We start from the raw sequence: 54271 nt of genomic DNA on the forward strand, positions 1-54271 counted from the left end.
ATTATCGTGTGCTTGCGCGCCGGATGGTAAGCGGCGTCAAAACGAACGACTGGCGGTCGCCCTCTAGCGACAGTCTTTCCGAACCGCACCGATCCATCGCGGGCGGCGATTTCTCCCGAGACGGTGCAGGCCGTGTCTCCGGTCCATGTGTAAACTGCGAGCGGGCCCTCGGCGTTGCAGAGCGTAATTTCCGAAAGCCTGACATCAAGGTCCTGCCCTTCAAGCCGGCCGCGGCCGCGCTCGATATTGAAACAGTCGCTTTTGCTGACGACTTGCGCGCGCTGCGCGTTCAGATCGGCGGTGACTCGAAAGGCGCCGTTGAACGGCGCATCATTAATCGTCAGCCTGCCAATCGTCGCTTTCCGCAAACCGGACTTAAGCCCAATATCGGCGATGATTTCCGAACCGTTCGACTGCGCCTCAATGTCGATCCGGCTGCCATCGAGAGAAAGCGCGCTGGAAACAAACGCATCGATTTCAATCGGCGCAGCGACACGCCAGAAGCCTCCTTCGCGCTCCAAATCCGCGGCGCCTTTTGCATCAGCGCCATCGGAAACAAGTGCGAACTGGAACGATGATGTTTCGCGACCGCCGGCGCGGGCGTAAAACGGCGCGCTCCCCTGCGGCGTCAAGGTCAGGGACGCGCCTTCCGGCGTCGTCAGGGCAAGCGGCCCCCCCTCGTCAGCAAGCCGGATTTGAAAAGCGCCCCCTTCAAACGCGACATCGGCGATGCCAGCAAAGGCGGCGTTTTGTAGTTTTTCGCCAAAAACCGTCTGCATTTGTGCAGCGCTGGTCAGCGACAGCAGGTCCTCATCACGGAGGTCTATCTCGGGCGCTGAAAACGCAACGCGCACCGCGCCGCTCAAAAGCTCAGCGCCGCCGGTCACAACGTCCCGCCACGAGCCAGCGTCGCCGGTCGCCGTGAAGAAGACACGGCGCGCGGCGATCATGTCCGTCTCGGCGTCCCCTTCATAGGTTAGAGACAACGACATCGCCCCATCAGCCGCTAAATCAAGTTGCGCCGCGCTCTTCACATTCTGAAACAGGAAATTGTTCCAGACGATTTCGTCCGATGACAAATCAATCGACGCCTCGCCGCCACTTTGGATATCGTATGTTGCATTGACGCGACCGGTCGCGCCGCCTTGCGGCGCATCCACCACCATTGCGACTTCGCTCAGGCTCACACTGTCAAAAGGCAATGAACGATTGCCGCCGCTTCCGCCGCCCGAAGGGAGGCCGGGAATGGAAAAATCGCCGTCTTCACCGACACGCACGCGCAAAGCGCCGGGCCCGGCGCGCACCGCATCAATGGCGCGCTCCCGCCACAAACGCCGCCAGTCGTAGTCCACCTCGACAACGTCAAACGAAAAGCCGCGCGCCGCTTTGGGCCCTGCGGCCACATTCACCAGCCGCACGCCATCAAAGGTTAACGCCGTCACCCGGGCCTGCGGCGCTTCGAGCCCGGCAGAAGCCATGGCCGTACGCGCCGCCCAGCCTGCAAGCGGTAAGCGAAAAACCCAGACCAACGCCGTCAGGATCACTAACAGCGTCAGGACAATCGCCAGAAATCGCGCTATGCGCATGGCGTTACCTCAACCCCTCAAACACAACCGCAGCTTTTCTCTATTGATTAACGACAATTTCGTCTAATCAGCCCCGCGCGTCGCCGATAGAATGCAAGAAATTGCGAGCTTTGGCGAGGCGTGCGATGGTAGGCGCAATACGGCCGCCGAGAGGCAAATCGTAGCGCAGAAAACGGCGGCGAAGCGCAGATGTCGAACGAGTTTGTTCATACAGGTCAGACGTTTACAGGGCGCGGCGACGCCTACTGTCCGCTTGAGCGCAAGCGCCGCGGCCCCGCCGCGCTGGGCGCCGCATTGACCGTCCTAGTCGCTGGCGGGACTTTTTTGGTGTTTTCCGCCGCCTCCACGCCGACCCGGCTGCCTGAGGCGCCGATCGCCGCCGCGCTGCCGGTCAGCGCAGAAAAAACCACGCCCGCCATTAAGCACACCTCCACTGCAAGCGCCTCAACCGCGCAACAGACCGCAAGCGGGGAAGACTCCGTTGAAGCCGTGTTGGCCGAGTCCCGCGCCGCACGCGCCACCCTCCCTCTGGCGGGCGGTGAGCCGCCCGTCGCCGATCAGGGCTTCACACCCAGGATCAAACCGGGCGCCGAAGTAAAGGTCGCCGCAGCGAAATCCGAGATCGTCGAAACCGTTGGCGTCGCACCGAGCCTGAAGCCCGCGGCCCCGACGACGCCGCCTGTCAGCATGATGCGGGTTGCGCAAACCCAATACGCCTCGGCCGATGACGGTCCGCCGCCCGTCTTTTTTGCAAGCGACATTGTCCGCAAAGACATCACCCGCATTTCACCCGCGGTCGCGCTCGCCGCTGACATGGCCCAAGAGCCGGAAGAAATTCGCGTTCGCCTCAGCCGAGGCGAGAATTTTGTAGAGGCGTTGAAGCGCGCCGGGATCACCGCAGCTGACGCTAACGCCGCAGCCTACGCCTTCGGCAAACATCAGGATCTCCGCCGCCTTCTCCCCGGACAGGAATTTGCGCTGACCGTCGGCTGGCCGAACCAGACGCTTTTTGAAATGGCGTCGCAACATGCAACGCCGGATGCGCGCCTTCTCGGCCTTGAATTTCGCGCCGATCCTGAAAATCGGATTTTCTTAAAGCGCGTCAGTGGCGGCGAGATGATCGCCGAAAAGAAAACCGTCCCCTTAACAACCCGAATTATGTCGGTCGCCGGGCGCATCAATGGCAGCCTTTACCTTTCGGCCAAGCATGTCGGCGCGCCGGACGAAGTCATCGCCAATCTCGCTGACGCATTTTCCTACGATGTTGACTTTCAACGCGAGATTTTTGGCGGCGACGAATTCGAAGCGATCTTCGAGGTCAAATATGATGACGAAGGCAAACTCGTTTCCGCCGGAGATATACTTTATGCGCGCCTCAACTGGCGCGGCCGCTCCCGCGAAAAAGGATATTATCGTTTCCCCGGTGATGACGGACGCGCGGACTTTTATGACGCCACTGGACAAAGCGCCAAACGCCTTCTCATGAAAACGCCAATCGATGGCGCGCGTCTGTCTTCCGGTTTCGGCACGCGAAAACACCCCATCCTTGGGTATCGCCGAGCACACAAAGGCGTCGACTTCGCCGCCCCACGCGGCACCCCGGTCAAGGCCGCAGGCGACGGCGTCATTGAACGCGCGAACCGATACGGCTCTTTCGGGAATTACGTCAAAATCCGGCACGCCAACGGCTATCAGACGGCTTACGCGCATCTCAATGGATTCGCTCGCGGCATCAGGGCTGGTAAACGGGTGCGCCAAGGCGACATCATCGCTTATGTGGGCACGACCGGTCGCTCAACCGGGCCCCATCTTCATTATGAAGTTCACTTGCGTGGGTCTGCTGTGAACCCGCAGCGCCTGAAAATGGATACGACAGGCAAAGCCCTTGAAGGCGAAGCGCTGGCTCGCTTCAAAGCCGAAAAAGCCCGGATCGACGCCATGCGTATGCCGGAAGAAACTCGCGAAGCCTTATATGCTCGCGATGAACGCAACGCCCAGGGCGCGCTTTAAAAGTCACTGCTCATTTCTGAAAAACCACTGAAAGCATCAACAGCGGGGCGAAGTTGTCATCATCTCCGAGCGGGGCGGAACTCGTTAGGCTCCATCGTCATCTACGTTGGGTGTTGCTCCTTGCCGCCCCTGCCGCCTTCATGCTGGCGAGCGCGCTTCTAGCTTACAGGCTCGGGCAGAACTGGGATATCCCTTATTCCGACTTCCATTTCATGTGGGTCGCAGGCGATATGTGGCACGCAGGGCTCTCGCCTTACACGGATGAATTCAGCCGGCGCATCGCCGAGTTCGAAGCCATTCGCATATCGGAGGCATGGTATTATCCCCCAAGCTGGTTTCCAATCGCCACCCTCATAGCGCAGACTGACGCCTCAACAGCGACACGATTATGGCGAGTCATCACCATTATACTGTTGCTCGCCGCAAGCGCGCTCAATGTTGCATCGTTTCGCTTTCTTGCGGGGAACAGCGCAATCTTAGCGCCCAGTTCGCCAATACGCAGCATGCTCCTGTCGTTGCCGTTTTTAACGCTTTTCATGCTTCATTTTGGCCTTGTGGGCCTTAGCCAGTCCGCAGAAAAAAACATCCAGCTCGCTCAGTCATCAGCGCTTATCTATTTCGGCGTGAGCCTGCTTGTATATTCGCTATCGCGCGCGAAACTCATCACAGGCGCGATCGGCCTGGCGCTGATCATACTGAAGCCGCAGCTAGGCGTGGCGATGGCGCTGGTCCTGCTCTTTTCCGCCTTGGGACGAAAAATCGTTTTTTTTGCTGCGCTGATATCGATCGCAATGGCGACGCCGGCTTTCCTGATAGCGTCGCCTTTCGAAGTCACCGCCGACCTGCTTCACAACCTTTCGGTCTATGGCGATCAGGTATTTAATACAGCCATCGTTTCGACCGGCCTGCGCAATGCCGTCTGGACCCTGGGCGGCAGCGATGCAGGCATGACTTTTTATCAGTTGGCGGCGTTATGCTTCATCCTGATCGCGGCGCTCGCTTTGTACATCCAGTTCAGAGCGCCGCCCCAACCGCTTGACCTCGTGATGCTGGCGATCGTCTCCACACTCTTCATTGCATCGCTGCACTATTACAGCTTCGTGTCATTCGGCGCCCTTGTGTTGTATTGTCTGTCTCTTCGAACCGCCTCGGCTCTCATTTGCGGCGGCGCTTTCTTGATGATTGCGCGCGCCGGGAACTTGCCCAATCCGCCGACTATGCATGGTCACGACGTCATGGCCTTTGGCGGCAATCTCTATATGACCATCGCCGCCGGAATGATTCTATTCGTGTTGATGTGGAATTTCTGGCGGCGTCCGACGCCGGTTACGGCCACCCCGGAAAACTCGAGACCATCTCGATTTTCAGATCCGGGAAACTCTCAACATACTGAATTTTAAGGTCCGGAAAGCTGTCGACAAATCTCCATTGACCGCAATCATCAGGAAAGCTGTCTACGCGCTCAACCCTCAAATCAGGAAAGCTTGTAACAATCTGCACGCGGATATCAGGAAAGCTCTCAACCACCTGCACATCGCCATATAGTGGAAATCCGTTCAAGACACAGGCGTCTTTATCGAGCCTGTCAGCCCCTCCAGAGGCCTGAGGAAACCATAAGAGACCAATGATCGTCAGGGCCGGGAGCGTCTTCGATCGGGGCTTCATGTGCGGATTTTAGGCAACATCCCTGCCCCAGACCAGCCAAAACCAGCCCAAAATACCCCGAAATCGTTGACTCGCCGGGGAAAGCCCCCTACTTCCCGCCTCGCAATGCTGCGATGCAGCGCGCGCAATCGGCCGTTCTGGATGATCTTCCGCCGGCCCCAAGATAAGACGCAGCGCATTTTTTGCATCCGCATCCGGTCATCAAGACCCATTGCCTATGATGACGCATCGCTTCCACGGCGGAAGAGCGCGGCGTTGGAGAGAAACAACCCGCCGATGCGACAAAACGGCTAAAAGCGCTGCGGCGCGACGCCGGCAAAAACCCAAACGGAGACTCGATGTCTTTTGCTGATCTCGGCTTATCGCCGAAACTTCTCGAAGCTATTGCTGCGGCTGGCTACGAAAACCCTACCCCCATCCAGGAAGAAGCCATTCCCCCGGCGATTAAGGGCCATGATGTGCTCGGCATCGCTCAGACCGGCACGGGAAAAACCGCTTCCTTCACCCTGCCGATGATCGAGCGTCTTTCCAAAGGCCGCGCCAAGGCGCGCATGCCGCGCTCCCTCGTTCTCGCGCCGACGCGAGAACTCGCCGCGCAGGTCGCTGAAAATTTTGAGAAATACGGCGTCAATCACAAGCTTTCCATGGCGCTCCTCATCGGCGGCGTCTCCTTTGGCGACCAGGACGCCAAGCTTACCCGCGGCGTTGATGTGCTGATCGCGACGCCGGGCCGCCTGCTCGATCATTTCGAGCGTGGGCGCCTCCTCCTCACCGGCATCGAAGTCATGGTGGTGGACGAAGCCGACCGGATGCTCGACATGGGCTTCATCCCGGATATCGAAAAGATCTTCAAACTGACGCCCATGACGCGCCAGACCCTTTTCTTTTCTGCGACGATGCCGCCGGAAATCCAGCGCATCACCGATCAATTCCTGCATAAGCCGGTGCGTGTTGAAGTTTCAAAACCGGCGACGACAGCAGACACCATCACGCAACGCATTGTCCGGGTGCCGACAAAAGACGACAAGATGAAACGCAACGCCTTGCGCGAGCTTCTGCGTCAGGACGGTGTGAAAAACGGCATCATCTTCTGTAACCGTAAATCGACAGTAGATGTCGTAGCCAAGTCGCTGCAAAAGCATGGTTTCAATGCGCGGCCAATCCATGGCGACCTCGCCCAGGCCTTCCGTACGGAAACACTCGATAAGTTCCGCAGCGACGAAGTGCAATTTCTTGTAGCTTCTGATGTCGCCGCACGAGGGCTCGATATTCCCGCCGTGAGCCATGTTTTCAATTATGACGTGCCAATCCACTCCGACGACTATGTGCACCGGATTGGCCGTACGGGACGAGCGGGACTGAAGGGCGCAGCGATGATGCTGGTGACCCCTGCAGACGGCAAGCATTATGACGCCATCTTGAAAACCATCGGCGCTGAAGAAATCGAGGCGCTCGACTTCTCGAAATTCTTCGAAGAAAATCCGGTCCGCGAAAGCCGCCCACGCGGCGGCAAGGATGCGAAAGAGAGCCGCGGACGGCGGTCATCTTCCCGCCGCGACAACCGCAAGTCAGAGCCCAAGCCTGAAAATGACGCGGCGGCCGAAGCGGAGAAACCTGCAGAAAACGACGCGAAATCCGCCGAAGACGACGCGTCACAGAAGGCGTCGCAGCGCGGAGAGACCCGCGCCCCGTCCCGCCGGCGCAAGAACGGAGAGGCGCGCAGCCCGCGCCGCCGCGAGGAAGCCGTTGTGGGGCTGGGCGATCATGTCCCCGCCTTCCTGATGCGCGAAGTCGCACGTTAACTTCTCATTAAGGTCAGCGAATAAAGGATTTGCCTACAGCCGCACCTGGCTCTTTAGGCAATCCTTTACTGCAGTCGCCTAGTTTCTCCCGAAACGGGGAGAAAGACACCCATGCGCAGTATCCAGGGGCGTCATGACTGTGAATAGCGAAACAACGCATCAATTTGCGGAATTAGCGCTGGCGGCGTTGAAAAAGACCGGCCTTGCCGCGACGCCGCGAAATTACGAGCTTTGGTATGCGCATGTTGAAGGGAAAAATCCTTCCCTGTCAGCGCATATCCAAAAGGCCATGGATTCTTCGGGAAAGGTTACGCAGGAAAAAGCGGACCTGCTCTACAAAAAACTGATCCAGCACTCGGATATTTCGAACGATGTCATCGATCTGATGACGCGGTTTCACACTGAAGTCACAGATCTTTACGACCTTGTCGAACAGACAGGTGAAAACGCTCAAGGCCATACCGAAAAGCTTTCGGATATTTCCGATCAGCTTCGTGATTCCAGTGAAAAATATCCTGCGGTCGGCGCCCTTCTCGAAGGTGTTATTTCGGTCGCCAAAACGATGCGGGAAGAAAACAAATATCTTGAAGATCGACTCGCCGCATCCATAGAAGAAGTCAACACCCTGCAACGTGACGTCGAAGCCATTCAGCGCGAAGCCATGCAGGATGCGCTGACCGGTGTGGCCAATCGCGCCACCTTCGATCGTTCGCTTGAAAAGCACATGAGCGAAGCAACTGAAAACGGAGAACCGCTGGCGCTTGTGCTCGGCGATATCGATCACTTCAAGAAGTTTAACGACACTTGGGGGCATCAGACCGGCGACCAGGTTCTGCGTCTTGTCGCGGAAGTCATGAACGCCAATGTCAAAGGCATGGACCTGCTCGCCCGTTATGGCGGAGAGGAATTCGCTGTCGTGCTGCCGGGCACAACATTGGAAAATGCCCGCAAACTTGCGGATAGAATTCGCAGCGCCGTTGAATCCCGGCGGCTGCGCAAACGCCGAACTGATGAAGATCTAGGCGTCATCACGATGTCGATGGGCGTTGCGCAACTAAGCGGATCTGACACGATGGAAGCCTTGATCGATCGCGCAGATAGCTGCCTCTACGCAGCAAAAAGCGCCGGACGCAATCGCGTCTGCGACGAGAAAGAGCTTAAAAGTCCGGATGCGGAAACGCGCCAGGGCGTAGCCTGAGCCTAGTCTTTCAGATCGTCGACAAGAAGTCCGAAGCGATCATGGCCCCAATATTTTTTGGGGCCCATGACCGCGAAAGGAACGCCAAACACGCCGTCTTCCGCAATCAGGTCGCGATGACGTTTCATCTCGGCGGCGACGCTTTGATCATTCTGCGCTGATCCAACAGCGCTCTTGTCCCAACCAGCTTTCTCCGCACAGCTTTCAAGGACGGACAAATCAGAAATATCTCGCCCCTTGCCCCACCGAGCGTCTGAAACCTCCAGCGCGAAGGCGAGCCCTTTGCCATCCCCCGCGGCAGCGACAGCGGCTTTGTACGAGGGCGCCAGATCCACGTCGAAAGGCTGAGGCGGATTGATCGGCAACCCCATACGCATGGTCATCCGCGGCGCATCCTGCATGTAATAGGCAAGCTTAAGCGGGTTCGCGACGGGGTCGTTGAACGCCACCCCTTCAGGCGGGCCGCTGAAAGGGATGAGCTCGGCCTCTACCCCTTCGCGCGCCAGAATATGAAGACCAAGCCGGGAATAGGGGCTTCGAAATGAATGATAGACGCGAATCGACGGCATGAAGCTTCCCTTTTCTTCTGTGGTGTGCGGATCCATTTAGTAACTTTTTTATTGCAAGTTACTATGGGCGCGCGTAACTTGCAATAAAAAAGTGACTATAAGAGATCCGCATGTCCAAGACGCCAGATTTCAAACGCTCGCCCTGCCCGCTGGCGGTGACCCTCGATATTGTTGGAGACAAGTGGTCGCTGATCGTGATCCGTGATCTCTTTCGTGGCGTAAGCCGCTACAGCGATTTTTTGAAATCACCGGAAGATATGACAACGAACATTCTCGCCGACCGGTTGAAGCGTCTTGAGGAGCATGGCCTGATCTCGAAATCGGCCTATCAGGAAAATCCAGTGCGCCATGAATATGCGCTAACAAAAAAAGGCCGCGCGTTGGGGCCGGTGCTGCGCGAAATCGTTCATTGGGCGAACGCCTATTACCCGGGCACGATCAAGCCGTCGCTCGATAAGCTTTAGATTCAACCGTCCAGGCTGCGCAGCAAGAGGTCGCGTGCTTCGTTGATCTTTGCTGCAAGATAATCCGTGCCCCCCTTATCAGGATGAAGCTGCGCAATGAGTTTACGATAAGCGCTGCGCACTTCTTCTGCGCTGGCGCCGGACTTGAGGCCAAGCACAGACAGGGCCTCTTCCTCACTCATACGGCGCGCTGGCGGCGACGCCGGCGGCGCCTCATTCGTTTCTACGGGCCCTGCCCGGCCTCGCCAGGCCTCTATCGCAGTCACACCGCCAGCCGCCAGCAACACCATGAAGGCAATCGGCCAGAGCTTCACCGCCAACAACGCCGCTGTCAGGGCGAGCCAGACAACCAGCTTCATTATGGTCATCGGCCGCTCCTCTCCCTCCTCGCGATTTCCCGCAAGGCGAAAAAGCAGCCAACCCGCAGCTACGAAGGCAATGAAGAGCGCGATCAGGGCAAAAGACATGAAACGAACATAGCCGCACGATCACCCAAGGGCGATGCCATCCATTAGGGATCAGGCCGCCGCGGCGCTCTTTTTCTCGCCGTCCTCGGAAGATTCTGCCGCAGGATGGTCTTCCACCGGCAGTTTGAGGGACGCCACCAAAGAGCGAATTTCAAGGCGCGCCGTTACATGGCTCATGGTGGACAGGCGGACAGGCGAATTAACGCCGCCGAGATCAAGCAAAGTCAGCCCAATGGGAAAGAGTTCACGATAGATCACCCGGTCGCCAAAACCTCGCGCGAGCCGGAAACCAATCCGCGAGGACAGCTCTTCCAGCTTGTCTCCCATGGTTTTCTTGTTCCGGGCTCTGGTCGCAGACAGGCGGTTGCGCATGACGATCCAGTCGATGCCGCCGCGCACCCCCATCATGGCTCGCTGCTTGCGGGCGGTCCAAACCATTTCGCTGTAAAGGCTGGGGCCGAGCACCTTGCCCGTTCCGGGATCGACTTTGGCCAGCAGGTCAAAATCCACAAAGCTGTCATTCAGCGGCGTGACAATCGTATCCGCATGCAGATGGGCGAGCCGCGACAGATGCGTGTTCGCGCCGGGACAGTCGATTACGACGAAATCAAAGCCTGCAAGCGATTTGAGCGCGCTTTTAAGGCTTTCCGTCTCTTTCTTCTGGGACTCGGCGCGACTGTCGAGAGAAGACGGCTCAACCGTCACAACCTTCGGAAAAACAAGCTCTTTATCATTGTTTTCGCAGAACTTTTTTCGATTCTCCAGATATCGGGTCAAGCTGCCCTGACGCAGGTCGAGATCCATCGCCCCGACCGTCTTGCCGGAGCGCAGGAGCGCCACGATCAGATGCATGGCGGTCGTTGATTTGCCGGAACCGCCCTTTTCGTTCCCGAGCACGATTACGTGAGTCATTGAAAGCGTCCGCTCTCGGCCCCTGAAGGCCGGGTTTTCATAGATTTTGCTTACTCATGGGAAACTCTCCCCGTGTAATTTCGACTGTGAGACGATTCTGAGGCTTATGGCGATAGCGAAGAGATATAGCCTTCCGGCGCGCCTTCTCGCGGCGCTGGCGCTGCTGTTAACCGTTCAGGCTGCAGCGCATGCGGATATGGGTCTTTCGCCCCTGCGTCAGGTTCTGAGCCGAAACGAGCCAGTCGCGGAATTCACCGTTTCCAACCCCTCCGACAGGATTATGGACGCGAAAGTCACCTGGACTGATTTGGCCGCGACGGAAACCGGCTACGATCCCGCAGATCCGGAGTTACGCGCAAAATTGAGCGCTGCGCCCTGGCTTGTCGTTTCGCCGGCGAGTTTTCGACTGAAGCCCGGCGCACGTCAGACGGTGCGCGTCGAAATCAAAAGCGGCGTGAAACTGCCAAAAGGCGAACGCCGCTCCCACTTGCTGATAGAAACAGAAGCCTCACGCTCCGCCCTTCGCAAAGCAAGCACCGGCCTTCAGGTGGATGTGAGCCTTGGCATGTCGGTGCCGGTTATCCTGCGCAATGGCGGCAAGGCGGACGCAAAGATTACAGACGTTCGCCTGCTGCGCGACGATGACGGATCATTGATGCTTGAAACATCGATCGAACCCAAAGGCGAATGGTCGAGCTACGGAAGGCTGGTTGCAACCTACACGCCCAAAGGCGGCGAAAAGGAATTGCTCGGCCTGCGCGACAATGTCGCCGGTTATAAAGATGCGACGCTGCGCAAAGTTACAATTCCACTTGGCTATGTTTCTCTTGGCGCCGGCGAGCTTGTTGTTCGCTATGAGGGCGCCGCCGAGTTTGCCGGCGTCATATTCGATGAGCGCGCCTTTGACATCGCACCGCCGGAAAACGACTAGCCGCCATTCTCCGCAAGCGACAACCGATCCCCCTCAAAACTCGCCACAGAACAGAAAAGGCCCTTGGCCTTTAGTTGGCCGCACAACACTTCCGCCTTGTCTTTGGCGGCAAAACCACCGCCAATAAGCCGAAGAAAACGCCCCTTCCCTTCAACATTGACGCCTTCAACACGCGGTTCCAACAGCCCGAGTTCGTCCGGGTTTTCCCGCTGCAATTGCCGCCACCCGGCGCGGGCCTCATCCATCTTGCGATAGGAAGCAAGATGAACGCCGAAGAGCACGCTTTCGGTTTGAATATCGCCCTCCGCCTCGTTTTCAAAAACCGTTTCATTGGAGGCGAAAGTCGGCTGCACCAGCCGCGGCGACGTCTCAACAGGCACATCAGTTTTGGCGAGCGCGGGAGAAGCCGCGTCATCAACAACCGCATTGGGGCGCGGCGCGCCGTCATCTACTGTAATTTCCGGCGCCGGGGGCAATTCAGGCTCCGGATCTTTCAGTTCAGGCGCATTACCACCCGCCTGCTGGTCACGCTCGCGTTTTAGAGCCAGAAGTTCGTTTGCAAGGCGTGCGTTTTGCGACTTGAGTTTCGCAACTTCGGCTTCGAGGGACGCCACCTGAACCTGTGCGGCCTCGGCGTCGCCTTCGACGCTAACGGAAGCATCGCTTGAGCCGCCCGGAAAAGAAGCGCAGGCCGAAAGAAGTCCCAAAATCAGGAACGCGCCAAGAGGTCTGATGATCGGCAAGGGCCGGTTTCTCCCTGAGAATCCAGAATCGCTGACCTATAATAAGCATCCCGACCCTCGGGTCCAATGCCTTGATGAAAAAGCGGAGAAAAAGCCGCAAGAAAAGGGCACGCTGGCGTGATTCTTACAATCCCGCGCCGGCGGCCTTGTCACGCCCATAGGATATCGGCGTGAAGGAGAGCGCCGCCCCGGCCGTATCCTTCTCAATCAGACCCACCTCATAGAAAGACGCTGTGCCGCCTTGGAGGGCGCCGGAGGTGAAAGCCATGATCTCCTCCACACCGTCATTGTCGAAATCAGCATTGGCTATTTCATGGATTCGCCAGGTCATGGCGCCGGAAGATATGCGCCACACAGCGCCTTGCGCTTTTTCAACGTGAACATCGTCGCCGGAACCCATCTCGCCGAATTTCATGGCCCCGGCGAGCGCGGCGACCTCTTCAGCCTCGGGCGAGCCTTCTTTAAAAAAGGACCTTTCCGCCGGCCGGGCGTTCGAAAGCGCCGCCAGCGTTCCACAGGCGCGGACAAAATAGGCCTCACGACGCATGTCCCGCGAGCTTAAAGCATACCAGCCATCAAAGCTCATCTCGCCATAATCGCGACAGGTCCTGCACTCTTGGGCGGAAACACTCATATCTGTCGGATGAGACATGGAGACAGAAACCGGTTTTCCCTCAATATCGACCACCTGACGGTCGCGCAGGGTCAGCAATTCCTTTCGCGAAAAACATTTCGCCGAAACAGCTTCGAACAGACCAAGATCGCTTTTGAGGCACACTTCATAACCGGCAGGAGCCGTAGTCATGGAGTGTTCGGAATCACCGCCCGGTACGGCGATATATGCGACGCCTGCAGCGCCAACCGCGCCTGCGCCCATAATCAAGGTCTTGATCATCTGCATTACAAAAGCCCCAATTCCGCGAGTTCCGCTCCCAATTCAGGCGGGGGCGCTTTCCTGCCCCTCATTTTCAAATCCTTCGGCGCATCTTCGTCTTTCAAATAACGCCAGCCCTGAAAAGCGCGACGCGGCTGCGGCTCGGTCAAGATATAGGCAGGATCTAGCAGGATCGCTGTGCGCTCAATCTCATCCTTGCCGGTCCGCCGCTCAAAACCAAGAATTTTCTGCCGGGCAAGAACCACGCCCTTGATGACCCAGTAGATTGAGCCGCCAGTCAGCAGCTCCTCCTCACGCCTCGGATGCATGCGCGTCACATGATCATGAATACGGCCATGACCTGCAGCCTCATTGACGCCGCAGCGATAGTCGATCCGCGCAACAAGGTCTTCGACGCTTTCAGCGCCGGCGCATAATTTGATAAAATGCAATGTCATTCCGGCAAAATCTTGCGCCGGGCTATTCCGCGACGCGCAGCCGCGCGAGATCGCGCGCCCGTTGCCGTTTCAGATCGTGCCGCGCCGCGCGTTTTACAAGGATGTAGAGGATGAAATACGACATCGCCGCGCCAATGCCGGAAAGCCAGATCGGGAGATTTTCAAAAATGGTCGCGAAGCGATCATAAGTCAGGCCCATGGCCTCCGCGATCCCGGGCGCTTCCTGACCGAGCAACAACAACGCGCCAACGCCCGTCATGGCGAAAGCGAGCAGCCCCGCGAGCAGCGCGCCGACGGTGACGCCCATATCGGCGCGCTCTTCGGCTTTCGAGATAATCATCTTGGACGGATCGCCCGACAACGCTTGCGTCGCCGCAAACAGCGACCGTGTCCGCGCGGCGCGCTCTTCCGGTGAAAGGGCTTTCTTGGCGTCTTTTTTGTACTCGTCAAAATCGACCAGCGGCTTTGCGTTGTAGACCTTGTCGGAAATAAATTCCGGTTCGCATTCCGACGCAGGATGAACGTCAGAGGACGGAACAACAAGCGCCGCATCTGTCGGCATGAGGAAAAGGGACTTCTCCGCCGCGCGCCGGCGCACAAGCCCGTCCAGCGTTGCAAGCTCATTGTTGACGAAGGCTTTGGTCCAAAGCTCAAAAGCATTCGCGGCGCCGATCTTGTCGCCTGCGTTCAGTTTTCTCAGCACGGTCGAATGGCGCCAGTTGTCTTCGCCAATATTGAAGATAAGCGAAACCAGCGCATCATGTTCGTTCTGATTGAGCGGCGCGCGCACCGTATCACCAATCAATTGTTCGATCGGCTTAACGTCGTCCTTCAAAAGGCGCTCGGCGTCACCCTCGGTAACGCTCATGCCGTGACGCGCTGAACCGGTGTGGCCATAGCCCACCGTCCATTGTTCGGTCGGAGCGTAATGCGCAGACATGCGCAGGCCCTCATACCCCTTGATCAGATTAAGACCGGTCTCTCCCGTCCGCATCAGACCCGCTCAAACCCCCTCTGGACCTCGCTCCCCGCAAGGAGCTTACTCTGGAAGCCGCGCCCTATCGGCGCGTTCGCCCACGCGACTCCCCCGTCAAACGTCGTTAACGATTCCTACCACGAGAGGTCCCGATTGGGTAGCCGGAGGCGTGAATCTGGCCGATTTTCGCCCCGACGCGGCGCCGAAACGGCACAGTCCTGTGGCGCTTTTGCACGCTCCAGTCCCGATGCGGTTTTCCACATCCCCTCTGTTTCAAAGATAATTCCTTGATTCAAAACGGATTTTATTCTGCTCCCCGAGATTCGGAGCCGCCCGATTCTGGCACAAGACTTGTGAGAAGGCTTGCGGGAGAGCCCCCTTTCACCCGCCAAAAGTGTTAAGATAGGCATGGGGGCGTTTGAGGTGACTTATGTTGGGTAATGGCGTCACAAACATCATCGCCGCGGCGATCATCGCTCTGGCGATCCTGTGGACAGGCGGGATTGGCGGCCGGAACGATAGCGGCCCCATGAGCGATGAAGAGTTTGAAGCCTGGTATGCGCGCGCCGTTGGCGACATTCGCAATGACATTGTGGTCAATTGCGGCTGTTGCGGCGACGAAGGCCCCAGGAGGGCCGCCGCCGAGTCTTTTTAGCGCCCCGTCCGGTTCCGACCCGGCTGGCCGGTTATAATCCGGTCGCCCCACTGGAAACGCGGCGGGTTCCGCCAACCGAACCGCCTGTGACGCCGCCGGCGCCCGTCGAGGTGTTGCCGCCGCCGTTCTTCCCGGGCTGGCCGGCTGTGCCGCCGGTGATCCCGCCCGTTGTGGTCATTCCGCCAGTCGAGCCGCCTTGCGATGAAGACAATCCCGATGACGAGGAATGTGAGCCGGAAGAACCGCCCGTGGACGCGCCGGAACCAACCCTGCCCCTCATCCTTTTGGCGGGCGGCCTGGTTTACTGGACGCAACGCTCGCTGAAAAAAGCTCCGCCCGCGGCGTAAATCAGCCCGCCGCCGGCAGGAGCACAGCCGCAGCAAGCCCAAGGAATACAAAAAATCCGACAACATCTGTCACCGTCGTGACGAAGACAGCGGATGACACCGCCGGGTCGGCGCCGGCGCGCTGCAACCCGATGGGCACCAGAATGCCGGCAAGGCCTGCACAGAGCAGATTGACGATCATCGCGACGCCGACGACGAGCCCAAGACGAACCGCATCATCCTCTCCGCCCCAGCCGCTTGCGAAATACCACACGCCCGCAAGCCCGCCCATGATGATGGCGAAAAGAACACCATTGAACAAACCAACCAGCGCTTCACGGAAGACAACGCGCATGGCGTTGGACGCCGTCAGGTCTTTCGTGGCAAGCGAGCGCACAACAACGGTAAGCGTCTGTGTGCCCGCATTGCCGCCCATGGAGGCGACAATCGGCATCAGGACAGCAAGCGCAACAATCTGACCAATGGCGCCGTCAAAGAGCGCAATAACAAGCGAAGCGAGAATCGCCGTCGCCAGGTTCACCGCCAGCCAGGAAAAGCGCGACCGCACAGTCTCAAACACAGTGTCGTTAAGGCCCGTATCCGCTTCAACGCCGCCCAGCGCCAGCATGTCTTCCTGGGTCTCTTCACGGACCATTTCAACGACGTCATCAACGGTGATCATGCCGATCAGACGGTCGGCGTCATCCACAACCGGCGATGAAATAAGATTATACTGTTCGAAGAGATAGGCGACCTCTTCCTGGTCCATGGTGACCGGCACCGTGCGCATGTCCCGGCTAGTCATAATGGTTTCGATAACGGTTTCACGCGGCGACTTCAGTAGAGTCGACAAGGGAACCGAGCCGATCGGCTTGAAGGCGGGATCGACGACGAACACTTCGTAAAAACGGTCGGGCAGTTCCTCCGTGCCGCGCAGCCGGTCGATAATCTGTCCCACCGTCCAGAAAGCGGGCGACGCGAAAAACTCGCGCTGCATGAGACGGCCGGCGCTTTCCTCTTCGAAATCGAGGGCCGCACGCAAAGCCAGCCTGTCTTCGAGTGGCGCGAAGGAAAGAATCTCCGCCTGTTTTTCCTCGTCGAGATCTTCAAGGAGAAATGTCGCGTCGTCGGTGTCGAGTTCGGCGACAGCCTCGGCGACCTTCTCAGGCTCCATCACCTCGATAATGTGTTCGAGAAGATCTTCGTCGAGTTCGGCGAGCACTTCCGACGGCAAGGAGCCGCCCAAAAGCCCGATCAGCGCCTCACGGTCTTCCTCATGCAAGAGGCCAATAAGGTCGGCGATATCAGCAGGGTGAAGTTCGCGCGTCAGCCCTGCAAAGGCTTCTGCATCCTCCGCCTCGATGGCGTCGGCGACGGAACGCACGAATTCCGGCGTCAGGGTCTGGTCTTCCGCGAACTGGCCATCCCCTTCCGGCGGCTGACCGTCGGGGCGCGCTTCTTCTTCAACGGGCGCAGTTTCGCTCATGGCTGCCCCTCGCGGCTGGCGACCGGAGTCAGGTGAATGGGATTGCCTTCACCTGTTGCTATTCTAGCCCTTGAATGAACGCAAGAGCGGGAAAAGCCTATTTTTTTAAGAAGTTAAAGCGCCGGACCTAGTCCCGAAAATTGAAAACACCGCTCAATATGATCGCGGCGGTGATCGCCCAGAAGACAAAGGCTATTTTCGTGGCGAGCCAGGCTTTTTGCTTCAATTTTGGATCAGTGGGGGCGCCGGGGTCCGCGCCGTCAACGCCGTCGTCGGGCGCTTCCCACCGCCCTTCCACATTTCTGGGCAGGACGGCGAGAAAAACGATCCACCACCAGATCACATAGATAACAACGGCGCCGGCGATATTCATGCTTCTGTCCTGTGAATATGCGTAATAATGACCGGGCGCTTGCCCCAGACATCATCATAATAGACCCGCGCTGCGCGCTTCACCGCCAACATGACAGCCTCGTCGTCCCTGCGCTTTGTTTTCGGCAGGGCCAGAACCGCATCCTCGATGTCGTCGGCAAGCCCCGCATCCTCAGGGCCAGTCTCGTCATCATCGACAACGCCAATTCCCTCGACGATCACATCATCCGCAAGCGCGCCTTTTTGATCCAGCACAAGAGAAACCGCGATAGCGCCCGCATAGGAAAGTTTACGGCGTTCACGCAAAGGCGCTGCGCCGTCCGGCAGAAGGACATCGCCATCAAGATAAATGCGTCCCGCCGGGACTTCGTCGATCCGCTCTGGCCCGTCGGGTGCGATGCGAATGAGGTCACCATTGCGAGGCGCAAAGGATTTCTCTGCGCCAAGCTCAAGCGCAAACTCTGCATGTTCTTCAAGATGACGCGCCTCACCATGCACCGGGATCGCAATGCGCGGACGAGCCCATTCATACATGGCCCGCAACTCTTCCCGGCACGGATGCCCGGAAACATGAACAAACTCGTCCTTCTCCGTAATGATCTTGACGCCGAGCTCCACAAGATCGTTTTGAAGGTTGTAAATCTCGCGATCATTTCCAGGAATGATTTTCGAGGAAAATATGACGGTGTCGCCTTCGGAGAGCGTCAAATCGCGGTGATCGTTGCGAGCAATGCGTGAAAGCGCGGCGCGCGGTTCACCCTGACTGCCGGTGCAAAGATAAAGCACATGCTGGCGCGGCAGATGACCGGCGTCCTGCGGCTCAACAAAACGCAAGCCTCTGGGCAGAATTCCAACTTCTTTCGCCGCATCCACGATGCGCAACATGGAGCGCCCAAGCAGACACACACTGCGGTCGGCCGCCGCCGCCGCCTCGCAAATGGAAACAACGCGGGAGACATTGGACGCAAAGGTCGTCACCGCAACACGGCCTTCCTGTTCGGCAATCAGCTTTGTCAGTGACTTCTTGACCGCCGTTTCAGAACCGGACTCGCCCGACGACAGAACATTCGTTGAATCGCAAACCATGGCGAGAAGACCGTCGTCCCCCAGCTTTTTGATCGTGCCGCTGTCCGTTAGCGGTCCAAGCGAAGGTGATTTATCGATCTTCCAGTCGCCGGTATGAAGCACCGTTCCAAATTCAGTGCGCAAAATGACGCCGCTTGGTTCAGGGATCGAATGGGTGAGCGTCACATATTCAATGTCGAACGGCCCCAGCGTGAAACGGGCGTTCATGTTTATGACATTCAGCTCGACATCCGCCTTGTCATACTCCTCAAGCTTGCGCGCAACGAGCGCGGCGGTGAAAGGCGTCGCGTAGATGGGACAACCGAGCTTCGGCGCGAGCAGCGCCACCGCCCCGATGTGATCTTCATGGCCATGCGTCAAAAGAAGACCGTGAAGCGCTTCCTTTTCTTCAAGGATATAAGTCGGATCCGGACAAATGAGATCAATGCCCGGCGTCGTCAGATCGCCGAACATGACGCCGCAGTCGATCATGATCCATTGCCGATTGGCGGCGGAACCGACGCCGTAAAGGTTCATATTCATGCCGATCTCGCCGGAACCGCCGAGCGGCAGAAAAACAAGCTCCTTCTTCGACATTATTTCGCCTTCAGCCGTTTCGAGATTTCGAAGAGCCCGCGAATAGTGAGATCGTGGTCGAAAATATCGATGGCGTCGGTTTGTCCTTCAAAGAGAGACGCGATGCCGCCCGTCGCCACGACTTTCATCGGCGTTGGATATTCCGCCTTGATCCGCGCGAGGAGCCCTTCGATGAGAGAAATATAACCCCAGAAAACACCCGTTTGCATGGCGCCGACGGTGTCTGTGCCGATGATTTTTTCCGGCTTTTCAATGGCAATGCGCGGCAAACGCGCCGCCGCCTCGTGCAGGGCCTGCATGGAAAGATTGATGCCCGGCGCAATGACGCCGCCTTCAAAGCCGCCATCGGCGCCGACGATATCGAAATTTGTAGCAGTGCCGCTGTCGACCACGACGAGTGGACCGCCATGGGCCGTAAAGGCGCCGACCGCATTCACCAGCCTATCGGCGCCCGCTTCGGACGGCTTCGTGATACGCACCTCAACGCCCGGAATATTGTCATGCCCGATGACGAAGGGTTCGCAATTGAAATAGCGGCGCGAAAGATTGCGCAGATGAAACAATGACTGCGGCACCACAGTTGAAATGATGCACTCTTTTATGTCGCCAAGCCCGTAGCCGACGAATTCCATGAGCTGAGAAAGCCAGACGGCGTACTCATCGGCAGTGCGGGTCGTCGAAGTGGACGCCCGCCACTGCGCGGCGGGCTCGCCTTTATCATAAAGCGCGATCACCGAATTTGTGTTGCCGACGTCGATGGCTAGAAGCATGCCGTTATTCCTGACTTTGCGGCGAAAAAAACACATCGCCAGCCGCGATTGTCCGCGTTCCGGCCTCCGAGCGCAATACAAGCGCGCCGGTTTCATCAATCCCTTCAAAAACGCCTTTCAACTCCTGATTAGGCAGGCGGACCGTGATGGTTCGCCCCAGACCGCCCGCGCGTGCGAGCCAGGCGTCCCGGATCGGGGCAAACCCCGCCGTTTTCCATTGCCTGTAAAAGGTCCAGAAATGCCCATCGAGCGACGCAGCGAAAGCGCCGGGCCCTGGCGGCGGGGAGACATGATCCACAAGGCGGGCCACAGCGTATGGCATGCCGTCCGGCGCCGTCACCATGTTGACGCCGACGCCAATGGAAAGATGACTGCCGAGATTTTCGAGAAGAATGCCGGCGCATTTGCCGCCCTCGATCAAGACGTCATTGGGCCATTTGAGCGTAATCTTGTCTTCGGCGATGGATTCATCAACCGCCGAAGCGAGCGCCAGCGCGACGATAAAGGAAAGCTCGCCCCAACGCTCCATTGGCGCATCCGGCTTGAAAAAAAGCGTCCCTGCAAAGTCGCCGGTCTCCTGCTCCCAGCGGCGTCCGCGCCTGCCGTATCCGGCCGTCTGGCGCAACGCCAGAATCCAGACCGGCCCGTTCGCTCCGGCTTCGGCGCGGCGGCGCGCTTCAGCGCTCGTCGAATCGAGCGTGTCGAAGATTTCAATCAGCGTTCCTGACGGAAGCTTGCGCACTTTTTTAGAAAAGAGACGCCGCGGCGGTCTCAGCGATCTGCCGCAGATAGCCCATGCCAATGGTCAGCACCGGAAACATCAGAGCAGCCGAACCCCAGGCCGCAAGCCCGAGAGCCGATCCGTGATCGCGCTCAAACGCCGGCGCCGGTTCGTCGAACCACATGAACCAGACGACCCGCAAATAGTAAAATGCGGAGACCGCGCTGGCGAATACGCCCGCAACCGCAAGCCAGATGAGCCCATTATCGACCGCAGCCAGAAACACATACCACTTGCCGAAGAAGCCGGCTGTCGGCGGCACGCCCGCAAGGGAAAAAAGCAGCACGGTCAGAATCAGCGCCATCGGCATATTCGTTCGCGACAGCCCCGAAAGATCGGAAATGTTCTCCGTCATGCCGCCGCGGCGTCGCATCATCAGGATGACGGCGAAGGTTCCGACCGTCATGACGATGTAGATCGCCATATAGATCAGGACCGATGAGACGCCGGAAGACGAGCCCGCAGCAAGACCGATCAGCGCATACCCCATATGGCCGATAGAGGAATAAGCCATCAGGCGCTTGATGTTGGTTTGCGCGATTGCGGAAAATGCGCCCACCATCATCGAAGCCAGCGCTATGAGCGCAATTACGGGCTGCCAGTCATCGACAATGCCGGGGAAAGACGACATCAGGACGCGGGTGAACAAAGCCATAGCGGCAAGCTTCGGCGCCGCCGCGAAGAAAGCCGTCACCGGGGTCGGCGAGCCTTCATAGACGTCCGGCGTCCACATGTGGAACGGCGCGGCCGAAACCTTAAAGGCAAGCCCTGCGATCATGAAGACGAGACCGATCACAAGACCGGCGTTTTCAGCATCCGCGGTCGCAGCCCTGGCGATTTCCGTAAACAGGGTCGATCCCGTAAAGCCGTAAACAAACGACGCCCCGTAGAGCAGCATGCACGAAGACAAAGCGCCAAGAACAAAATATTTAAGCCCGGCTTCGGTGGAGCGGCGGCTGTCGCGGTTGAAGGCGGCGAGAATGTAAAGCGCAAGGCTCTGGGTCTCGATGCCCATATAAAGCGAAATAAGGTCCGTCGCCGAGACCATGAGCGACATGCCGAGCGCAGCGAGCACGATCAGCACCGGATATTCGAACCGGCCAAGCTGTTCGCCGGCAAGATATCGGTCCGACATCAAAATGGCGAAGGCCGCTGCGCCGAAAATCAGAATTTTGCAGAAGGTCGAAAAGGCGTCGATGCGGAAGGCGCCGTCAAACAAAGACGCGGTCGCCCCGCCGCCAGGGGCGACAAGCACGAGGACGCCGGCGAGAATAAGCAGCAACACCGCCGAGATGGAAATTTTCGACGCAGCCTTGTCGCCCAGAAAAACGCCGGTGATGAGGAGCGCCATGGCGCCGATTGCAAGCGCCAATTCCGGCCGCGCAAAGGAAAGGGTTTCAAAAAGGCCCATCAGTTCACTCCGCCCGCAACGAGCGCCGCGTTGTAATTCTCAATCAAAAGATCCACCGCCGGGCTGAAGACGTTGAGCGCCGGCCCCGGATTGAAACCAAGGAACAAGGCGAAGGCCATCAGGACGCCGAGCATTGCAAGTTCACGCGTATTGACGTCCGTGATCGCCATCAGCGCTTCTTTTTCGAGCTTTCCGTACATGACTTCGCGATAAAGCCGCAGCGCATAGGCCGCCGAGAAGATGACGCCAAACGCAGCAAAGAAGGCGATCCATGAGTTCAGCTTGAACGCGCCGGTCATGGTGAGAATTTCGCCGACAAACCCGCTGGTCCCCGGCAGGCCCACATTGCCCATGGTAAAGAAGAGGAAAAGGAAAGCGTAAAGCGGCATGCGATGCACAAGTCCGCCATAGGCCGAGATCTCGCGCGTATGGATGCGGTCATAAACGACGCCAACACAAAGGAAGAGCGCCCCGGAGATGAAGCCGTGAGACAGCATCTGGAACAAGGCGCCGTCGATCCCCTGCTCCGTGCCGGTGAAAATCCCCATGGTCACAAAGCCCATATGCGCGACAGATGAATACGCGATGAGCTTTTTCATGTCTTCCTGCGCGAGCGCCACGAGCGACGTATAAATGATCGCGATGACCGAGAGCGCAAAGACAAAGGGTGCGAAATCGGCGCTCGCCAGCGGGAACATGGGCAGTGAGAAGCGAAGGAAGCCGTAGCCGCCCATTTTCAGAAGGATCGCCGCCAGAACCACGGACCCCGCGGTCGGCGCCTGAACGTGCGCATCGGGCAGCCAGGTGTGGACCGGCCACATGGGCATCTTCACTGCAAAAGAAGCAAAGAATGCAACCCACAGCCATTTCTGGGCGCCTGCCGGGAAGTCGAAATTCTGCAGCGCCGGAATATCCGTCGTTCCGGCCTGGGCATACATCCACGCCATGGCGATCAGCATCAGCAGCGAGCCGAGGAGCGTGTAGAGGAAGAATTTGAGCGAGGCGTAGATGCGGCTCGGCATCACGACGCCCGCAAACTCTTTCGTCCCCTTGGAGCCCCAGACGCCGATGATGAGGAACATCGGAATGAGGCTTCCTTCAAAGAAGAAATAGAAGAGGAAGAGATCGAGCGCACAGAACACGCCAATCATCAGCGTTTCAAGAATAAGAAACGCAATCATGTAATCAGCGATGCGGTTTTTGATCGAGTTCCAAGACGCCAGAATACAGATCGGCATAAAGAAGGTCGTCAGGAGCACAAACAGGATCGAAATCCCGTCGACGCCCATTTTGTAGCTGATCCCGCCGCCAAGCCACGGGAACTGCTCCACAAGTTGGAAGCCCGCGATAGATGGATCGTAAAGCGCAAAGGCGCCGAGCGAGAGCAGGAACGTAAACGTCGTGACAACGAGCGCGATGATGCGCGAATTTCGCTCAACCGTCGGAAGATCGTCGGCGGCGATGGAGCCATCGTCATTCTTGCGCGCCACCATTCGCGCAGCGATGATGAACAGAGCGCCCACGAGCGGCGCAAAGGTGATGAAGCTGAGCCAGGGCTGGTTGGCGAAACTTTCAGTCATTACTGGCCGCCCCCCGCCCGGATAAGAATGAAGGTCACGAGAAGCGCAATCCCTACAAGCATTGCAAAGGCGTAGTGATAAACATAGCCGCTCTGCATCTTCACGATGCGGCGCGCTCCTGCGGCGACAACGGTTGCAATGCCGTCTGGTCCGACGCCGTCGATGGTCTTGCCGTCGCCATCCTTCCAGAGGAAGCGGCCAATGGCGTAAGCGGGCTTCACAAAGATGAAGCTGTAAATCTCATCGAAGTACCATTTATTCTTCAAAAAGGCGTAGATCATGCCGCCCGGCCGCAACCAGCCCGGCTTTAACGGATCGCCTCTGAGATAATGCCAGCCGGCCATGAACGAACCTGTCAGCATGGCGATGAACGGCGCCCACAACACCCACGCCGGAATATCATGATGGCCGCCGCCATGTTCTTCTTCCGCAGCGCCATGGTCGTCGGCGGCCGCATACCCGTCCGCTGGCTCATGGCTTGTGTCCTCATGCGCTTCGCGCAAGGCGTCGACTTCGCCAGCATTCAGGTGATCGGCGACCGTCGCTTCATCTTCGTGATGCACCTCTTCCGCAGAATAAAGCGCGCCGTTCCAGAACTTGTCAGAGTTGTCGCCGACGAAGTAACCGTAGAAGGCCATCCCGGCGACAAGCGCACCAAGCGCCAGCGGGATTAGCGGCGCCATCATGGTGTCCGGCACGGCGTGCGGATGTTTGCGGATATGCTCCGGCGCACGGGACGGGCCCCAGAAGGTGAGGAAGATAAGACGCCAGGAATAAAAGGCCGTCATCACTGCGGCGAGCAGCCCGAGCGTGAAGGCGAAATAACCAAATGCGGCGCCCGCCTCGCCCCCGAAGAAGGCGCTCTCAAGGATCATGTCTTTTGAGACAAAACCCGCCGTGCCAAGCGGCGCGCCGAACAGGAACATGCCGGGGATCCCGACCCCGGTAATGGCGATGGTGCCAATCACCATCAGCATGTGCGTAAAGGGCATCAGTTCTTTGACGCCGCCCATCTTCTTGATGTCCTGCTCATGATGCATGCCAATAATGACTGCGCCGGAACCGAGGAACAAAAGCGCCTTGAAGAAAGCGTGCGTGAAGAGATGGAACATCGCCGCGTCATAGGCGCCGACGCCAGCCGCGAAAAACATGTATCCAAGCTGAGAGCAGGTGGAATAGGCGACGATCTTTTTAATATCGTCCTGCAGGAGCCCGACAGTCGCGGCGAAGAACGCGGTCACCGCGCCGACCAGCGTCACCAGCGCCGCAGCGCTTGGCGCGTATTCAAAGATCACAGAACAACGGCAAACAAGGAATACGCCGGCGGTCACCATGGTGGCGGCATGGATAAGCGCCGAGACCGGCGTCGGACCTTCCATGGCGTCGGGAAGCCATGTGTGCAGGAGGAATTGCGCCGACTTGCCCATGGCGCCAATGAAGAGCAGCACCGCGATCACGGTGAGCGCATGGAAGTCCCAGCTCAGGAAATGGATGGTCAGTTCCTGAATGTGGGCGCCTTCGGCGGCGTTCCATGGCGTCGCGGTCGCGTTCGTCGCGATCGCCTGAAAGACTTCGTCGAACTGGATGGTGCCGAAAACGTAGAAGACAGCCATGATGCCGAGCGCGAAACCGAAATCCCCCACCCGGTTGACGATGAACGCCTTGATCGCCGCATCGTTCGCTGACTTTTTCTTGAACCAGAAACCGATCAAGAGATAGGAGGCGAGACCAACGCCCTCCCAGCCGAAGAAAAGCTGCAGGAAATTGTCCGCCGTGACGAGGCAGAGCATGGCGAAAGTAAAAAGCGACAGATAGGCGAAGAACCGCGATTGCTCGCCATAGTCCTTCATATAGCCCATGGAATAGGTGTGAACGAGGAACGACACCGAATTCACGACAACCAGCATCACGGCTGACAGAGAGTCGAGCCGCACAGACCAGTTCGCCTGGAAATTGCCGGAGCCGATCCATTCGAACAGCGTGATGGTGCGCGCATTGCCGCCGACCGCCACGTCGAAAAACAAAAACCACGACATCACAGCCGCAATCAGCAGAAGACCGGTCGTTAACAGTTCTGATGCGCGATAGCCGAAGGCGCGGCCCACCGGCATGGAAAGCATCGCGCCAAAAAGCGGCAGTAAGACGACAAAGGGTTCCATGAAACTTGAGCGCCCCTAGTTCTTCATCAGGCTGGCGTCATCGACAGCGATGTCGCCGCGATTGCGGAAGAAGGCAACAAGAATGGCGAGCCCGACGGCAGCTTCAGCCGCCGCGACGGTCAGCACCATAAAGGCGAAAACCTGGCCGACGAGATCGCCGAGAAACTGTGAAAACGCCACGAGGTTGATATTCACCGCCAGCAGCATCAACTCGATCGACATCAAGATGACGATGACATTCTTCCGGTTCAGGAAGATGCCGGCCATGCCAATGGCGAAGAGGATCGCCGCGACGGAAAGATAATGCCCAAGCCCGATCATGACATCGCCCCTATGACAGCCCCTGCCCCGGCCGGATGTCCACAAGCTCGTAGCCTTCCTCGCGCTTGCGGCCAACCTGCGCCGCAGGGTCCTGTTTCTTGATTCCCTCCCGCGTACGGAAGGTGAGGATAATCGCGCCAATCATGGCGACCAAAAGCACCATGCCCGCGATCTGAAAATAATGGACGTAATCCGTATAGAGGATCAGTCCCAGCGCCTCGATATTGGTCGGTCCGTTCGGATCGGCGACCGTCTGCGCCGCCGTCGGCGAGGGGTGCGCTCGCGCAAGCTCCGCATCGGACGGGAACGCCCAAACGAACACCACCATGATGAGCTCTACGACGACAACCGCCGCAAGCGCGCCGCCAATTGGCAGATATTGGAGGAAGCCCTGCTTCATCTCGACGAAATCGACGTCGAGCATCATCACGACGAACAGGAACAGAACCGCCACCGCGCCGACATAGACAACCACCAGCACCATGGCGAGATACTCCGCGCCCATGAGCACAAAGAGCCCGGCGGCGGAGATAAAGGCCGAAATCAGAAACAGGACCGAATGGACCGGATTCTTCGACGCCACGACCATCAGCCCCGAGGCGATGGCGGCGAAAGCGAACAGATAAAAGGCAATGGCGGCGATGGACATAAGGCTGGCGCGCGAGGCTTTCCCGGACCGATAAGTGGCTCGTTAAAAAACGCGCCGAAGTGGCGCTTATGGACTGGTTTCCCGCGCCCCTTCCCCGCCGGATACGGCGCGACTCAAGACGTCAGGCGATACTGGCCGCGCTTTTAGAGGCATTGGCCGGGCTTTGCAAAGGGATAGCCGCGCAAAATCAGCGGAATTCCGGGGCTTTTCGCCACGCCTTGTCTTCCCCCTCATCCCTGCCCGTGGGGACCGTTCACCGCACGAGGCCAACAGCTCGTCACATCCCCATCGACGCGAGGGGCGGCCCGGTTAAGCTGCCCGCCAATCAAAATGGAGGGGCGTCGTGAAAAAGATGTTTTCAACAGGGCTGACGGCAGGTCTGGCCGGGGGCCTCGCCGCAATCGTCACCGCAGGGCATGCGCTTGCCGCCTCCCTGCCCGTGGATCTTAACGGGGTGGAGTTTGCGCCGGTCCGGTTCCAGCTGCTCCAGCATGGGGAAAATGTTGGCGAGATGTTCTATTCCATGGAGCGGCGGGACGGCGAGATCGTCATTCATGACGGCACCACCATGCTGCCGGACATTCGCGAATCAGGGACCCTGGTGATCGACGCCGACACTCTTTTGCCCAAGCGGGTCGTGATCGACGGCGATTTCAGCCGGACCGTTCTCGACATCGACCTCGCCTTTGACGGGCGCAAGGGCGCCGGCGTTTATCGCATCAAGCGTCCCAGCGAGACCGAAAAGACTGACCGGCCGTTTGAAATCGACCTGCCCGAGGGCGCCGTCGCCCGGGCGTCGATCTTCGGCCTGATGGCGGGCCTGCCCGTCAGGGAGGGCGCGTCATTCGCATTCCAGTGGTTTAACGAGCTTGGGGGCGCCCTCGCCGATGCGGAGCTTGTGGTGGAAGGCAGAAAAACGATTGAGGTTCCCGCCGGCGTTTTCGAAACCTATGAAATCAAGCTCAACGCTCAGCCCGCCAATGTGGTTTATCTGACGGTTGAAGCGCCGCACAAACTTGTGCGCATCGACGTGCCCGGTCAGGACATGAAATTCGAGCGCTTGCCGGCGGAGAATAAGGCGGAATAAAGACGCAGCCGGCCTTTAACTGGTCAAACTCACCCCTCAGTCTTGTAACCGCCCCATCCGGGGCGATCACTATGGGGGAGATCATGACCAACACCAACATCACCACACTTGTATTGGCCGGCGCACTCAGCGCAGGCTTTTTTCTTGCTGCGACACCCATAAATGCTGCGGCGGAAACCTATCGATCATCGAGCTCGAAAACGCTCTTGAGAACCGCGCAGCCTGCAGATGAAATAGGGTCGAAGCTCAACGCCATCAAAGCGAACCTTGAGACCTTTTCCAGCCCAAAAGCTACAAAGCGTTCACAACTCACATCATTGAAACGCGCCATCGCCGATACGGATGCATTGGAAGCGGCGTTGGAGCCCGTCAAGGACGCCGACGCCGCCAAAGAAGCCGTCGCAGCGTTGCAAGCGAAACTGAATGAGGCGCTCAAGGATCTGGAAGCCGAAGACAAGCTCGGCAATTTTGAAATCCAGGACCTGATGTCTACGTTCAATCAGGCTGAAACATTGGCGTCGTCCGTACAGAAAAAGAAAGACGACACCAAGAGCTCTGTTATCAGCAAGGTCGGTTAGCGAGAATAACAACTTCGCGGGAGCCTTCAGAATGGATGGCTCCCGCGTTCAGGCGATCGGTTCAGCCGGTGCGCCGGGTTGATTACAGCGACGATAAATAAGCCGCGAGATCGTCTACGCGGTCAGGCTCAACGATGAGACTCGGCATGTTCCGATGCGGCGACCGCAACAAGGCGGCCAGCGCCGTGCGGGTCATGTCCGGCCTGTTGGCGAGCGCCTCGAAAGACGGCGCAGCCGCATTCGGCGAATTGACCTGGCCCGGTTCAACCGCATGACAGGAGGCGCACGCCTCCCGCGCGTAGCCAAGGCCCAGCTCCGCCGCACTGGTTTCCACATGGCCGGCGGCGGCCCCGTCAGCGGCGCATCCCGCAAGCCCGATGACAAGCGCCGCGCCCGAAGCGGCCCAAAAGGCTGGATTTGTGAATGATGAAAGACCGGCCATGCAACGTCCCCTTCGCTGTCCGGGGACAATTAAAGCATGAGGGCGACACCCGCGCCACTGCCCAGCCAGGCAGCCAAACAAATTACCGATAAGGTGCGTCGAGCTCGAGATTGCGGGCGATTTCCCGCTCCCAGCGGTCGCCATTCGCGAGCAGCCGGTCCTTGTCGTAGAACAGCTCTTCACGCGTTTCCGTGGCGAATTCGAAATTCGGACCTTCGACAATCGCGTCCACGGGGCAAGCTTCCTGACAGAACCCGCAATAGATGCATTTGGTCATGTCGATGTCATAACGCGTCGTGCGCCGTGAACCGTCATCGCGCGGTTCAGCCTCGATGGTGATTGCCTGAGCCGGACAGATCGCTTCGCAAAGCTTGCAGGCGATGCACCGCTCTTCCCCGTTCGCATAACGGCGCAGCGCATGCTCACCGCGGAAACGCGGGGACAGCGGGCCTTTCTCAAACGGATAATTCAGCGTCGGCTTCGGCCGCACATAATATTTCATCGCAAGGCCGAACGCCTTGACGAAGTCCCAAAGCATGAAGCCTTTGAGCGCCTGTGCGATGCGAGACATCCCTAGCTCCTCCAGCTTTGCAGATAATCAACGGCGCCTGGGAACATCAACAAGATGCCCGCCACCAAGACAACCCAGACCAGCGACAGCGGCAGGAAAATCTTCCAGCCGATACGCATGAGCTGATCATAGCGGTAACGCGGCACAATCGCTTTCACCATGGCGAACAGGAAGAAGAAGAAGACGATTTTGAGAATGAACCACAGAACCGGCATGGGCCCCCATGCGAGGAACGGCGCCCAGTCCGTCGGGATCGGCGAGTGCCAGCCTCCGAAGAACAGCACTGTCAACATGGCGCACATCAGGACGATGTTGGCGAGCTCACCGATCATGAACATCAGAAACAGGGTCGAGGAATACTCCACCTGATACCCGGCGACGAGTTCCGATTCCGCTTCCGGCAGATCGAAAGGCGGACGGTTTGTTTCAGCGAGCGCCGAGATGAAGAACACCACAAACATCGGGAAAAGCGGAATAAAATTCCAGTTCCAGAAGCCGCCGCCGGCGCGGGCCTGAGACTCGACGATCTCAGAGAGATTGAGCGAGCCCACAAGCAGGAGAACGGTGATGATGACGAAGCCGATGGAAACCTCATAGGAGACCATCTGGGCCGCCGACCTGATGGCGCCCAGAAAGGAATATTTCGAGTTCGAGGCCCAGCCCCCCATGATGACGCCGTAAACGCCAAGGGACGAAATCGCGAAGAGGTAAAGAATCCCCACATTGATGTCGGCGCCCACAAGGCCGGGGCCAACCGGGATCACCGCCCAGCCCACAAGGGCCAGAACGAAGGTAATGATCGGCGCGAGGATGAAGACGACCTTGTTTACACCGGCCGGGATCAGGATTTCTTTGAAAACAAATTTGAAGAGATCAGCAAAGGACTGGAGCAGACCGAAGGGGCCAACCACATTCGGGCCTTTGCGGAGCTGAACCGCCGCCCAGACCTTCCGGTCGAAATACATAAGGAACGCCTGCGCCACCAGCAGGGTCACAAGGATTGCGAGCGCGCCCGCAGCCGTCGATGCGAGCCACCAGCCCCAGCCCTGATCGGCTGGACGGGTCACCAGATTTGTCCAGATCTCTTCCATGGGCCCGCGTCATAACGGGGATCGCGCCTCCAGAGCAAGCACTCCGTGCGATTGCACAGGGCGCTGGCTCCAGATTTTTTCGATTGGGGCGCTTTCCAGAGCCAACCGGAGAGCGCTTGGGCGGAAAACGGGCCAATCCGTCGCAGACTGGCTCCGTCCTCCCCCGGATCCCGGCGATCTTTATTTCACCGAAATGCTGGCGATGAAGCTGCTCGACTTTTCCACATTCGATGGCGAGCCATAGATATCCACGGAGCCAATGCCGCTGACCGATGCGTCGACCGCCTCGCTGGCGTAGACGCTGGCCGAACCGACGCCAGAGACTTCAATATCCACCTCACGACATTCAAGACCCTTGGCGTCAAGATCACCGACACCGGAAACATCCGCATCGAGCCGACCGCAGGAGCCGTCAATATTCAGATCGCCGACCCCGGCAAGATCAATCTCAAAATTGTCAGCATCAACGCCTTCGATCCGGCCATCTGCGACGCCGGCGATGTCAACGCTCTTCAGCGCAGGCAAGGTGATCTCCGCTGTCAGGCCGAAATCGCGCCAGCGATGCGCGCCTCGCTGGCCTTCCTTGCGGTCAAGCTTGAGAACGCCATTTTCAACGCCAGCCTCAAGCCGCTCCATTTCCGACGGAGCGCCGGAAATGACGACGGAAAAGTCGCCGCCGACAGTCACGTCGAGTTCGAATACGCCGCCCACATCGATTTCATCAAAACCGGTAAGATCAAACGTCTCGGTGACGTCCTTGCTCTTATCACGGTCACTCACATCCCTGAGTGAACCAAACGCATAATTAGCCGCTGTCGCAGCAATGCCGATCGCCAGAACCAGGCCGATAATAATTCCAAAGAAAATTCTCATGGGTCGCCTCCCGTCTTTCCCCGTCCCCCAATACCGATAAATATAGCACCACCAGGTGACAGAACCAATGCAGCCAACCGCGCCGCGCCTTCGCCTTATCGAGTTCGGAGGGCCACAAAAAAAAACGCCGCGCATTAGCGCGGCGCAACAATAAGGCTTAGCGATTGCGTCAGTGAACGCTGATATCTGCAAACATGCTCTTGTTCTTGCGCACTTTCTCAGGCGATCCGTAGACGTCTATATCGCCCATGCCGGAGACTTTCGCATCCACTTCATCGCTGGCGAAAACAACCGCACTGCCGACGCCTGAGACCTTCACATCCGCCGCACTGCATTCAAGATTGCGGGCGTCAAGATCGCCGACCCCGGAAAGGTCCGCTTCAAGGGCGCCGCACTCACCGTCGATGACAAGGTCGCCTACTCCCGAGATTTTAACAGTAAAATTATCTGCATCGACATCCGAAATATGGCCGTCAACGACGCCGGAAATCTTGACTGCTGTCAGGCTTGGCATGGTGATAACCGCCTCAACGCCGTCACGGTGATTGTGCTTTTTCTCGCCTTTCATGCGCTTGCGCTGGTCGAGGACAAGCGCGCCGTTTTTCACAGAGGCGTCTACCCTGTCCATTTCATAGGCCGGTCCCGAAAGCTCAACTGAAAAATCCGATCCAACGCGCACATCAAGTTCATAAACGCCGGCGATAGTGATGGCGTTAAAACCTGTGAGCTCAAGCTTTTGCGTCACTGTTTCTTCATCATGCGCCAATGATGCGCCCGCAGCGAGCAGCGCCATCGCGCAAGCCGAAAGAATAACTTTGTTTCTCATCGATCGCCTCCATCTCTTGCGACGAATGTAGCGTTTTAAAGCTGTGCCGTGAAGTTCGCCTTGTCGCAAAGAAAGCGCAGTCCGCCGAAGATTATTAGTGAATCCGGAATGTAATCGGCCCTTCCGCCTCAGCCTCGGCTTTTTCGGCCGCGCGCCAATGCGGCTGCATACGACGTGCAAAGACAAAAGCGATCACCAAGGCGGGCGCGAAAATGGCTGCAACGGCTTTGAGGTCAAGACTCCCGGCGCCCGGAACACCAATCGCGAGCAGGACAAACACGGCGATAGCGATGCCCGTCGCCGCACCCAGATATGGCCAGACATTTCGGCGCTTGCGTTTTTCAAGCGCTGCAAAAAGCGAGGCGCCGAATATGACGCTGGTGCCGAAGCCAATAAGAAAAATCAGGATGCTGACAAGCAGCGATTCCAAAAACAGCCCCGTCAGTCCCAAGACAGAAAACCCGCCCATCAGACTTCGCACCAAGGACAAGACGAATGTGAGGGCGCCGCCCACGCCAGCGCCGGCAAGTACCGACACGAGCATTTGCTCAAAAGCAACATTGATGCGGATCTGATCGATCGTCGCCTGTTCGTCGGACTGATCGCCTACCCGGCGCAACCGTGTGTTACTCCGCCGCCTGGCGGTTTGCGCCGCTCATCACGGCTGAACATTCGGCCATGGTTTTGGAAGCGCGCGCGATGGGATTGGTGAGATAGTAATCCGCGACCGCCGAAACGAACGGCGCGGCGCTCAACGAAGCGGCCTCGCCCACTGCATTCGCATCGAACCGTTCTTCGCTATTGCCGACTTGATCAATACGGCCAAGCGAGGGCGCATCGGCGATCATCGCCTGACGCAATGCAAAGAGATCGTCATAGGCAAGCGTTTTGCCAACGCGATCCGAAAGCGCCCGCAGGATCGCCCAGTCCTCACGCGCTTCGCCCGGAGGGAAGCATGCGCGGTTTGCAAGCTGCGCGCGGCCCTCGGTGTTCACGAAAATCGCGCTCTGTTCCGTATAGGCCGCCGCCGGAAAAATCACATCTGCGTAGCGCGCGCCCGTATCGCCGTGGCTGCCCTGATAAACGACAAAAGCGCCGTTGAGCTTCGCGCCATCAAATTCGTCAGCGCCAAGATTATAGACGAACTCGATCTCACGATTGCCGCAGCCTTCAAGAATGGCGGCGAAATCCTTTCCGCCGTCACCGGGCACAAAGCCGAGATCAAGCGCGCCAACACGGCCTGCAGCTGTGTGCACGACGTTGAAGCCGTTCCAGTCGCCGCGAACGGCGCCAATGCTGTCGGCGAGTTTCGCGGCCATATTCAGCACCGCCGCGCCATCGTCGCGGGCGAGGCCGCCCATCCCGACAATTACCGCCGGGTTTTTTGCATTCTTTAATGTGTCGAAGAAAGCGCCCTCGCCTTTTGCAAGGCTCGCCAGCGTATCGGGGCCCGCGCCAAGATAATCATAATCGTAGGAAAGGTCTTTTTGTTCTCCGATGACACCGACTTTAACATTCAGGTTGTTGAGCCATGCCTTGCGGATGCGGGCGTTGATCATCGGCGCTTCAGCGCGAAGATTGGTTCCCACGAGCAAAATGACATCCGCTTCTTCGAGATTGGCGATGCCCGTGTTGAAAAGATAATTTCGGCGATCGCCTGTTCCAATCTTGGCGCCGTCCTGACGGCAATCCATATGCGGCGTGCCAACCGCTGTCATCAAATCCTTTAAAGCCTTCACCGCCTCGGCGGAAACGAGGTCACCTGCAAGCGCTGCAACTTTTTCCTTCGGCGTCGTCTTCAATTTTTCAGCTACAACAGAAAACGCTTCGTCCCAGCTCGCCGGTACGAGCTTGCCGTCCTTGCGCACATAGGGCTTGTCGAGGCGTTGACGTTTAAGGCCATCCCAAACAAAGCGGGATTTGTCGGCGATCCATTCCTCATTAACACCTTCATGAAGCCGCGGCAGAATACGCAAGACCTCACGCCCGCGCGCATCAACACGAATATTCGACCCCACCGCATCCATAGCGTCGATAGAGTCGGTTTTCCGCAACTCCCACGGCCGCGCATTGAAAGCATAAGGCCGCGAGGTAAGCGCGCCAACCGGACACACATCGATCAGGTTGCCGGTCAGTTCACTTTCCACCGCCTTTTCCAGATAGGTGGTGATCTCAGCGTTCTCACCGCGATTGACGAGGCCAAGATCGTCGACGCCGGCGATCTCCGTCGCGAAACGGACGCAACGCGTGCATTGAATGCAGCGTGTCATGATCGTCTTGATCAACGGGCCCATATATTTTTCTTCAACGGCGCGCTTGTTCTCCGCATAGCGCGAGCCGTCGCGGCCATAGGCCATGGCCTGGTCCTGAAGGTCGCATTCCCCACCCTGATCGCAGATTGGGCAGTCGAGCGGATGATTGATGAGCAGGAACTCCATCACCCCTTCACGCGCCTTTTTCACCATGGGCGTATTGGTGAACAGCTCCGGGGGGGCGCCATCGGGTCCCGGACGCAGATCACGCACATTCTGGGCGCAGGACGCAACAGGCTTTGGCGGCCCGCCTTTCACTTCGATCAGACACATGCGGCAGTTGCCGGCGACCGACAGGCGCTCATGATAACAAAACCGCGGGATTTCTTCTCCCGCCGCCTCACAGGCCTGCAAAAGAGTGAGATTCGACGGGACTTCGATTTCCTCGTCGTTGACTTTGATGACGCGCGTATCGCTCATGCCGGACCTTCTTGGGATCAAATCCAAATTCGGGGCGTGGTTTAGCCGTCTTTACCAGCCGAGGCTAGAGCAGGAGGGCCCTCCATTCGGTCGCAGCCGCCCCCTGATTCGCCCGGTAAAAGCGCCCGATCACAGTTTGAAGCGGGCCATATCCTGGAGCCAGCTTTCGGGAAGGTCATTGGCGAAACGTCCCGCGATCGCCCGATAGATATGGGCGTAAGCGGCACAGGCGCGCGCCCGCAACGCTGTCGGCATGTTCTCCCCGCCCCTCGACGCATTGGAGCGCGTCCTTATGTCGGCTGGCTTGGCCCCAATCCCGGCGAAGCCGCAAATCCGGTCAACCGCCGCCTGATGGAAGAGACGCTTGTAAAATTCCAGATGAATACGGTCTTTCCCAAAGGCCGACTCCGCCTCCTGGAGTGTCCGACCATAGTCGGCAAGCAGCATGAAATCTTCCCGCGCCAGGAGGCGGTCAAACATGGCCTCAATGTCAAATTTCGGATTGTGCGTCCGATTAAAGGTCAATGACGACCAGAAACGGTCAGCAGGGTTACGCATCAAAAACACAAGTTTCACATCGGGATGAATTTCCCGCATGAACCGAAATCCGGCCTTTCCCAGCATGGAGTAATCCGGCGTCGCCTCAAACAGGACAGGACGACCCTGAGAGCCCCAGCTCATAAAACGCATATATTCGTTTGGATTTGAGATCATTCTGAACCGCAGCAACATTGCATGAAGCCGCTGTTGAATGACCGGGTCACCGCAATTTTCTGTCGTGAGCAGCACCGTCTGACGCTGGAACTCCGTCAGCATTTCTTCTTCATATTTGGCGCACCACTGCGGAACGAAGCGGGCGTCGAAGAAATGCACTTCCTTTACCGGCGCCACATGCACCTGTTGGTGGTTGCGCAAATAATCGGCAAGCCAGGTGGTGCCGGCTTTTTGGGCGCCGATACAAATGAGCAGCGTTTGCGTCATGTCTTCCTTTGCCGCGCCTGGGGTGAAGACAAGCGCCGGTGTTATTTATCTCTTAACGACTGCTCTAGCCGGGTCAGTTCCTGCGAGAGGCTTTCCTGACGGAGAAGTGTTCTTTGCGTCGAGCCGCCAATCCGTTGGCATTCTTCGTACAGAACATCCAAACGCCCCTCCATGCGATCCAGCAAAGCGGACATCGCCTCTAGCTTCGCAGTGAAAGCATCCAGAGATTGCTGCAAGCGCTTGGCGTCCCCTTCTTTTTCATTTTTCGCGTCCATGATTTTCCCTCCCTCCGCCATTTGAAGCCTTGCCGCGCCAGACACTACCCTTTGCCGCTAATTAAGCGGCAAATATTGCTAAAATCGCAACAAACCATTCAAATTGTTGCGTTTTTATCCATCGCAAATCAACTGCAAGCCTTTCATGTTGCTGTCTATGCAACGGGAAGTTGATTGGATTATCGAAGCGCTGGAGAGAAACCCGGCAAAGACCCAGACCGGTCTTGCGGAGGCGCTGGGCATTGATAAGTCGGGCGTCTCAAGGATGCTGAAGGGCCGCCGGCGACTGAAATTCGATGAAGCCCAGCGCGCTGTTGAATATCTCGGTGTAAGCCCGGCTGTCCTGGAGCGAGCAGGCTTTGAGGAGCCGGAAGAGCCCTTCCAGTCAGAACCGCGCGACGACGGCACAGCCAGCCTTTTTGCAAGCGCCTCCGGCGAAAATGGCCTGTGGCTTCTCGATATGCAGCGTCCGATTGAACGGCGTCCGCAAGCGCCCGATTTCATCGGCGCCGACATGACCTTTGGCTTTTATGCGCCGGATGACGCGATGGCGCCGCGGTTCCACACTGGTGAAGTCGTCTGGGCGAACCCTGCCCGCCCCGCCGCAGCAGGCCATGACGCCCTGCTGCTGGCGAAGGACGGACCGGCGGGCGCAACCCCGGCCTGTCTTTGCGTGCTTGAGGAGAAGACGGCGACCCATTTTCGCATCTCGCAATATGGCGTCGAAGGCAAACGCGAAATGCCGACGGAAAAATGGCGTGCGGCGCATGTCTATGGCAGAGAATAGGCCCCTCATTCTATTGTTGCTTTTCGAAGCGCAACAAAACATCTGCTAAAAGAAAACGCCCGGCCGTGAACGAGCACAGGCCGGGCGTTTCATTTCAGGGTCTGCCGAAAGCCCGCGCGCATTCAGGAAAAGTGTAAGCGGTTTTCCGTAAAAATGCGCGCAAGACTTAAAACTAGAGCACGCGCTCTTTGAGATCTTTCGACGGACGGAAAGCAACTTTCTTCGACGCTTTGATCTTGATCGCTTCGCCGGTCGCCGGGTTGCGGCCCATGCGCGCCGCGCGGTGACGAACCTGGAGAATGCCAAGGCCGGAGATACGCAGCTTCTTGCCTTTTTTCAGGTAGCCGCCCATGCGGTCGATGAAATCGGAAACGATTTCTTCAGCCTGTTTTTTCGGCATCTCATAAGCTTCAGCGAGTTCCGCTGCGAGGTGCTTGAGCGTCAACACGTCAGGCAATGCCTTTTTGGCGGCGACTTTTTTCTTGGCAGGCGCTTTTTTAGCGGCTGCTTTTTTCTTAGCCGGCGCCTTGCGGGCTGGAGCCTTCCGAGCCGGAGCTTTTTTTGCAGTTTTCCGTTTAACGGCCATTTTCAATATCCTTTATCAGTCCATGAATGCGGAAAGCAGCCAAAAACACGGGGGTTTCGCCTGCTGTGCCTGCATTATTGCGTATGATTCGGCGCAGAGTGAGACCCTAAAAAACGCATTTATGCCCGTAAAATCGATGTTTTTAGGCCTTTTGTGACCTTCTTTTCATGATCCATTCGAGATCGGGGTGCTTTCCGACCAGAAAATGGTACTCGGCGACCTTCTCAAAACCATAGCGGCGATAGAGCTCCTGGGCCCTGAAATTCTCGGAATAAACGCCCACATAAACGTGGTCGAAATGCGTTTCGAGCCAGTCGAGGGCGAGCGTCAGAAAGGCTTTTCCAAGGCCCTGCCCTTGCGCTTTCTGGTCAAGATAGAGCCGGCAGAGCTCACCTGAATTGGCGGGCATACCCGGCGCCGGCAAGCTGCAGGGCGCGACCGTGCAATAGCCGATCACTTCGCCGTCCGGCGCCTCGGCGACCCAGGCGGCGCTCCCCTTTTCATCGAAGAAGTCATCGTAATACGCCGCACAGTGGTTGTATTTCAGGAATTCTTCGAGATCTTCCGGCGCATAAAGATGCGCGAAAGTATCGGTGAATGTCGCAGCGCCAATGTCCGCCAGCGCTTGTGCATCGGCGACGCCCGCACGCCTGATTGCCGTCATCGCTATTCCGCCGCAGCGACCGCCACATGCGGACGGTCATTGCGGTAGGTGTTGATGCGCTCTTCGATTTCGTGGCGGAAGTGACGGATGAGCCCCTGCACCGGCCAGGCGGCCGCGTCGCCAAGGGCGCAAATCGTGTGCCCTTCGATCTGCGTCGAGACTTCGAGCAGCTTGTCGATTTCTTCCGTTGTTGAATCGCCAACCGTCATGCGTTCCAAAACGCGCCACATCCAGCCCGTGCCTTCGCGGCAGGGCGTGCACTGACCGCAGCTTTCGTGCTTGTAGAAATAGGCGAGCCGCGCGATGGCGCGGACCATGTCCGTGGACTTGTCCATGACGATCACCGCCGCCGTGCCAAGACCTGAGCGATGGTCGCGCAAGGCGTCGAAATCCATCAGGACGTCATCGCAGATGTCTTTCGGCAAACAGGGGACGGACGACCCGCCCGGGATAATCGCTTTCAGATTGTCCCAGCCGCCGGTGACGCCGCCGCAATGGGTGTCGATGAGCTGTTTCAGCGGGATCGACATCGCCTCTTCGACATTGCACGGCCGATTGACGTGACCGGAGATCGAGAAAATCTTGGTGCCGTGATTGTTCTCGCGGCCGAATTTGCGGAACCAGCCCGCGCCGCGGCGCAGGATCGTCGGCGCAACGGCAATGGACTCGACATTGTTCACGGTCGTCGGACAGCCATAGAGCCCTGCGCCCGCCGGGAATGGCGGTTTCAGACGCGGCTGGCCCTTCTTGCCTTCAAGACTTTCCAGAAGCGCCGTTTCCTCACCGCAGATATAAGCGCCGGCGCCGTGATGGACATAGAGATCGAAATCCCAACCGGACCCGGCGGCGTTCTTGCCGAGCAAACCGGCCGCATAAGCCTCATCAATGGCGGCCTGAAGATTGTTGCGTTCGTCCACATATTCACCGCGAATATAGATGTAACAGGCGTTCGCCTTCATGGCGTAGGACGCGACGAGACAGCCTTCAATGAAGAGATGCGGATCGTGGCGCATGATCTCGCGATCTTTACAGGTGCCGGGCTCGGACTCGTCCGCGTTGACCACAAGATAATGCGGACGGTCTTTCACTTCCTTCGGCATGAAGGACCATTTGAGGCCCGTCGGGAAGCCCGCACCGCCACGGCCGCGAAGGCCGGAATCCTTGATCTGCTGGATAATCCAGTCGTGCCCCAAGGCGATCAGGTCCGCGGTCCCGTTCCACGCGCCGCGCTTCTTCGCCGCTTCAAGCCGCCAGTCATGGAGGCCATAGAGATTGGTGAATATCCGGTCTTTATCTTCGAGCATCATGACTCTCTGGAATTTCTCTTCCGATGTAAAACCAAGCCGATAACAACTTCAAACGCAGTCACGGCGAGAACGAACAAGCCAATGTAAAGGCTAAACTTACTGTCCGCGCTGACGCCGCGATACGTCATGGCGGCGCCGATCAACAGCATGCCCGCCGTAACCATCAACCCATAGGGATAGTCCGGCGCGGCATCATACTGATCATGCTCCGGATCAAGCTCCGGAATGTAATGGGGGCTCTGATTGCGTTTGTCAGCCATGGCCGCCCTCGCCAGGCTTCGCTTTCAGCTTGCTCCCGTGTTCTTTCGCCCAGCGCAAAAACATGGGCGCAAAAATGATCGCGGTTCCGGCGATCCCGCCAATCAGGATCGACAGATTGCCGGTATAGAAATAGGCGCCCAGAACAAGCAGCAACACAGCGCCTTCCATGAGGGCGATATTGATCAGCCCTTTCACGGCGGTGCGCTTGTCGATGTCGTGGGGCGTTTGCATCTGACCTATTCCGCCGGCGCCGCCGGTGTGACCTCGATGTGCCACCATTCCTTTAGGGACTTCACGGTCTGCGCATCGGCGAAGTCGCACAAGAACACACCGTCAAGCTCGATCGCAGCCCCGCCGGAAGCGCTGGTGAACGCCGCATGCCATTGCGCCAGACAGGTGTCGCCGTCGCAAGTCAGGACTTCATAGGTGAAACGGACATCGCGTTGATCGGCGGTGACGCCGGACCAGTATTCTTCAATCGCGGCCCGTCCCTCCATCGCGTCGTCAAAGGGCGTTTCCTGATAGGTGGCGTCGTCGGTGAAAAGCGCGCCGGCTTTTTCCGCATCGCGCATCTCCCACGCCTCCTTGTAGCCATCGAGCCAGGCGGCGAAATCCTGCGCCGACATTTCAGCCGAGGCCGGTTGCGCCACGAAGCACAAGACCGCGGCAATGGCGGCGTTGCGCGCTATTTTTTTCATAGTCTTCATCATTTCACCTCGAGCCTTTCGAGCCTGTCAGTAGCGCTTACTCCGCCGGTTCTTTCGGTGCGGAGTTCGGAATCTCTTTCAACGGCTGTGCGTAAGAGCCGTCATAAAGAGACGGATCGGTAAGCGAGGTGTTGTCGCCTTCCGGGTCCGAGGAATGACGGTTCGGATGTTGCGTGCCGATTTTCACCTCTTCGCCGCGGGCGAGTTTCGCCAGCAGGTCTTCAAGAATCTCCGGCGTCAGATCTTCGTAGTAGTGATCGCCCTCTTTGGTCGAAATCTGGACCATGGGCGCATTAGCGCAAGCGCCGAGGCATTCGACTTCCAGCCAGGAAAACTTGCCGTCCGCCGACACATGACCTTCCTCGCCGATCACCTTTTTGCAGGTTTCGCGAAGGCCGTCCGAGCCGCGCAACAGGCACGGCGTCGTGCCGCAAACCTGCACATAAAACTCGCCGGCAGGCGCGAGGTTGAACATCGTGTAGAAGGTCGCGACCTCATAGACGCGGATGTAAGGCATCTCGAGTTGACGGGCGATCGCCTCCATCATCGGGATCGAGCACCAGCCTTCCTGTTTCTGGCCGCGCCACAGGAACGGGATCACGCAGGAGGCCTGACGCCCTTCCGGGTATTTCTTCATCTGCGCGTCGCACCAGGCCTTGTTCTCGGGCGTCCACTCAAAGGACGCGGGCTGGTCTTTCGCGGGGCGGCGGCTCGCCATGGGCGGTTCTCCTGATCGGGATCGTCAAACTCAAATGTGGGTGCGACACATAACTGATTGGCCGCAAAACAAAAGGGCTTAAGGCGTCGCAAGGGGCGGTTTTCAACCGGTTTTCAGGCCCCGGAAGCGGCGTGAGCGGCGACTATACGCCCGCCCGGCAGGGGGTGGATAACTCTTCACCGATGCTCAAAAAAACGCCCGAATTCAACAGATTTGAGGTGTTTTTCGCTCTATGCGGGCGCCTTTTCTTCCCCCGCTTGCGGGTGAAGTGGCCCGAAGGGCCGATGGGGGCTTCCCCCTCCGACCAACGCCCTCGGCGTTGCCCACCTCCCCCGTAAACGGGGGAGGAAAACCTATTCCAGCTCCACCTCATTCAACGCCGCCGCATCCTCAAAACACCCGAGGCAGATGACCCCGATATTGTCGGGGCCAAGGGCGTCGAACGCCTCCTGGGAGAGGCTGTTGCACTGATCGCAGACCGCGTCCCAGACGCCGTCAGGGCCCCGGCTCCACCAGAACCCCTTGGGCTCGCCCTCGCGGATCGACTCGATAATGTGAACGCAGACAAAGGTCTGGGGCTGTTCGCCATGGGTGCCGCAGGTGACAGAGGGGACTTTCATAACTTCATAACGCCGGCCTTAAAGAGAAATGATTGCTGCGCGATATAATCCATCTCACAAAAAAGCCACGGCATGATCTATTACTTCAAATCGGCTAGCGGGATCGAAAATAGCAGGACTTCAACTCCTGATATTGGATTCTTGGACCGAACGTAAAGCATGTCGCCAGAATCCATTTGAGACATTAACTTCTCTTCGCCATCGCGCTCGAGAGGTCCACAGTTCAGGAAATCGCATGAGAACCGCAAAGAGGAGGGCCTATCATCAACTGACAAACTTAAAGTGTGGTAGGGCAACCGAACGAGCCTGAGTTCAAAGAAAAAAGGGTCTCTGTCGTCAGGAACAAGCAACACTATTCCCGATTTAGTTCCACGCCCAATCTCCGGCGCTGTATAATTTTGATAGATTTTCCAACATTCTTCTTTGCGAAAAAGCAAGTCTTGATGGCAATGCCTAACCCAGCCGCCAAACTCCGAATTTAACAGAAATTGATCGTGGGCGTATGCAGGAGCAAGTGAGAACACGATTGCGACAATTCCCTGAACCCAGAATGCCGCGTAGCGTTTAATCACCGATCGATCTCGCCGAACACAATGTCGAGGGAGCCGAGGATCGCCGAAACATCAGCGAGCAAATGCCCGCGATTGATCCAGTCCATGGCCTGCAAATGCGGATAGCCCGGCGCGCGGATCTTGCAGCGATAGGGTTTGTTGGAGCCGTCGGAGACGAGATAGACCCCGAACTCGCCCTTGGGCGCTTCCACCGCCGCATAAACCTCGCCAGCCGGCACATGAAAGCCTTCGGTGTAGAGTTTGAAGTGATGAATGAGGGATTCCATGTTCCCTTTCATCTTTTCGCGCTTGGGCGGCGCGACCTTGCCGTCCGTGGTCATCACCGGCCCGGGCGTTTCACGCAGCTTGGCGATCGCCTGTTTCATAATCGAGACGGACTGATACATCTCCTCCATGCGGCAAAGATAACGATCATAACAGTCGCCGTTCTTGCCGATGGGAATCTTGAAGTCGTACTCATCATAGGACTCGTAAGGCTGCGCCCGGCGCAAATCCCATTGGATCCCTGAGCCGCGCACCATGACGCCGGAAAAGCCCCACTGGAACGCTTCTTCCTGCGTGACGACGCCGATATCGACATTGCGCTGCTTGAAGATGCGGTTGTCGGTGATGAGGGTTTCAATGTCCTTCATCTTTTCCGGGAACTGGTCGCACCAGGCGTCGATGTCGTTGATCAGCTCTTCGGGCAGATCCTGATGCACCCCGCCCACGCGGAAATAGGCGGCGTGCATGCGCGAGCCCGACGCCCGCTCATAAAAGATCATGAGTTTTTCGCGCTCTTCAAAACCCCAGATCGGCGGCGTCAGGGCGCCCACATCGAGCGCCTGGGTCGTCACATTGAGGATGTGCGAGAGGATGCGGCCAATCTCGGAGAACAAGACGCGAATGTGCTGCGCGCGTTTCGGGACCTCAATGCCGAGCAGCTTTTCCGCCGCGAGGCAAAAGGCGTGTTCCTGGTTCATGGGCGCGACGTAATCGAGCCGGTCAAAATAAGGGATCGCCTGCAGATAGGTCTTGTGTTCGATCAGCTTTTCGGTGCCGCGATGCAAGAGCCCGATATGCGGATCGACGCGCTCGACGACCTCGCCATCGAGCTCCAGCACCAGGCGCAACACGCCGTGCGCCGCCGGGTGCTGCGGCCCGAAATTGATGGTGAAATTACGTTCCGACGAAGCGTCGGAAGTTGAATCTTCAGGAGCGATATGTCCGTCAGCCATTATTGTCTTCCTGTCCGCCCGTAAACATCGCCATGACTTCCGGGCCGGTTAGTTTCTTCCTGTCGCCAGCAAAGGCGTAATAATCGGGCTTTTCATCGATGAAGATCTCCATCGTGAAGTTGACGTCCGACAGATCGTCGAGCGCGCCGGCGTGAACGCTGTGATGCGAGCCGTCGCGCAAACGATAAAAAAGATTGGAGCCGCAGGTTTTGCAGAACAGGCGCTCAGCCCAGTCCGATGAGGCGTAGACGCCAAGCTGGCTGTCATCTTCAATCACCGGCGCAGTGGTGAGATTGATCGCCATCAACGGCCCGCCGATACGGCGCTGGCACATGCTGCAATGACAGGCGTCCACATGCACGCCGTCCTGCTCGATTTTCGGCGCCGCCTTGAATTTCACCGCGCCGCATTGGCACTGTCCGGTCCGCTCCGCCATGGCCTACTCCTTGGCTTCCGCTTTCTCGTCGCCCGGCAGAACATATTGCGCGCCTTCCCACGGGGAGAGGTAATCGAAATTGCGGAATTCCTGAACGAGCTTCACCGGTTCATAAACGACGCGCTTTTGTTCGTCGTCATAGCGCACTTCCACATGGCCGGTGAGCGGGAAGTCCTTGCGCAACGGATAGCCCTCAAACCCGTAATCGGTGAGGATGCGGCGCAGATCCGGGTGGCCGGAAAAAACGACGCCATACATGTCAAACGCCTCACGCTCGAACCAGTCTGCGCAAGGATAGACATCGGTGATGGTCGGGATCGTCTCGTCTTCGCCCACCTGCGCCTTGACGCGGATGCGCGCATTATTGTGCATGGAGAGGAGATGATAGACGACGTCGAACCGCTTGGCGCGCTGCGGATAGTCGACCGCCGTGAGGTCGATCATCACCAGAAACTTCGCCAGCGGATCGTCGCGCAGAAACTGCATCACATGCACGATGCGGTCGGCGCGCACTTCAATCGTCAGCTCGCCATATTCCACCCGCCAGGAGCGGATGTCGGCGTCTATGGTCGCGGCGATATGTTCGCCCAGTTCTTTTAGTTCTTCAGACATTTTGAAAATTGTCACCTAATCTTGGCTGACCGCTGCTTTTTTTCACTTTCATAACTGCGAAGAGCTTTTTCATGCTGGTGCAAAAACCAACGCCAAAGCATCAAACCAGTCATAAACACAACAAACAAAGCAACTGAGCTTACCAATCGATCACTCAAACCAATTTTGACGCCAATAAATATCGTGCCGAACAACGCTATAACCGTCACGGCAGCCGTTGCCAGAAAGACACCTACGACGTCAAAAACCGGTCGTTTCACCGCACAATCGAGCCTTCTCTTCTGATCTTCTTCTGCAATTGCAGGATGCCGTAGACAAGCGCCTCCGCGGTCGGGGGGCAGCCCGGCACATAAATATCGACGGGCACGACGCGGTCGCAGCCGCGCACCACCGCATAGGAATAGTGGTAATAACCGCCGCCATTGGCGCACGAGCCCATGGAGATGACGTAACGCGGGTTCGGCATCTGGTCGTAAACCTTCCTGAGCGCCGGGGCCATCTTGTTGGTCAAAGTGCCGGCGACGATCATCACGTCCGACTGGCGCGGGGATGCGCGCGGCGCGAAACCGAAACGCTCCACATCATAGCGCGGCATGGACGCCTGCATCATCTCAACGGCGCAGCAGGCGAGCCCGAAGGTCATCCACATGAGCGAACCCGTGCGCGCCCAGTTGATCAGGGCGTCAGCCGGCGCAGTGATGAAACCACGATCGGCGAGCTGGTCTGACAGCTCTCCGAAAAACGGATCTTTCGCATCCGGGTTATAACCGGGCGCGCCCGCCCGGGCGGCAGTCCCGTAGGGAAGCTTGGATTGGTCTAGCGCCATTCCAGCGCTCCTTTCTTCCACTCATACAAAAAGCCCACCGCGAAGACGGCGATAAAGACGAACATCGACCAGAAGGCGAAAATCTGGAAATCGCGGTCCATGCCCAATTCCGGATTGAACAGCATCACCGCCCAGGGAAACAGGAAGGCGACGTCGAGATCGACGATGATGAACAGGATCGCGACGATATAGAACTGAACGTCGAACTTCATGCGGGCGTCATCGAAGGCGTTGAAGCCGCATTCATAGGTGGAGTTCTTTTCCGGGTCGGGCTCGTTCGGCGCGATGATCGCCGGGGCCACAAGGAAGCCCAGCGCCAGCGCCAGCGAGATCGCGAAAAAGACAATGATCGGTAGCCAGTCGAGCAAAAAATCGGCGGTCGCCAAGGGAAATCTCCTAGAAAGGCCTTGCGCCCGGCAGGCCGGGCAGACTCGGGGCGGAACCTAGAAAGGTGCGGCGCCAAAGGCAACGCGATTCCGCGCGTTTTCGGCCCCTCAAGACGGAAATGAGACCGAAAACCGCAGCTTTTTGAGATGCTTCCCGATGGCCCGGCTGAGACTACTCGGTTTCGACCGGCGGTTCGGCGATCTCTTCGGGGAATTCGCCCTCCTGCCCCTGACTGAGATAATCGTCCCAGTTCTCCATTTCCCAGAACCGTTCATCGAGCAGTCCGGAGCGAATCGTCTCCGGCAGGTCATCCATCGTCAGCACTTTCTGGGCGTCGCGATCAGCGGCGAAAGCGGCGATATTGCTGATGTCATCGGCGGTCAGATAAATCGTATAGCCAAGCTCAATGGACTGTAGCTCGATCATCGCCGGGGCCCCGCGCCACATGCGGGCGGCGAATTCCAGCGGGTCCACAGGCGGAGCGCCGATTTGGGCGTCGAGCGCGGGAGCAGCCTTGCCTCCCACGCCGTTCACCGAGTGGCAGATGACACAGCCTTTTTCCACAAAGAGCGTGCGCCCCGCCATTGGGTCAGCTTCATGCGTGACGGCCTGTTTCAGGCTCACTGGCGTCTGTTCGGCGGCGGATGGCGCGCCATTTTCAGCGCCGCAGCCCATCAGGGCCGCGACGGCGGCGGTCAGAGCCAGCTTGTTTATGGTTTTCCCCATGTGATTCATCCCTTCCTCCCGCTTGGCCTTATTGTCGCGCCGATTCCGCGCGCCCGCAATGTGGCAAAGATGAAACTAGGGTCAGAACACCCAATGTCATCCCGGCCTGACCCCGGACCTGATCCGGGGGGAGAGCCGGGATCTCCATACTGATTGCGCTGGAGATCCCGGATAAACGCCTTTGGCGTTTTCCGGGATGACAGTCGCTGGGACAATCTTGGGAAAGCTTACAATATGCCCGGCAGGTTGAGCTGTTTTTCCCGGGCGCAGGCAATGGCGTCTTCATAGCCCGCATCGGCGTGACGCATCACCCCGCTCGCCGGGTCATTCCACAGGACGCGGCCGAGGCGACGCGCGGCGTCTTCTGTCCCGTCGGCGACAATCACCATGCCCGCATGCTGGGAAAAGCCCATGCCGACCCCGCCGCCATGGTGAAGCGACACCCAGGTCGCGCCCGAGGCGGTGTTGAGGAGCGCATTCAACAGCGGCCAGTCGGAAACGGCGTCGGAACCGTCCTTCATGGCTTCGGTTTCGCGGTTGGGGCTGGCGACGGAGCCTGAGTCGAGGTGATCGCGGCCGATCACCACCGGCGCTTTCAATTCCCCCTTCGCCACCATCTCGTTGAAGGCAAGCCCCAGCCGATGCCGGTCGCCGAGCCCGACCCAGCAGATACGCGCCGGCAGGCCCTGAAACGCAATGCGCTCCTTGGCCATGTCGAGCCAGTTATGGAGATGCTTATTGTCGGGAAGCAGCTCCTTCACCTTTTCGTCCGTGCGATAGATGTCCTCAGGGTCGCCCGAGAGCGCCGCCCAGCGGAACGGGCCGATCCCGCGGCAAAATTGCGGGCGGATGTAAGCAGGCACAAAACCGGGAAAATCGAATGCGTCTTTCAGTCCCTCGTCGAAAGCGACCTGGCGGATGTTGTTGCCATAATCGAGCGTCGGCACGCCGGCATTCCAGAAATCGAGCATCGCCTGAACCTGGATTTTCATGGAGGCGCGCGCGGCCTTTTCGACCGCCTTCGGATCGCTTTCGCGTTTGGCGCGCCATTCGCCCATGGTCCAGCCGATAGGCAGATAGCCGTTCACCGGATCATGCGCCGATGTCTGATCGGTGACGATGTCGGGCTTCACGCCACGTTTGACGATCTCGGGAAAAATATCCGCAGCATTGCCGAGAAGGCCGACGGACTTCGCCTCCCCCGCCTTCGTCCAGCGCTCGATCATGTCCAGCGCTTCGTCGAGGGTCTCGGCTTTCTCGTCGACATAGCGCGTGCGCAGGCGGAAATCGATGCTATCCGGATTGCACTCGACAGCAAGACAACAGGCGCCGGCCATCACCGCGGCGAGCGGCTGGGCGCCGCCCATGCCGCCAAGGCCGCCGGTCAAAATCCATTTGCCCTTGAGGTCGCCATTGTAATGACGCCGCCCCGCCTCGACAAAAGTTTCGTAAGTGCCCTGAACGATGCCTTGCGTGCCTATGTAAATCCATGAGCCCGCCGTCATCTGGCCGTACATCATCAGGCCCTTTTTATCGAGTTCTGAAAAATGATCCCAATTCGCCCAGTGGGGAACGAGGTTTGAGTTTGCGATGAGGACGCGCGGCGCGTCTTTATGCGTTTCAAAAACGCCGACAGGTTTTCCCGACTGCACGAGCAAGGTCTGGTCTTCACGCAGGGTTTTGAGGGTTTCCGTGATCGCGTCGAAATCCGCCCAGCTCCGCGCGGCGCGGCCGATACCGCCATAGACAACCAGCTCATCCGGATTTTCCGCGACGTCGCGATCAAGGTTGTTTTGCAGCATGCGGAACGGCGCCTCGGTCGTCCAGGAGAGGCAGTTGAGCTCCGTTCCCGTGGGGGCTTTCACGTCGCGCTTGTTGGCAAATCGGTCAGTCATCTCCGGCTCCGTTCAAATGTCCGTCAAGCGCAAGCTGTTCGATGCGCTCCAAAATCTGTTTCAAGGTGGCGCGCAGCTTTTCCGCTTTCGCGTTGCTATAGGTGAAAGGCGCCGCTTCGGTTTCGAGATAGGCGCTTTGCGCGATTTCCATCTGTATCGCATGCACGCCGTTGTCAGGATCGCCATAGTGTCTTGTCGTCCAGCCGCCGCGAAAACGGCCGTTCACCACATAGGAAAAATCCGATGCGACACAGACATCCGCAACGGCCTCTTCAATCCTCTTTGCACAGGTCGCGCTATTGTTGGTGCCGATATTGAGATCGGGCAATGTTCCGTCAAACAGATAAGGAATATGCGAGCGAATGGAGTGGCAGTCGTAAAGCACCGCAACCCCATGGGAGTCGCGCGCGCGATCAATTTCGGATGCAAGCGTTAAGTGATAGACCGCATGATAGTCCATGCGCCGGCGTTCAATTTCATCTTCAGTTGGCGGCGCATCCCAGATCCCTTCCCCGTCAAAATCCGTCAGCGGCACGAGGCCTGTCGTATTCTGCCCCGGATAAAGGCTCGCGCCTGACCGATCGCGGTTGGCGTCGATCACATAGCGGTGGAAATCGGCGCGCACGATGGTCGCGCTGGGCAAGAGCCCGTCATAGAGCCGGTCCACATGCCAGTCCGTGTCGGCGAGCGACCGGCCGCGCGCATTCAGCCGCGCCATGATTTCGTCCGGAACAAACAGCCCGCTGTGAGGCTGGCCCAGAATGAGCGGCCCCTTGCCGCTTATGACCGTCACCGGACTCATGCTGCGCTCAATGTAAGTGGCGTGACGCCCGCATGTTCTGACATCGCCGGGTCGCGCACGAGTTTTTTCAGCGCATCAATGTCGTCTGACAAAATTCTGTCCTCGCCCATGGGCGCGCAGCGTTCGCGAATGGCGGCGATCGTTGTTTTCAGCGCCGGACTTGTTTCAAGCGGCGCGCGCATCTCGACGCCTTGCGCGCCGGCCATCGCCTCCACGGCAATAATGCCGGAGAGATTGTCGTTCATCTCATGCAGACGGCGCGCGCCATGGCACGCCATGGAAACATGGTCTTCCTGATTGGCGGAGGTCGGCGTCGAATCGACGGAGCGCGGATTGGAAAGCGCCTTGTTTTCACTCATCAGCGCCGCCGAGGTCACTTCGGCGATCATCAATCCGGAATTCAATCCGGGCTTGGGCGTCAAAAACGCCGGCAGGCCGTAGCTCAGCGCGGGATCGACGAGCAAGGCGATGCGGCGCTGGGAAATCGACCCCAGTTCCGACAGGGCGATCGCCATCTGGTCGGCTGCGAAGGCCACCGGTTCCGCATGGAAGTTGCCGCCCGAAACGATCTCCCCGCCCGCCAGCACAAGCGGATTGTCCGTAACGGCGTTCGCTTCCGTCTGAAGCGTCATTGCCGCCTGGCGCAGAAGATCGAGACAGGCGCCCGCCACTTGCGGCTGACAGCGCAGGCAATATGGATCCTGGACGCGTTCATCACCTTCCATGTGGCTGGTGATGATTTGCGACCCGTCGAGCAATTCCCGCAACCGTTGCGCGGTTTCGATCTGGCCGCGATGCCCGCGCAGGGAATGAATCTCGGCATGAAACGGCGCCGCAGTGCCCATTGCCGCCTCGATGGAAAGCGCGCTTGTGGTGACCGACGCCATCGCCAGGCGCCACGCATCGAACAACGCTGACAAAGCGAGCGCCGTCGACACTTGCGTGCCGTTGATCATGGCGAGGCCTTCTTTCGCCGAAAGCACAAGCGGTTCCAAATTCTCCGCCGCCATGGCGTCGCACGCGCTTTTTCGCATCCCGCGATGAACAACATAGCCTTCGCCGATCAGCGCCGCTGTCATATGGGCGAGCGGCGCCAGATCGCCCGACGCGCCGACGGAGCCTTGGGCTGGAATAACCGGGAGAATGTCTGCAGCGATGAAGTTTTCAATCTGTTCGATGACCGTCCAGCGAACGCCGGAGGCGCCGCGACCCAGCGACAGGAGTTTCAACGCCATCACAAGGCGCGTTACTTCGGGAGAGAGCGGCGCCCCTGTGCCCGCACTATGGGAGAGAATAAGGTTGCGCTGAAGCTGCGCCAGCTCGTCATGACCGACACGCACCGACGCAAGCTTGCCGAAGCCGGTATTGACGCCATAAACCGGCGCCTCGCCCGCGGCCGCCCTGGCGATTTCATCCGCAGACCAATCAATCCCCGCGCGAGCCGCCCGGTCGAGCGTGAACGCCGCCCCACTCCGATAGAGCGTCTCAAGCGCATCAAGACTCGCCGCGCCGGGCGTCAGCATGGCTGTCATAGAATCCTCAAAGCCTCTTGGCGGGTCAGGCGCCGCTTGATATGTGCACGTTATTGGATATTATGTATGCACATATTAACCGGAGGCGCAAGCCGTGGCCCGACAGACCCTGTTCGCAAATGAAGCCCTCACCCCGTCAGGCTGGGCCCAGAATGTTCGGGTGGACATCGACGGCGAGGGCCGGATCGCGGGGGTGACAGCAGGCGCCAAACCCGATGACGTTCCCGGGGAAGTAAAAGTCGGCGCCCTTCTCCCGGCTCCCGGCAACGCTCACTCTCACTCCTTTCAGCGGGCCATGGCCGGCCTCACTGAATATCGTTCCCAGGCCTATGATGATTTCTGGACCTGGCGCGCGCTCATGTATCATTTCGTGGAACGTTTGACGCCCGACGACATCGAGGCGATCGCCGCGCAAGTGCAGATGGAAATGCTTGAAGCGGGCTACGCCGCCATCGGCGAGTTTCACTATCTCCATCATCAGCCAGACGGCACGCCTTACGACATGCCGGGCGAGTTGGGCGCGCGCATGTTCGCCGCCGCGGCGCAAACGGGAATCGGCTACACGCATCTCCCCGTTCTTTATATGCGCGGCGGTATGGACGGCCGCCCCCTCTCCGGCGGTCAGCGGCGTTTCGGCAATACGCTCGATCAGTTCGGAACGCTTTTTGAACAGGCGCGCGAGCGCCTTCAAGATTTGCCCGCCGATGCGCGCCTCGGCGTCGCGCCCCATTCGTTGCGCGCCGTCGATGAGGACGGCTTATCCTTTGCGGCCAGGCTTCATCGAACTGCGCCAGTCCATATTCACGCAGCCGAACAGACCGGCGAAGTGGATGAAGCCCTCACTCATCTCGGCGGCAGACCGGTGGCGTGGCTGCTCGATAACATGAAGATCGATTCAGACTGGCGGCTCGTTCACGCAACGCAAATGACCGATGCGGAAACCGCCGCCCTCGCCGCTTCGGGCGCCGGCGTTGTGGTTTGCCCCATCACCGAGGCCAATCTCGGCGACGGCATTTTCGAAGCGCAACAATATTTGTCCGCTGGCGGCGCGCTGGCGCTCGGGTCCGATTCCAATATCCGCATCTCACTGTCGGAAGAATTGCGGGCGCTTGAACACTCCCAGCGGCTTCGGGACCGCGAGCGGGCGGTGCTGGCGACGGCTGACAAATCCTGTGGGCGACGGATGCTCGAAACCGTGGCGGAGGGCGGCGCCTCAGCGCTCGGGCGCGATGCAGGCCGTATCGAACCCGGCGCACTCGCCGATCTTCTCGCACTCGATACGGCGTCATCGACGCTCGCGGGCCTTTCCGGCGACCGGCTTCTCGATACATGGATTTTCGCCGCCGGCGACCATCTCGTCAGCGATGTCTGGGCGGCAGGACGGCATGTGGTGAAAGACGGCCGCCACATCAAACACGACGCCATCGCCGCTCGCTTCAACAAGGTCATGCTGCGCCTTCGGAGCGAGCTATGAACGAGCGCAGCCATCACACGATCCGCGAAGCAATCCGCGAACGCATTTCCTCCGGCGAATGGGCGCCGGGGGCGCTGATGCCCGGTGAAGCGGATCTTGCAGACGAGTATCAATGCGCGCGAACGACCGTGAACCGTGCGCTGCAATCCCTTGCCGATGATGGCCTTATCGAACGCAAACGCCGCGCCGGCACGCGTATCAAGGAACTGCCGGTCAAACGCGCACGTTTTGAAATTCCATTGATCCGCCAGGAAGTGGAAGCGCTCGGCGCGCAATACCGCCCTCACCTGCTGCTTCGGGAGACGCTCGATGCGCCAGACGTCATCACGGCGCGCATGCACATGAAAGCGGGCGCCCGCGCGCTCCACCTTCAGACCGTGCACATGGCGGACGGAACGCCTTACGCCTTCGAGGATCGCTGGGTGAATCTTGAGGCTGCGTCGGGCATTCTTGAGGCGCCGCTGCATGAGATCAGCGCCAATGAATGGCTTTTAAAACACGCACCTTATTCAAGCGGCGACGTGGTTTTTTCCGCAACGTCCGCGGGGCCGAGGGAAGCCGCTGCGCTCGATATCCCTGAAGGCGCCGCCCTCTTCACGGTCGACCGCACCACATGGCTTGACCACCAGCATGTTACGACCATGAAGCTCTATTACCGGCCGGGATTTAAGCTAAAAGCGAGCGTATAACGGCTCAAAACCGCCAGGAACAAAGCCGGAACCGTCATCTGTTAATAGTGTTTCTTGTGAAAAGCGTCCCATTGCCCTTGTATATTGTGCAAAGGCGAAAGAACGCTCCTTCAAAACTTTGTCTGTTCCCCAACCCCCGGAATTAGTGCATCATAGTTCTCACAAGATGTTTCTCACACTTGTTCATATCGCCCCAAGGAGCCGCAGCATGGCGTTCGATAAACGCGTAGAAGTCGGCCTTGAAAATCTTAGCGCCGGCGCGATCGACGTCCTGCGTCAGAAAATCGACATTCGGCTGAGCGAACTTTACCGGGAAAACGCCAAAGACACGCGCCTTGTTTGCGCCATGCGGCACGCGCTTTTATCGCCGGGAAAACGTTTCCGCCCCATCATTACACTGCTCTCGCATGCTGAAAGCGGCGGCGACCTTGAAGACGCTGTCGACGCCGCCTGCGCCATTGAAATGGTCCATGCAGCCTCGCTGATCATGGACGACCTCCCCTCCATGGATGATGCGCGCCTGCGCCGCGGGCGCCTCGCGACCCATGTGGTGTTCGGCGAGGGCACAGGGATGCTGGCGGCCGTTGCATTGCTCAACGAAGCCTATCGCGTGATCGCCAATGGGCGCGCCGGCGATCCGGCGGAGAAGATGCGCGCCATTTGTCACCTCACCAACGCCGTTGGCCCGGACGGCCTCGCCGGCGGACAAGAACGCGACATCATGTGCGGCGGCGCAGAGCCGGACGCGAACTCGCTGAAGGAAATCGAACAGCGCCATCTTGAAAAAACCGGCGCGCTTTTCGCAGCCGCTGCGGCCATCGGCGCCGAACTCGCCGGCGCCGACAAGGCGCGCGTTCAAAAGATGCATGAATATGGCGTAGCGCTCGGTCTCGCCTATCAGGCGTTTGACGATGTGATCGACGTCGAAGGCACGATGGAAAGCACCGGCAAGGACGTGTCGCAGGATCAGGGCAAGTCGACGGTTGTCAGCCTTCTGGGGCGTGAGGGCGCACGCCGCTCGGCCGGGCGCTGGCTCGGCCGCGCCATCGAAGCGTCGGAAGAAGGCGCAGAACCCGGCCGGCCCGTCCTGCTCGCCGCGCTCGCCCGCAAGATCGGCAAGAAATTCGGCGTGCTCGCCATTGAGGAAGACGCCGAAAAGGTAAAACAGCG

The 54271-nt window shown here is 58.5% G+C and carries 62 protein-coding genes (2 of these 62 cut by a window edge); 16 read left to right on the plus strand and 46 right to left on the minus strand.

Features of this window, described 5'->3' with window-relative positions; translation table 11 throughout:
- Nucleotides 1-1586, minus strand: the 5' portion of a protein-coding gene (locus ACFC5L_RS13280) for an intermembrane phospholipid transport protein YdbH family protein (protein ID WP_375202454.1). 1234 nt of this gene lie to the left of the window's left edge; 1586 of the gene's 2820 nt are visible here — the first part of the coding sequence; its start codon is at nucleotides 1584-1586; the stop codon falls past the left edge of the window.
- A 189-nt stretch (nucleotides 1587-1775) separates the two neighbouring features.
- Here ACFC5L_RS13280 and ACFC5L_RS13285 point away from each other — a divergent pair, with 189 nt between their 5' ends.
- Nucleotides 1776-3596: a M23 family metallopeptidase gene (locus tag ACFC5L_RS13285; protein WP_375202453.1), complete on the plus strand. Its 1821-nt coding sequence runs from the start codon at nucleotides 1776-1778 to the stop codon at nucleotides 3594-3596.
- Between the two features lie 140 nt (nucleotides 3597-3736).
- On the plus strand, nucleotides 3737-4996 hold the full coding sequence (locus ACFC5L_RS13290; RefSeq protein WP_375202452.1) for a hypothetical protein: 1260 nt from the start codon (nucleotides 3737-3739) through the stop codon (nucleotides 4994-4996).
- Here ACFC5L_RS13290 and ACFC5L_RS13295 read toward each other — a convergent pair.
- Nucleotides 4923-5261 carry a hypothetical protein gene (locus tag ACFC5L_RS13295; protein WP_375202451.1) on the minus strand — a complete coding sequence of 113 codons (339 nt, stop codon included), beginning with the start codon at nucleotides 5259-5261 and terminating at the stop codon, nucleotides 4923-4925. The genes ACFC5L_RS13290 and ACFC5L_RS13295 overlap by 74 nt on opposite strands.
- Nucleotides 5262-5599: 338 nt before the next feature.
- Here ACFC5L_RS13295 and ACFC5L_RS13300 point away from each other — a divergent pair, with 338 nt between their 5' ends.
- Nucleotides 5600-7063: a DEAD/DEAH box helicase gene (locus tag ACFC5L_RS13300; protein WP_375202450.1), complete on the plus strand. Its 1464-nt coding sequence runs from the start codon at nucleotides 5600-5602 to the stop codon at nucleotides 7061-7063.
- Nucleotides 7064-7196: 133 nt separating this feature from the next.
- Entirely contained in the window at nucleotides 7197-8261 is a 1065-nt protein-coding gene (locus ACFC5L_RS13305) for a GGDEF domain-containing protein (protein WP_375202449.1), read from the plus strand.
- Between the two features lie 2 nt (nucleotides 8262-8263).
- On the opposite strand, the gene ACFC5L_RS13310 is transcribed toward ACFC5L_RS13305, so the two are convergent.
- On the minus strand, nucleotides 8264-8866 hold the full coding sequence (locus ACFC5L_RS13310) for a 2-hydroxychromene-2-carboxylate isomerase (RefSeq protein ID WP_375202448.1): 603 nt from the start codon (nucleotides 8864-8866) through the stop codon (nucleotides 8264-8266).
- Nucleotides 8867-8940: 74 nt separating this feature from the next.
- Between ACFC5L_RS13310 and ACFC5L_RS13315 the strand changes: the two genes are divergently transcribed.
- A complete protein-coding gene (locus ACFC5L_RS13315; protein WP_375202447.1) occupies nucleotides 8941-9294 on the plus strand; it encodes a winged helix-turn-helix transcriptional regulator in 354 nt (117 codons plus the stop codon).
- Between the two features lie 2 nt (nucleotides 9295-9296).
- Here the strand turns inward: ACFC5L_RS13315 and ACFC5L_RS13320 are convergent, their stop codons facing one another.
- Together ACFC5L_RS13320 and ACFC5L_RS13325 are read right to left on the minus strand one after the other, a co-directional pair.
- Nucleotides 9297-9662: a DnaJ domain-containing protein gene (locus ACFC5L_RS13320; protein WP_375202446.1), complete on the minus strand. Its 366-nt coding sequence runs from the start codon at nucleotides 9660-9662 to the stop codon at nucleotides 9297-9299.
- A gap of 150 nt (nucleotides 9663-9812) precedes the next feature.
- Entirely contained in the window at nucleotides 9813-10673 is an 861-nt protein-coding gene (locus ACFC5L_RS13325) for a division plane positioning ATPase MipZ (RefSeq protein WP_375202445.1), read from the minus strand.
- A 106-nt stretch (nucleotides 10674-10779) separates the two neighbouring features.
- On the opposite strand from ACFC5L_RS13325, the gene ACFC5L_RS13330 reads away from it, so the two are divergent.
- Nucleotides 10780-11604 carry a fimbrial biogenesis chaperone gene (locus tag ACFC5L_RS13330; RefSeq protein ID WP_375202444.1) on the plus strand — a complete coding sequence of 275 codons (825 nt, stop codon included), beginning with the start codon at nucleotides 10780-10782 and terminating at the stop codon, nucleotides 11602-11604.
- Here ACFC5L_RS13330 and ACFC5L_RS13335 read toward each other — a convergent pair.
- Entirely contained in the window at nucleotides 11601-12347 is a 747-nt protein-coding gene (locus ACFC5L_RS13335; RefSeq protein WP_375202443.1) for an SPOR domain-containing protein, read from the minus strand. The two genes, ACFC5L_RS13330 and ACFC5L_RS13335, sit on opposite strands and share 4 nt — an antisense overlap.
- Here ACFC5L_RS13335 and ACFC5L_RS13340 point away from each other — a divergent pair.
- Nucleotides 12337-12468: a hypothetical protein gene (locus ACFC5L_RS13340; RefSeq protein ID WP_375202442.1), complete on the plus strand. Its 132-nt coding sequence runs from the start codon at nucleotides 12337-12339 to the stop codon at nucleotides 12466-12468. The two genes, ACFC5L_RS13335 and ACFC5L_RS13340, sit on opposite strands and share 11 nt — an antisense overlap.
- A 3-nt stretch (nucleotides 12469-12471) precedes the next feature.
- Here the strand turns inward: ACFC5L_RS13340 and ACFC5L_RS13345 are convergent, their stop codons facing one another.
- Genes ACFC5L_RS13345 through ACFC5L_RS13355 form a run of 3 tightly spaced genes read right to left on the minus strand, consistent with a single transcriptional unit; the run spans nucleotide 12472 to nucleotide 14673 of the window.
- A complete protein-coding gene (locus ACFC5L_RS13345) occupies nucleotides 12472-13248 on the minus strand; it encodes a hypothetical protein (protein WP_375202441.1) in 777 nt (258 codons plus the stop codon).
- Nucleotides 13248-13679 carry a DUF1489 family protein gene (locus ACFC5L_RS13350; RefSeq protein ID WP_375202440.1) on the minus strand — a complete coding sequence of 144 codons (432 nt, stop codon included), beginning with the start codon at nucleotides 13677-13679 and terminating at the stop codon, nucleotides 13248-13250. Before ACFC5L_RS13350 ends, ACFC5L_RS13345 begins: the two co-directional genes overlap by 1 nt.
- 22 nt (nucleotides 13680-13701) lie before the next feature.
- A complete protein-coding gene (locus tag ACFC5L_RS13355; RefSeq protein WP_375202439.1) occupies nucleotides 13702-14673 on the minus strand; it encodes a lysozyme in 972 nt (323 codons plus the stop codon).
- Nucleotides 14674-15085: 412 nt separating this feature from the next.
- Here ACFC5L_RS13355 and ACFC5L_RS13360 point away from each other — a divergent pair, with 412 nt between their 5' ends.
- Both ACFC5L_RS13360 and ACFC5L_RS13365 read left to right on the plus strand, forming a co-directional pair.
- Entirely contained in the window at nucleotides 15086-15310 is a 225-nt protein-coding gene (locus tag ACFC5L_RS13360; protein WP_375202438.1) for a hypothetical protein, read from the plus strand.
- Between the two features lie 86 nt (nucleotides 15311-15396).
- Nucleotides 15397-15657 (plus strand): hypothetical protein, encoded by a 261-nt coding sequence (locus ACFC5L_RS13365; RefSeq protein ID WP_375202437.1) that lies wholly within the window; start codon nucleotides 15397-15399, stop codon nucleotides 15655-15657.
- A 1-nt stretch (nucleotide 15658) separates the two neighbouring features.
- Here the strand turns inward: ACFC5L_RS13365 and mgtE are convergent, their stop codons facing one another.
- The 10 genes from mgtE to ACFC5L_RS13415 form a co-directional block, all read right to left on the minus strand.
- Complete coding sequence (mgtE, locus tag ACFC5L_RS13370) at nucleotides 15659-17122, minus strand: magnesium transporter (RefSeq protein ID WP_375202436.1); 1464 nt, start codon at nucleotides 17120-17122, stop codon at nucleotides 15659-15661.
- A 127-nt stretch (nucleotides 17123-17249) separates the two neighbouring features.
- On the minus strand, nucleotides 17250-17495 hold the full coding sequence (locus tag ACFC5L_RS13375; RefSeq protein WP_375202435.1) for a DUF1467 family protein: 246 nt from the start codon (nucleotides 17493-17495) through the stop codon (nucleotides 17250-17252).
- Complete coding sequence (locus ACFC5L_RS13380) at nucleotides 17492-19156, minus strand: ribonuclease J (RefSeq protein ID WP_375202434.1); 1665 nt, start codon at nucleotides 19154-19156, stop codon at nucleotides 17492-17494. The genes ACFC5L_RS13375 and ACFC5L_RS13380 overlap by 4 nt, the downstream gene beginning before the upstream one ends.
- Nucleotides 19156-19926, minus strand: coding sequence for a type III pantothenate kinase (locus tag ACFC5L_RS13385; RefSeq protein ID WP_375202433.1), 771 nt, complete (start codon nucleotides 19924-19926; stop codon nucleotides 19156-19158). Before ACFC5L_RS13385 ends, ACFC5L_RS13380 begins: the two co-directional genes overlap by 1 nt.
- A gap of 4 nt (nucleotides 19927-19930) precedes the next feature.
- Complete coding sequence (locus ACFC5L_RS13390; protein WP_375202432.1) at nucleotides 19931-20668, minus strand: biotin--[acetyl-CoA-carboxylase] ligase; 738 nt, start codon at nucleotides 20666-20668, stop codon at nucleotides 19931-19933.
- A 4-nt stretch (nucleotides 20669-20672) separates the two neighbouring features.
- Nucleotides 20673-22118 (minus strand): NADH-quinone oxidoreductase subunit NuoN, encoded by a 1446-nt coding sequence (nuoN, locus tag ACFC5L_RS13395; protein WP_375202431.1) that lies wholly within the window; start codon nucleotides 22116-22118, stop codon nucleotides 20673-20675.
- Nucleotides 22118-23698 (minus strand): NADH-quinone oxidoreductase subunit M, encoded by a 1581-nt coding sequence (locus ACFC5L_RS13400; RefSeq protein WP_375202430.1) that lies wholly within the window; start codon nucleotides 23696-23698, stop codon nucleotides 22118-22120. Before ACFC5L_RS13400 ends, nuoN begins: the two co-directional genes overlap by 1 nt.
- Nucleotides 23698-25857 (minus strand): NADH-quinone oxidoreductase subunit L, encoded by a 2160-nt coding sequence (gene nuoL / locus ACFC5L_RS13405; RefSeq protein ID WP_375202429.1) that lies wholly within the window; start codon nucleotides 25855-25857, stop codon nucleotides 23698-23700. The genes ACFC5L_RS13400 and nuoL overlap by 1 nt, the downstream gene beginning before the upstream one ends.
- Before the next feature lie 15 nt (nucleotides 25858-25872).
- Nucleotides 25873-26178 (minus strand): NADH-quinone oxidoreductase subunit NuoK, encoded by a 306-nt coding sequence (nuoK, locus tag ACFC5L_RS13410; protein WP_375202428.1) that lies wholly within the window; start codon nucleotides 26176-26178, stop codon nucleotides 25873-25875.
- 10 nt (nucleotides 26179-26188) lie between these two features.
- A complete protein-coding gene (locus ACFC5L_RS13415; protein ID WP_375202427.1) occupies nucleotides 26189-26827 on the minus strand; it encodes an NADH-quinone oxidoreductase subunit J in 639 nt (212 codons plus the stop codon).
- Nucleotides 26828-27179: 352 nt separating this feature from the next.
- Here ACFC5L_RS13415 and ACFC5L_RS13420 point away from each other — a divergent pair, with 352 nt between their 5' ends.
- Complete coding sequence (locus tag ACFC5L_RS13420) at nucleotides 27180-27914, plus strand: DUF3108 domain-containing protein (protein ID WP_445727737.1); 735 nt, start codon at nucleotides 27180-27182, stop codon at nucleotides 27912-27914.
- 83 nt (nucleotides 27915-27997) lie between these two features.
- Complete coding sequence (locus tag ACFC5L_RS13425) at nucleotides 27998-28492, plus strand: hypothetical protein (protein ID WP_375210750.1); 495 nt, start codon at nucleotides 27998-28000, stop codon at nucleotides 28490-28492.
- An 82-nt stretch (nucleotides 28493-28574) separates the two neighbouring features.
- Here ACFC5L_RS13425 and ACFC5L_RS13430 read toward each other — a convergent pair whose 3' ends face one another.
- From ACFC5L_RS13430 to ACFC5L_RS13470, 9 genes are all read right to left on the minus strand, one after another.
- The gene (locus tag ACFC5L_RS13430) at nucleotides 28575-28934 is read right to left on the minus strand and encodes a cytochrome c (RefSeq protein WP_375202424.1); all 360 of its coding nucleotides are present in this window, start codon (nucleotides 28932-28934) and stop codon (nucleotides 28575-28577) included.
- An 82-nt stretch (nucleotides 28935-29016) separates the two neighbouring features.
- The gene (nuoI, locus tag ACFC5L_RS13435; RefSeq protein WP_375202423.1) at nucleotides 29017-29505 is read right to left on the minus strand and encodes an NADH-quinone oxidoreductase subunit NuoI; all 489 of its coding nucleotides are present in this window, start codon (nucleotides 29503-29505) and stop codon (nucleotides 29017-29019) included.
- A 2-nt stretch (nucleotides 29506-29507) separates the two neighbouring features.
- On the minus strand, nucleotides 29508-30596 hold the full coding sequence (gene nuoH, locus ACFC5L_RS13440; RefSeq protein ID WP_375202422.1) for an NADH-quinone oxidoreductase subunit NuoH: 1089 nt from the start codon (nucleotides 30594-30596) through the stop codon (nucleotides 29508-29510).
- A gap of 180 nt (nucleotides 30597-30776) precedes the next feature.
- Nucleotides 30777-31469 (minus strand): head GIN domain-containing protein, encoded by a 693-nt coding sequence (locus tag ACFC5L_RS13445; RefSeq protein WP_375202421.1) that lies wholly within the window; start codon nucleotides 31467-31469, stop codon nucleotides 30777-30779.
- 169 nt (nucleotides 31470-31638) lie between these two features.
- Nucleotides 31639-32295, minus strand: coding sequence for a head GIN domain-containing protein (locus ACFC5L_RS13450; protein WP_375202420.1), 657 nt, complete (start codon nucleotides 32293-32295; stop codon nucleotides 31639-31641).
- 94 nt (nucleotides 32296-32389) lie between these two features.
- Nucleotides 32390-32914 (minus strand): hypothetical protein, encoded by a 525-nt coding sequence (locus tag ACFC5L_RS13455; RefSeq protein WP_375202419.1) that lies wholly within the window; start codon nucleotides 32912-32914, stop codon nucleotides 32390-32392.
- A gap of 7 nt (nucleotides 32915-32921) precedes the next feature.
- Nucleotides 32922-35027: an NADH-quinone oxidoreductase subunit NuoG gene (nuoG, locus tag ACFC5L_RS13460; protein WP_375202418.1), complete on the minus strand. Its 2106-nt coding sequence runs from the start codon at nucleotides 35025-35027 to the stop codon at nucleotides 32922-32924.
- A gap of 129 nt (nucleotides 35028-35156) precedes the next feature.
- Nucleotides 35157-36008, minus strand: coding sequence for a sulfotransferase domain-containing protein (locus ACFC5L_RS13465; protein WP_375202417.1), 852 nt, complete (start codon nucleotides 36006-36008; stop codon nucleotides 35157-35159).
- A gap of 41 nt (nucleotides 36009-36049) precedes the next feature.
- On the minus strand, nucleotides 36050-36283 hold the full coding sequence (locus ACFC5L_RS13470; RefSeq protein ID WP_375202416.1) for a hypothetical protein: 234 nt from the start codon (nucleotides 36281-36283) through the stop codon (nucleotides 36050-36052).
- 145 nt (nucleotides 36284-36428) lie between these two features.
- Between ACFC5L_RS13470 and ACFC5L_RS13475 the strand changes: the two genes are divergently transcribed.
- Nucleotides 36429-37070, plus strand: a complete 642-nt coding sequence (locus tag ACFC5L_RS13475; RefSeq protein ID WP_375210751.1) for a helix-turn-helix domain-containing protein — start codon at nucleotides 36429-36431, stop codon at nucleotides 37068-37070.
- A 172-nt stretch (nucleotides 37071-37242) separates the two neighbouring features.
- Here ACFC5L_RS13475 and ACFC5L_RS13480 read toward each other — a convergent pair whose 3' ends face one another.
- The gene (locus tag ACFC5L_RS13480) at nucleotides 37243-37527 is read right to left on the minus strand and encodes an HU family DNA-binding protein (protein WP_375202414.1); all 285 of its coding nucleotides are present in this window, start codon (nucleotides 37525-37527) and stop codon (nucleotides 37243-37245) included.
- Between ACFC5L_RS13480 and ACFC5L_RS13485 the strand changes: the two genes are divergently transcribed.
- Entirely contained in the window at nucleotides 37505-37813 is a 309-nt protein-coding gene (locus tag ACFC5L_RS13485; protein ID WP_375203291.1) for a hypothetical protein, read from the plus strand. The two genes, ACFC5L_RS13480 and ACFC5L_RS13485, sit on opposite strands and share 23 nt — an antisense overlap.
- Here the strand turns inward: ACFC5L_RS13485 and ACFC5L_RS13490 are convergent.
- The 17 genes from ACFC5L_RS13490 to hutH form a co-directional block, all read right to left on the minus strand.
- Complete coding sequence (locus ACFC5L_RS13490; protein WP_375202413.1) at nucleotides 37799-38320, minus strand: GNAT family N-acetyltransferase; 522 nt, start codon at nucleotides 38318-38320, stop codon at nucleotides 37799-37801. The two genes, ACFC5L_RS13485 and ACFC5L_RS13490, sit on opposite strands and share 15 nt — an antisense overlap.
- Nucleotides 38321-38322: 2 nt before the next feature.
- Nucleotides 38323-39624 (minus strand): NADH-quinone oxidoreductase subunit NuoF, encoded by a 1302-nt coding sequence (gene nuoF / locus ACFC5L_RS13495; RefSeq protein WP_375203275.1) that lies wholly within the window; start codon nucleotides 39622-39624, stop codon nucleotides 38323-38325.
- Complete coding sequence (locus tag ACFC5L_RS13500; protein ID WP_375202412.1) at nucleotides 39624-39887, minus strand: hypothetical protein; 264 nt, start codon at nucleotides 39885-39887, stop codon at nucleotides 39624-39626. The genes nuoF and ACFC5L_RS13500 overlap by 1 nt, the downstream gene beginning before the upstream one ends.
- The gene (locus tag ACFC5L_RS13505; protein WP_375202411.1) at nucleotides 39880-40119 is read right to left on the minus strand and encodes a hypothetical protein; all 240 of its coding nucleotides are present in this window, start codon (nucleotides 40117-40119) and stop codon (nucleotides 39880-39882) included. Before ACFC5L_RS13505 ends, ACFC5L_RS13500 begins: the two co-directional genes overlap by 8 nt.
- 5 nt (nucleotides 40120-40124) lie before the next feature.
- Nucleotides 40125-40586, minus strand: a complete 462-nt coding sequence (locus ACFC5L_RS13510; RefSeq protein ID WP_375202410.1) for a nuclear transport factor 2 family protein — start codon at nucleotides 40584-40586, stop codon at nucleotides 40125-40127.
- A gap of 46 nt (nucleotides 40587-40632) precedes the next feature.
- Nucleotides 40633-41313 (minus strand): NADH-quinone oxidoreductase subunit NuoE, encoded by a 681-nt coding sequence (gene nuoE, locus ACFC5L_RS13515; protein ID WP_375202409.1) that lies wholly within the window; start codon nucleotides 41311-41313, stop codon nucleotides 40633-40635.
- Nucleotides 41314-41666: 353 nt separating this feature from the next.
- Entirely contained in the window at nucleotides 41667-41933 is a 267-nt protein-coding gene (locus ACFC5L_RS13520; protein WP_375202408.1) for a hypothetical protein, read from the minus strand.
- A gap of 568 nt (nucleotides 41934-42501) precedes the next feature.
- Nucleotides 42502-43722, minus strand: a complete 1221-nt coding sequence (locus tag ACFC5L_RS13525) for an NADH-quinone oxidoreductase subunit D (protein ID WP_375202407.1) — start codon at nucleotides 43720-43722, stop codon at nucleotides 42502-42504.
- Entirely contained in the window at nucleotides 43715-44158 is a 444-nt protein-coding gene (locus ACFC5L_RS13530) for a GFA family protein (RefSeq protein WP_375202406.1), read from the minus strand. The genes ACFC5L_RS13525 and ACFC5L_RS13530 overlap by 8 nt, the downstream gene beginning before the upstream one ends.
- A gap of 3 nt (nucleotides 44159-44161) precedes the next feature.
- Nucleotides 44162-44770, minus strand: coding sequence for an NADH-quinone oxidoreductase subunit C (locus tag ACFC5L_RS13535; protein ID WP_375202405.1), 609 nt, complete (start codon nucleotides 44768-44770; stop codon nucleotides 44162-44164).
- An 11-nt stretch (nucleotides 44771-44781) separates the two neighbouring features.
- Nucleotides 44782-45030 (minus strand): hypothetical protein, encoded by a 249-nt coding sequence (locus ACFC5L_RS13540; RefSeq protein WP_375202404.1) that lies wholly within the window; start codon nucleotides 45028-45030, stop codon nucleotides 44782-44784.
- Nucleotides 45027-45596 carry a NuoB/complex I 20 kDa subunit family protein gene (locus ACFC5L_RS13545; RefSeq protein ID WP_375202403.1) on the minus strand — a complete coding sequence of 190 codons (570 nt, stop codon included), beginning with the start codon at nucleotides 45594-45596 and terminating at the stop codon, nucleotides 45027-45029. Before ACFC5L_RS13545 ends, ACFC5L_RS13540 begins: the two co-directional genes overlap by 4 nt.
- Nucleotides 45587-45982 (minus strand): NADH-quinone oxidoreductase subunit A, encoded by a 396-nt coding sequence (gene ndhC / locus ACFC5L_RS13550; protein ID WP_375202402.1) that lies wholly within the window; start codon nucleotides 45980-45982, stop codon nucleotides 45587-45589. The genes ACFC5L_RS13545 and ndhC overlap by 10 nt, the downstream gene beginning before the upstream one ends.
- A gap of 172 nt (nucleotides 45983-46154) precedes the next feature.
- Nucleotides 46155-46709 carry a c-type cytochrome gene (locus ACFC5L_RS13555; RefSeq protein ID WP_375202401.1) on the minus strand — a complete coding sequence of 185 codons (555 nt, stop codon included), beginning with the start codon at nucleotides 46707-46709 and terminating at the stop codon, nucleotides 46155-46157.
- A 227-nt stretch (nucleotides 46710-46936) separates the two neighbouring features.
- The gene (gene hutU / locus ACFC5L_RS13560; RefSeq protein ID WP_375202400.1) at nucleotides 46937-48604 is read right to left on the minus strand and encodes a urocanate hydratase; all 1668 of its coding nucleotides are present in this window, start codon (nucleotides 48602-48604) and stop codon (nucleotides 46937-46939) included.
- Complete coding sequence (gene hutG, locus ACFC5L_RS13565; RefSeq protein ID WP_375202399.1) at nucleotides 48597-49406, minus strand: N-formylglutamate deformylase; 810 nt, start codon at nucleotides 49404-49406, stop codon at nucleotides 48597-48599. The genes hutU and hutG overlap by 8 nt, the downstream gene beginning before the upstream one ends.
- On the minus strand, nucleotides 49403-50938 hold the full coding sequence (gene hutH / locus ACFC5L_RS13570) for a histidine ammonia-lyase (RefSeq protein ID WP_375202398.1): 1536 nt from the start codon (nucleotides 50936-50938) through the stop codon (nucleotides 49403-49405). The genes hutG and hutH overlap by 4 nt, the downstream gene beginning before the upstream one ends.
- A gap of 94 nt (nucleotides 50939-51032) precedes the next feature.
- On the opposite strand from hutH, the gene ACFC5L_RS13575 reads away from it, so the two are divergent.
- The 3 genes from ACFC5L_RS13575 to ACFC5L_RS13585 all read left to right on the plus strand — a co-directional run.
- On the plus strand, nucleotides 51033-52412 hold the full coding sequence (locus ACFC5L_RS13575) for a formimidoylglutamate deiminase (protein ID WP_375202397.1): 1380 nt from the start codon (nucleotides 51033-51035) through the stop codon (nucleotides 52410-52412).
- On the plus strand, nucleotides 52409-53101 hold the full coding sequence (locus ACFC5L_RS13580) for a GntR family transcriptional regulator (protein WP_375202396.1): 693 nt from the start codon (nucleotides 52409-52411) through the stop codon (nucleotides 53099-53101). Before ACFC5L_RS13575 ends, ACFC5L_RS13580 begins: the two co-directional genes overlap by 4 nt.
- Before the next feature lie 208 nt (nucleotides 53102-53309).
- Nucleotides 53310-54271, plus strand: the 5' portion of a protein-coding gene (locus ACFC5L_RS13585; protein WP_375202395.1) for a polyprenyl synthetase family protein. Its footprint extends 19 nt past the window's final position; the window shows 962 of its 981 coding nt (coding positions 1-962); it begins with the start codon at nucleotides 53310-53312; its stop codon lies beyond the right edge, outside the window.

Origin of the sequence: Hyphococcus sp., from assembly GCF_041986965.1 — a bacterium.
In the GTDB taxonomy this organism is placed as follows: Bacteria; Pseudomonadota; Alphaproteobacteria; order Caulobacterales; family Parvularculaceae; genus Hyphococcus.

Excerpts from the sequence above, each read along its gene's own strand:
- ACFC5L_RS13465 (WP_375202417.1), bottom strand. The coding sequence starts at position 36,008 with ATGACGCAAACGCTGCTCATTTGTATCGGCGCCCAAAAAGCCGGCACC.
- ACFC5L_RS13380 (WP_375202434.1), bottom strand. The coding sequence starts at position 19,156 with ATGTCGAAGAAGGAGCTTGTTTTTCTGCCGCTCGGCGGTTCCGGCGAG.
- nuoH (WP_375202422.1), bottom strand. The coding sequence starts at position 30,596 with ATGGAAGAGATCTGGACAAATCTGGTGACCCGTCCAGCCGATCAGGGC.
- ACFC5L_RS13340 (WP_375202442.1), top strand. The coding sequence starts at position 12,337 with ATGATCGGCAAGGGCCGGTTTCTCCCTGAGAATCCAGAATCGCTGACC.
- ACFC5L_RS13520 (WP_375202408.1), bottom strand. The coding sequence starts at position 41,933 with ATGAAAGTCCCCTCTGTCACCTGCGGCACCCATGGCGAACAGCCCCAG.
- ACFC5L_RS13525 (WP_375202407.1), bottom strand. The coding sequence starts at position 43,722 with ATGGCTGACGGACATATCGCTCCTGAAGATTCAACTTCCGACGCTTCG.
- ACFC5L_RS13510 (WP_375202410.1), bottom strand. The coding sequence starts at position 40,586 with ATGAAAAAAATAGCGCGCAACGCCGCCATTGCCGCGGTCTTGTGCTTC.
- ACFC5L_RS13415 (WP_375202427.1), bottom strand. The coding sequence starts at position 26,827 with ATGTCCATCGCCGCCATTGCCTTTTATCTGTTCGCTTTCGCCGCCATC.
- ACFC5L_RS13535 (WP_375202405.1), bottom strand. The coding sequence starts at position 44,770 with ATGTCTGAAGAACTAAAAGAACTGGGCGAACATATCGCCGCGACCATA.
- ACFC5L_RS13420 (WP_445727737.1), top strand. The coding sequence starts at position 27,180 with ATGTTTTCAACAGGGCTGACGGCAGGTCTGGCCGGGGGCCTCGCCGCA.
- ACFC5L_RS13580 (WP_375202396.1), top strand. The coding sequence starts at position 52,409 with ATGAACGAGCGCAGCCATCACACGATCCGCGAAGCAATCCGCGAACGC.
- ACFC5L_RS13305 (WP_375202449.1), top strand. The coding sequence starts at position 7,197 with ATGACTGTGAATAGCGAAACAACGCATCAATTTGCGGAATTAGCGCTG.
- ACFC5L_RS13290 (WP_375202452.1), top strand. The coding sequence starts at position 3,737 with ATGCTGGCGAGCGCGCTTCTAGCTTACAGGCTCGGGCAGAACTGGGAT.
- ACFC5L_RS13315 (WP_375202447.1), top strand. The coding sequence starts at position 8,941 with ATGTCCAAGACGCCAGATTTCAAACGCTCGCCCTGCCCGCTGGCGGTG.
- nuoF (WP_375203275.1), bottom strand. The coding sequence starts at position 39,624 with ATGCTCGAAGATAAAGACCGGATATTCACCAATCTCTATGGCCTCCAT.
- ACFC5L_RS13530 (WP_375202406.1), bottom strand. The coding sequence starts at position 44,158 with ATGGCGGAGCGGACCGGACAGTGCCAATGCGGCGCGGTGAAATTCAAG.
- ACFC5L_RS13300 (WP_375202450.1), top strand. The coding sequence starts at position 5,600 with ATGTCTTTTGCTGATCTCGGCTTATCGCCGAAACTTCTCGAAGCTATT.
- hutU (WP_375202400.1), bottom strand. The coding sequence starts at position 48,604 with ATGACTGACCGATTTGCCAACAAGCGCGACGTGAAAGCCCCCACGGGA.
- ACFC5L_RS13360 (WP_375202438.1), top strand. The coding sequence starts at position 15,086 with ATGTTGGGTAATGGCGTCACAAACATCATCGCCGCGGCGATCATCGCT.
- ACFC5L_RS13325 (WP_375202445.1), bottom strand. The coding sequence starts at position 10,673 with ATGACTCACGTAATCGTGCTCGGGAACGAAAAGGGCGGTTCCGGCAAA.
- ACFC5L_RS13355 (WP_375202439.1), bottom strand. The coding sequence starts at position 14,673 with ATGCGGACGGGAGAGACCGGTCTTAATCTGATCAAGGGGTATGAGGGC.
- ACFC5L_RS13475 (WP_375210751.1), top strand. The coding sequence starts at position 36,429 with ATGTTGCTGTCTATGCAACGGGAAGTTGATTGGATTATCGAAGCGCTG.
- ACFC5L_RS13500 (WP_375202412.1), bottom strand. The coding sequence starts at position 39,887 with ATGGCTGACAAACGCAATCAGAGCCCCCATTACATTCCGGAGCTTGAT.
- ACFC5L_RS13490 (WP_375202413.1), bottom strand. The coding sequence starts at position 38,320 with ATGACGGCAATCAGGCGTGCGGGCGTCGCCGATGCACAAGCGCTGGCG.
- ACFC5L_RS13375 (WP_375202435.1), bottom strand. The coding sequence starts at position 17,495 with ATGAATATCGCCGGCGCCGTTGTTATCTATGTGATCTGGTGGTGGATC.
- ACFC5L_RS13450 (WP_375202420.1), bottom strand. The coding sequence starts at position 32,295 with ATGAGAAACAAAGTTATTCTTTCGGCTTGCGCGATGGCGCTGCTCGCT.
- ACFC5L_RS13285 (WP_375202453.1), top strand. The coding sequence starts at position 1,776 with ATGTCGAACGAGTTTGTTCATACAGGTCAGACGTTTACAGGGCGCGGC.
- ACFC5L_RS13320 (WP_375202446.1), bottom strand. The coding sequence starts at position 9,662 with ATGACCATAATGAAGCTGGTTGTCTGGCTCGCCCTGACAGCGGCGTTG.
- ACFC5L_RS13385 (WP_375202433.1), bottom strand. The coding sequence starts at position 19,926 with ATGCTTCTAGCCATCGACGTCGGCAACACAAATTCGGTGATCGCGCTT.
- ACFC5L_RS13445 (WP_375202421.1), bottom strand. The coding sequence starts at position 31,469 with ATGAGAATTTTCTTTGGAATTATTATCGGCCTGGTTCTGGCGATCGGC.
- ACFC5L_RS13310 (WP_375202448.1), bottom strand. The coding sequence starts at position 8,866 with ATGGATCCGCACACCACAGAAGAAAAGGGAAGCTTCATGCCGTCGATT.
- ACFC5L_RS13430 (WP_375202424.1), bottom strand. The coding sequence starts at position 28,934 with ATGGCCGGTCTTTCATCATTCACAAATCCAGCCTTTTGGGCCGCTTCG.
- hutH (WP_375202398.1), bottom strand. The coding sequence starts at position 50,938 with ATGACAGCCATGCTGACGCCCGGCGCGGCGAGTCTTGATGCGCTTGAG.
- ACFC5L_RS13555 (WP_375202401.1), bottom strand. The coding sequence starts at position 46,709 with ATGGGGAAAACCATAAACAAGCTGGCTCTGACCGCCGCCGTCGCGGCC.
- nuoK (WP_375202428.1), bottom strand. The coding sequence starts at position 26,178 with ATGATCGGGCTTGGGCATTATCTTTCCGTCGCGGCGATCCTCTTCGCC.
- nuoN (WP_375202431.1), bottom strand. The coding sequence starts at position 22,118 with ATGGGCCTTTTTGAAACCCTTTCCTTTGCGCGGCCGGAATTGGCGCTT.
- hutG (WP_375202399.1), bottom strand. The coding sequence starts at position 49,406 with ATGAGTCCGGTGACGGTCATAAGCGGCAAGGGGCCGCTCATTCTGGGC.
- ACFC5L_RS13425 (WP_375210750.1), top strand. The coding sequence starts at position 27,998 with ATGACCAACACCAACATCACCACACTTGTATTGGCCGGCGCACTCAGC.
- ACFC5L_RS13350 (WP_375202440.1), bottom strand. The coding sequence starts at position 13,679 with ATGACATTGCATTTTATCAAATTATGCGCCGGCGCTGAAAGCGTCGAA.
- nuoE (WP_375202409.1), bottom strand. The coding sequence starts at position 41,313 with ATGGCGAGCCGCCGCCCCGCGAAAGACCAGCCCGCGTCCTTTGAGTGG.
- ACFC5L_RS13400 (WP_375202430.1), bottom strand. The coding sequence starts at position 23,698 with ATGACTGAAAGTTTCGCCAACCAGCCCTGGCTCAGCTTCATCACCTTT.
- nuoI (WP_375202423.1), bottom strand. The coding sequence starts at position 29,505 with ATGTCTCGCATCGCACAGGCGCTCAAAGGCTTCATGCTTTGGGACTTC.
- nuoL (WP_375202429.1), bottom strand. The coding sequence starts at position 25,857 with ATGGAACCCTTTGTCGTCTTACTGCCGCTTTTTGGCGCGATGCTTTCC.
- mgtE (WP_375202436.1), bottom strand. The coding sequence starts at position 17,122 with ATGAGCGAAACTGCGCCCGTTGAAGAAGAAGCGCGCCCCGACGGTCAG.
- nuoG (WP_375202418.1), bottom strand. The coding sequence starts at position 35,027 with ATGAGCGATACGCGCGTCATCAAAGTCAACGACGAGGAAATCGAAGTC.
- ACFC5L_RS13505 (WP_375202411.1), bottom strand. The coding sequence starts at position 40,119 with ATGCAAACGCCCCACGACATCGACAAGCGCACCGCCGTGAAAGGGCTG.
- ACFC5L_RS13545 (WP_375202403.1), bottom strand. The coding sequence starts at position 45,596 with ATGGCGCTAGACCAATCCAAGCTTCCCTACGGGACTGCCGCCCGGGCG.
- ACFC5L_RS13295 (WP_375202451.1), bottom strand. The coding sequence starts at position 5,261 with ATGAAGCCCCGATCGAAGACGCTCCCGGCCCTGACGATCATTGGTCTC.
- ACFC5L_RS13330 (WP_375202444.1), top strand. The coding sequence starts at position 10,780 with ATGGCGATAGCGAAGAGATATAGCCTTCCGGCGCGCCTTCTCGCGGCG.
- ACFC5L_RS13345 (WP_375202441.1), bottom strand. The coding sequence starts at position 13,248 with ATGCAGATGATCAAGACCTTGATTATGGGCGCAGGCGCGGTTGGCGCT.
- ACFC5L_RS13470 (WP_375202416.1), bottom strand. The coding sequence starts at position 36,283 with ATGGACGCGAAAAATGAAAAAGAAGGGGACGCCAAGCGCTTGCAGCAA.